The organism is Aquirufa sp. (genome assembly GCF_044377215.1).
In the GTDB taxonomy this organism is placed as follows: domain Bacteria; phylum Bacteroidota; class Bacteroidia; order Cytophagales; family Spirosomataceae; genus Aquirufa.
In genome coordinates, this window is record NZ_JBILJM010000013.1 from 1 (window position 1) to 57,671 (window position 57,671).

The window sequence follows — 57,671 nt, forward strand, 5'->3', positions numbered from 1 at the left end:
GAATGATCTGGTACACCGATAGCTACCGCCTCGATTTGATTTCCCATTTGATCAAACATCTTGCGAAAGTCTTGAAAGCGCGGAACATTTGGAAATTTCTCTAACACTTTTAGTGTTTGGGGAGCGCCCATGTCAACGTCACAAAGTGCAACAATTTCCGCCAGTCCTGTGTTGAATAAGGACATGACATCAGATCCACCTTGATTACCGATACCTATACAGGCAAGTTTAACTTTCTCGCCGGCGTTTCTACCGTGTAAAATAGTGGGAAATGCAGCAGCTGCTGTGAATAGGGCGGAATTTTTTAGAAAATCCCGGCGGGAATTGTTTTGATTTGTCATAGGTTTGGGGGTGTTTGAGTATTAAAGACGTAGATGTTACTAATTTACTTAATTTGACACCTTTCTTTCCTACAATCTGCTCCCATTTCCTTTTGTGTAATATTTGTCAAATTGGGTAAACGCTGCCGGGGTCGTAGACCCCGGCAGCGTTAGTAAACGAGCCAACTTGTGACATAGTATATCTACTTATTGATAATTTAATGTAATCAGCATGTAGGGGGATTATTCACCAACTTTTTCACCTATTTCTTGATAAACTGCGCCAAGGAATTCAATGATCAAGACCCAAAAGTAGTAGGTGTTTCATCTATCGTAGGGCATACGACATGTTACCCTTTACTTTGATGACTTCAGCAATTTTCTTAAATACGATTTTAGGAATATCTATTTTGTATTCATCCAAATGTATATCAAACTGACACGTTAAGACTAAATTTTTACCAGTTGAAACCAACGTACCCTTCAATTCAACCGGACGCGACACACCATGAATCGTTGCCGTCCCCATCGCCGTAACCGTATAGGTACCCGGGACTTTTAAATCAATGGACTCCTTAATTTTACCCTTGAACGTAGCTGAAGGGAATTTATCCGTCTCCAAATAATTTTCGTTGAAATGCTCTTGCATCAACTTATTCGGAAAGATAAAACTGGTCACGCGCATCTGTACAGCAACTTCATTGGTCGCCGAATTTATAATGCTTCCCACTTGCTTATTAACCGCATCAATATCCTCCATCGGAGTCTTTGAGAAAAACGAAATTTCACCCGTCTGCGTGGTAAATAATTGGGCATTTGCCGCCCAGGTAAGGCAAACACACAGTAGCGTGATTAGGTATTTCATTATTTCTTAATTTTTGGTTCGAAACTAAACGTTCGGGCAATATTGAAGCCATAAAATATGTCCCCATTTTCCCATGAGCCTATCGTTTGACCTATAAAATGTTTCTCAATCATCCCGCGCGAATTACTCACATGCAATTGAAATACGTGACCGCCTGTTTCAATATCAAAGCCGATGGCCAACGAATTATGATACGGGTATTTTTGACCAGCCGATTCTTCATATTCTTCCTTTTCAACTAGATTGTAATAATACTCAGCCGATACACTCAAGCGATTGTTCAGTTTATATCGACCCCCAAATCCCATCGATGCTTGCGTATTTTCGATGTACACACTTTCCGCTAAATTATTGTGTATGATGGTTGGCATTAACTGCAAGGATAATTTATCCGAAAACTTACGTGCAATCAACACCTGCCCAATGTAGCTTTGGCGTTGCAGATTATTGTAAAATCGCATCACCGTTCCTGATTCCATCGTATATCCCGTTTTCATCGTATTACTCGCCACACTACCAAAAGCCGTCACCGTCACAGGAATCTTATTTGATTGTCTAAGCACCTTGTATTTCGCATAGGTATCATACGTTTTTTCAATGGTAGACCGACCAGCACCCACCAGTAAATTATCCGTAATAGCATACTCCAATCCCAAACGAATACGTGCCTCATCCAGACCAAAAAAATTATTTATAAATCCAGAATTAACCGCCCCAAACCGGTGGGAGATCCAAAAATTTACATGCTGCTTAGCGATCGTTTCGACCGATTGTCCATTGATTAAACGAGATGCCTTAAATGTGGCCAGCGTATAGGTTGGCTTTTTAGCATCTTCTTTCTCCAGTATCGCCAACAAGTCATCTTGCGCAGCTAGCTGAAATGAACTTAGCAGTCCACATAATAGTAGTAACCTATGCATATACTCGTAAGGTTGTGCCCGAAAGAGCTGTTTTATAAGAAGAAATTGCTTTGTTTGTCACAGCAGACGTTGCTACCCCCGTCGTGCTAAAAGTCGCCCCATGTGCCGTGCAATAAAAGTTAGAGCCATTGTATATGACTTTTGCTTGACCCTCATGCGAGCAAATTTGCGTTACCGCTGCAAAGCTTGTTGATGATACACGCGCAACAACAACCTGATTGTAGATCACATATTTGCCTACTGTATTAAGTGCCGAATAGGCTGCATTTGATAAATCAAGGGTAAAGTCAATGGCTGATGCAGGACCTACAGATTCGTTTTGACATGAGCTTAAGCTGGCAGCACCGCAATAAACAGCTAGTAAAGAAGCTCCTTTAAAGCCCAAAGATTTCAAGAATTCATGGCGTTGTATTTTTGTTGACATATATGATCGGGTTTGATGTTGGCAATTTAACGGATTTTTAACGCATTTGTTTTTTCTATATTCTTGATTCTCATCAGCATAACCCATTTGAATTTTGTTTACCGTATCATATTCAAAAAAAACGCTGCCGAAATCCTAAGACTTGCGGCAGCGCTTACATTTAATTCAATAGAGACTTATGGTCGAACCCTAAATACCATCCCTGGGTTTTCCGTAGCTACATACAAATAGCCATCAACCCCCATTTTGACATTACGCATTCTACCTAGATTCACAAGAACCTTCTCCTGCTTAACAACTTTATTGTTCTTAATCACACATCGGTTCAAGTAGTTGAATCGCAAAGAGCCAACCATCAAATTGCCCTTCCAAGCTGGATATTTATCACTGTCAATAAAGGTTAATCCCGAAGGTGCAATCGAAGGAATCCAATAAGAGATGGGTTGCTCCATGCCTTCTTTTTTAGAAATAGCTGATATTGGTTTGCCATCGTAGTTGATGCCATAGGTGATGGTAGGCCAACCGTAGTTTTTGCCCGATTGGATAATATTTATCTCATCTCCACCACGCGGACCGTGTTCTGTTTCCCAAATCGCACCGGTTGTTGGATTCAACGTCAATCCCTGCGGATTACGCTGTCCGTACGAATAAACACTTGGATGCGCCGATTTAGCAAAAGGGTTGTCGGCCGGAATTCGACCATCATCATACATCCGGTGAATTTTACCATTGTCATTATCTAATGCCTGTGGAAATACTTTTTCCATGCCACGCTCACCTACACTGAAAAATAACATGCCTTTTTTGTCGAATGCCAAACGTGATCCATAATGATATAACGTCTGCGTATACGGCAAGGCTTCAAAAATCTCTTGCGATTCTACCCACGAATTATTTTTGATTTTTCCACGGACTATTGCTGTTGAAGTTAAGGTTTTGCCACCTTCTATTTTAAATTTGGAATACGACATATAGACCCAACCGTTCTTAGCATATTGTGGGTGCAAAACAACGTCTAATAACCCACCTTGACTTTTAGACATGACTTGTGGGGTTCCTTCGATAAGCGTTTTATTTTTCTTTTGATCTACCAAATATAGTTTTCCTGAACGATCCGAAATTAAATACTCAAGATTTGGTAGTTGAGCAAAACCCCAAGGACTATCAAATCCGGTGGCAATCGTATCCAATTCCACGCGCATCCCCTCTGATTGAAATACATTCGAGGTAGGCTTGTTGGCAAATTTATATTGCTCAACTCCAGCCAAATTCTCAACGATTAAATCTGCTAATTTTTCAATTTCTTTCGCCGAAATCGTCTCTTTCCAAGTAGGCATGCCTAACTCGGGGTACCCATTCGTAATACTAGCGAGAATTTGTGCTTTTGAATTACCATGTTTCCATTGACGGTCAACGAATGCCTCTACTTTTTCACCGTGACAAGATGCACAGTATTGTGTGTATGTTTTTTCGGCGGGAGCCTCTTCGACAGGTTGCGTACGTAAGGACATGAAGCTCAAAGAGCCAACTAGTAATACACTTAATCCAATTAATTTCTTTTGCATAATACCTATTGTTAAAGCTACGAATCTAAGGAAAATTTAGCAGTTTTAAAATCCTGATTTAAACGGGCAATCGTTACTTTTAGAAAAAACCTATACCTATGAAATTAGCTTTGATTTTCATTTTCGTTAGCTCGTTTAGTCTCTTTGGTCAAATTCCCGCCGGGACATGGAGCGCCGTAGAAGTTCAAACCAGTGGCGCTAAGCGTCATGAAAGTGCATTTGTCAACTGCGATGGTGTGTTATATGCACTAGGCGGGCGAGGAAAGCGGCCAGTGGATGCCTATTATCCCAAACAAAATCGCTGGGAATTTGTGGCTGATGCGCCCTTCGAATTTCATCATTTTCAAGCTATTTCTTTTCACCATGAAATTTATGTGATGGGCGCGATGACCGGAAATTATCCGCATGAAAAGCCTTTGGCCAACATGTGGATTTTTAATCCTCGGACCAAAGTTTGGCGTGAGGGTGCTGCGATACCTACGGAAAGATTACGTGGTTCTGCTGGAGTATTCGTTCGGAAAGATAAAATTTATTTGGTATCAGGAATTCAAGATGGACATTGGGACGGACATGTCAAATGGTTCGATGTTTTTGATCCGAAAACCAATCAATGGGAAAAATTGTCCGATGCACCACGTGCACGCGATCACTTCCAAGCTACACTAGTTGGCGATCAATTATATGTAGCCGGTGGGCGAACTTCGCATGCCTCCATTGGGAAGGTATTGAACGAGACGATTGGGGAAGTAGATGTATATGATTTTAAAAAAGGCAGCTGGACGACATTGGCTAATCCGTTACCTACGCAGCGTGCCGGAACGGCGTCAATTGGCCAATTTCCTTATTTAATCGTCATGCTAGGCGAAAGTATTTCTCAAACAAGTGCCCATGCGGAAGTAGAAGCGCTGGATGTACGGACTGGGAATTGGGTGAAATTCCCGTCGTTGAATCAAGGCCGACATGGCACCGGGGTGGTGAATTATAAGGGTAAATTGTATGTGGCCAACGGTAGCGCGAATCGGGGAGGAGGGCCTGAATTGAATTCCATCGAATGTTTACAGCTTAATTAAGCAAGTCCCTATAGCGCCTCGTTGCTAGTTGGCATTATTTTTATATTATTGTATCATATTATTACAATAGAAAAACCTATCAAACGAATGAAAAAAATCTGGCATCTCACTTGCCTATTGAGCATTTTTGCGTTTGCTGCTCATGCGCAAAGTGACAACAAAATGGCTGTTCAAACCCAAATCGAATCTGGAAAAATCGAGGGTAATTATCATACGCAATCGGGCATTCAAACTTATTTTGGTATACCCTTTGCGAAACCACCTGTAGGTGATTTACGTTGGAAAGCGCCACAAGCCATTTCAGCCTGGACAGGTGTCAAAGAAACGAAGCAATTTTCAGCAAGACCGATTCAAGCCATCGTTTTCGGTGATATGAATTCCCGCTCTCAGGGATTAAGTGAGGATTGTTTGTACGTAAATGTATGGACACCTGCGAAACGAAATACCCAAAATTTACCTGTTTTAGTCTATTTCTATGGTGGTGGATTTTTTGCAGGAGATGCTTCCGAGCCGCGTTATGATGGAGAGGCGATGTCCAAACAAGGAATTGTCGTGATTACGGTGAACTACCGCTTGGGTGTCTTTGGATTTTTTGCACACCCAGAGTTAAGTAAAGAAACGAGTTATAAAGGTTCTGGGAATTATGGTTTGATGGATCAAGCTTTTGCGCTGCAATGGGTAAAACGCAATGTCGCTGCTTTTGGTGGTGATCCGAAAAAGATTACGATTGCAGGCGAGTCGGCCGGATCCGTTTCGGTCAGTGCGCAGATGTCATCTCCACTTGCTCGCGATGTGATTGCGGGGGCGATTGGTGAAAGTGGGGCAGGGATTAACCCAACCTTGTATCCGGTGCCTTTGGCGCAAGCAGAAAAAGAAGGCGTTGAATTTGCGGTAAAGGCGAACGCAAAGTCTTTAGCTGATTTACGCAAATTGACTACCCGTGAGTTGTTTGAGATTCAATCAGAAACGCGTAAAAATTATAATACAGCGGTTATTGATGGCTATTTTTATCCGAAATCAATACCAGCCATTTTCAATGCCAAAGAACAGGCGCAAGTTCCGTTGCTACTTGGTTGGAATTCAGCCGAAATGTCAGGATTAGCTTTCATGCAAGGGAAACCCTATACGCCTGAAAATTATTTAGAGAAAGTAAAAGCGGCATTTCCAACGGAAGTAGATGCCATCATGGCTTTATATCCAGGCAAGACAGAGCAAGAAGTTGAGTATGCTGCGACGGCCTTAGCTTCGGATCGATTTATCTCGTATAGTACATGGAAGTGGTTTGACTTACATCGTAAGAATTCTTCGCAAGCGGTTTACCGGTATATGTTTTCAAAACTACGCCCGCCTTTGGTTGACAATACCCGTGCCTCAGCTTTAGCTGGTGGAACAGTCAAAGCAGATCCAAATGCACCGAAGCCGCGTCCGGCAATAGGCGCGCCGCATGCGTGTGAAATTGAATATTGCATGGGGAATTTAAGGTTGATTAAAGAATATGCGTGGACTCAGGAAGATTATCAAGTGTCCAATACGATGTTCACCTATTTTGCCAATTTCATCAAATCAGGTAATCCGAACGGAAAGGATTTGCCTAACTGGCCAACTGCACAATCCCAAGAGAAAAACCCTGCCGTGATGGTATTGGATGTCGAATCCAAATCTGTTCCAGCGGCTAATGATGCCCGGTATGAATTTTTAGATCGTTATTATAAAAACTAAATAGATGAAAAGAATTGCTTTAGTCTGCGGCATCCTGTTTTCGGGATGGATCGCGCAAGCCCAAATCACCACGGGTTCTACTGTAGGTGTTGTGCCTACAGAATCAGGTTCTGTGCGTGGATATGTTCACGGAGGTATTTACACCTATAAAGGAATTCCGTATGCGGAGGCCGCTCGTTTTGAAGCACCGCATAAACCTAAGCCTTGGACCAATGTGCGTAGTTCGTATACTTACGGACCGGTAGCGCCTTTATTGGACCCAACGACCAATGTGCAGGATGAATCTGAATTTGTGTTCAATCATTCGTGGGGATTTACGAATGAAGATTGCATGCGTGTCAATGTGTGGACGCCAGGCATTAAGGATGGTAAGAAGCGCCCCGTGATGTTTTGGATTCACGGTGGTGGATTTACATCAGGATCTTCTCAAGAATTACCTTCGTATGACGGTGAAAATTTGGCTAAAAAAGGTGATGTGGTTGTCGTTTCGATCAATCACCGACTGAATATCTTGGGGTATTTAGATTTGTCGGCCTATGGCGAAAAGTACAAATATTCGGCCAACAACTCCGTGCTGGATATGAAGGCAGCTTTGGAGTGGGTGAAAAACAACATCGAAGCATTTGGGGGTGATCCATCAAATGTGACCATTTTTGGTCAGTCGGGTGGTGGTGCCAAAGTAAATACCTTGATGGCGATGCCATCAGCGAAAGGTTTGTTTCATAAGGCGATCAATCAGAGCGGTGCGTTTCGTTCGGAGATGTTAAGTAAGTCAACGACCCAAGCGATTACGGCTGAGGTGATGAAGGCTTTAAATTTAGCACCCAATCAGGCAGACAGTTTACAAAAGATTCCATTTCCAGTTTTAGCCAGTGCGGGTAAAAAGGCCTTGCAGGTCGTTGCGGCACAATTAAAAGCAGCCGGTAAGCCAGCAGGTGGATTTGGGTTAAGTTGGGGCCCAAGTTTGGATGGAGATGTTTTACCTTATCAAATGTCGGATAAAGAGGCATTAGCTTTATCGAAAGACATACCCTTATTGATCGGTACGGTGAAAAATGAATTTGCTCCATTTGCAAACATGGCGATGGCCAATGCATCTGCTACGGAGGTGGAGGCATTTATTCAAAAAACTTATGGTGCCAAAGCGGAGGCATACAAAGCAGCCGTGAAGAAAGCATATCCAAACGATACACGACCATCTGATTTATTAGATGTGGACCGCATGTTCCGTCCAGGTGCTGTGGAGCAAGCGAATGTGAAGTCGGCCTTAGGCGGAGCACCCGTTTTCATGTACCTATTTACGTGGCAATCACCCGTGGCGGATGGCAAGTATAAGGCAATTCACTGTGTGGAGTTACCGTTCTGTTTTAATAACATTGCGCGCTGTGAAGAGATGACTGGTGGTGGAAAAGACGCGTATGTGTTAGCGGACAAAATGAGCCAGGCGTGGATTAATTTTGCCAAAGTAGGTAATCCGAATCACACGGGATTACCCGCATGGCCAACGTATAATGCAACGAATACAGCCACGATGCATTTAGACAATACCTGTGTGGTGAAGCCACAATTGGATAAAGATTTATTTGCGTTGTAGTTTCAAGGGCAATACGATTAAAATCCCAAACTTCAGTTTGGGATTTTTTATGCACTTTCGATAATATTTTGTTTATTTAAAGGTAATGCTTGTCAATTGCTTACTTTTGTCTATTGGATTTTCAGACGCAAGTAAGTGGGTAAATTTTGAAAAGTAGCCAAACTCCTATTTCTTTGTGATTCAATTTAAGGCTTAATCAGACAGTTGTGGTCTCACAGAGACCCTAACAGAAAGACAATAAATTAGAACTAGGATTAAATAAACCCTCCCTGATATTTGGGGAGGGTTTTTGTTTAGAAGTAGCGGGTGGCACGCACCCGAATAGGAGCATTTTTATTAAATTCTGTAATATTTCTACTTCCATCTCTGAACCATATAACTTCAGCTGCCACGACATTAAACATCAAATTTTTAGTGAAAAATTCTGTAGAAGTCCAATACGTATCCATTGCAAATCCACCAATTAAATTTCGATTTAAAAAAATCTTATATAATTCATCAAAGCTTGGTAAAAACCAATCAGAGTATCCTTCATTGACAAAATCTGCACAAATTCTAGCGGCAATATTGGATTCACTACAATTTGCTAAAATTAAATCAGTATTGGATTTTCCTGAACCATACGCACTAGAATTACATCCCATCGGTTTGGGGTAGCAACCCCATGGAATTCCAAGAAAATCCACTGGTGAAACAATTAGCCCATGCTGGTTATTTTCATCATATCCTGAATCACCAGGCAATAATAAATATGCAATTATACCTCCTTGATATTGATCGCCAACCTCCAATAGTTTTTTTTGTGTTGATGTGTTTGTTGTTCCACTTGATCCCCCTGAACTCGGCGGAGTGCTTGTTGACCCACCCGAACTCCCACTACTTCCCCCCGAACTCGGTGGATTACTAGAAGATCCCCCCGAACCACCCGATCCCGGATTAGAAACAACCGGTGGAGGTGTCACTCGAATTCGAACACTGCGTTCCTCCCCATAGGCTACCCCTTTTTGATTGATCGCATAAGCGCGCGCATAATAGATTTGTCCTTCAGGTAGGTTTCGAAATGTCGTGCCAAAAGAACCTGGGCCGCTACCGGCAGCAATTTTCGTATTTTCGATTGTTGGGTTGCGATTCGTGCCCCAACAAATTCCGCGTTCCGTTACTGATGTGTTTCCCTCCGAAATTACCTTTCCATTCACCTCAGCTGAATTGGTTGTAAACGTCGTGATTTCATGGGTGAATACCTCAGCAAATGTATAGCCAATGGTCTTAAATGAAATAGTCGCCCCATAACCAACTCCTTTTCTGTTTTTCGCAAAAGCCCTAATGTAGTAAGTAGTTCCATCCTCCAAATTTTTGAGAAAGAGATTTAAATTGCGCGATACTGCAACTGCGTCATTGATGTCCGGATTAGGTTGTTTACTGTAACAAAATCCTTGTTCTATGATTGGCACCCCGCCATCGTCCAACAGCTTTCCGGTTATGTTGGCAGTCGAAAAAGTCTCATTCGTCACGCTGCTTGTTTCTACTACAGGTATCCGAATATCTTGTGTTTGGAATGTTTTATCCTCTCCATATGCATACCCTTTTTCATTTTTAGCGAAGGCGCGTATGTGGTATTTCGTGTTTTCGACCAACGAGCTTACGACGATTTTATACATCCCTAATCCATTTGTGCTCGACGTAAATCGCGTGTCCTCAACCGTCGGGTTGGGTGTTCTGCTCAAGCAAATGCCCCGTTGGATTATTTCCCCTCCAACCGCATCTTGGGTCTCGCCCCCAAGCGTAGCTTCAAAAATTTGGACTGCTTCCGGATCCAAGGTGCGTAAGGTAACTGGCCGATAGTCCTGCGTTTTAAAGCTGAGTTCGTTTCCATAGGATATGCCAATTTCATTGATGGCATACGCGCGAATAAAATAGGTCGTAAACGGTTTTAACTTCGTAATGACAATGCCATAATCCCCTTCCCCTTGACCAATCTGAATGCGTATATCTTGGATGGTTGGGTTGGCGGATAAACTCAAACAAACGCCACGGTCAACGACCGGTTTGCCGCCATCATAGGAAATGTTTCCACCGGCCAAACACGTTGTTATCAGTATGTTTTTGACATCCGAGGTGGTTAAAGTAGGTGCCTGAAAAGCTAAGGTTTTAAATCGTTTTACAGGGCCGTGTACATCATTTGACGCCGTTTTTGCAAAAGCAAAATAGGAGTATTCGGTATTAGCTTGCAAGGACATGAGTGTCTTGGAAAATCCAGTATCAGCAACGATAGCCTTATTTTCTAAGATGCGTGATGCGCTATCATTTACGGTATAGTAAAATCCTTTTTCGGTGATTGATTCCTCACTAGGATTGATAAAAATGGCCTCAGCTTGCACAGAGGTAGCTTTTGTTTTTTTCGCATCCTGCGTAAGCACCTGAACAGGAAATTTGTAAATCTCCTCCTTGCAACCTGAGATTGATAACATGATCACCAAAATCCATAACCCTAGTTTTTTCATCGCTATTAGTTATTCAATTGGTTAAACGTATTCCCTCGCCTTATGTGGTAAATAAGTTGGATTTGCGTACTGATGAAAAGGTCATTTCCTTTTTGCGAAAAAGAACCATTTTCATTTGGTAAAATAGGAATTCGATTGCGCAAGGTATTTGCGCCAAAAGGCTCCAAACTCCGGTCAAAAAAATCACTTTGGGGATTTACTGACATGTTATTTCGTTTATCCGATACGTCATCTAAATAATCTGAAAATGTAACATGAACTGTAGAAGATAGTCCTAAGTCAAATTGGTCACTTAGCTTTACCTGCAAGCTAAAGCCAAGCGGTATGGCCACAATAAATCGGGAGTAATCTGTGCCTTCTGTATTTACAGCGGCTAAATTTTGCCAATTTTTATGTTGGGGAGAATTGGATGCTAAAGAAACCATGGGCCTTGCGAAAGGTGTATGGAACATCAAGCTCAAGCCACCATGTAGTTGGGTGCGGATTCGTTGGCGTTTTAAAATATTACTCCGCGTTTTCTGAAAATGATAGGCGCCTTGTGCGCTTAGCTCATGGACGTAATTTTGAAAATGTAAGTTTCGAATGAAATTACCCCCAAACTTTCCGTTTGCGATATATTCATTATCATCTGCGGTCAATTGGGAAAGTTGGTAACTAAATTTTCCAGAAAATTTTTGTGTGTAATAGCGATTCAAGCCTACTCGGACGTTAAAACCTGCCGTTTTAGGCCCCATGGTGGGAAATGCCTTCCAGGGAACGAGATCACCGATGTAATTGGCGGAACCGCCACCTAGTTCAAGTGAATTATAGCGCTTAAAAACACCTTGATATACTTCTTGGCCAAATGAAATTTGGTACAAAAGGAGCGCAATAATCAAATGCTTCAGTTGGCAAAATTTCATGGGAATGAATCAATTTAGTTTGCAAAATCTGCGATTTAAAATATAATTCCATTACTTTTTTATTAAGTGGATGATGAATTTTATTTTTCGGTCACCTTATCCAGATTATTCCCCACGTTTTTTCCCGCGATATAGCCGGTCGTCCAGGCTGCTTGAAAATTAAAGCCCCCGGTTATGCCATCGATATCCATCACTTCACCGGCAAAAAATAAGCCTGGGCACACAGTACTTTCCATGGTATTCACTTGGATTTCAGCCAAATCCACCCCGCCAGCTGTAACAAATTCCTCTTTAAAGGTTGTTTTGCCCTTGACCTCATAGCGGTCATTGATCAAGGTATTCACGAGTTTGTTCAGGCTTTTTCCGGCTAGATCATGCCATCTACTAGCTGGATCTATGTCATTTTTTGCAAGTAAGAACATCCAAAGCCGATTGGGCATCGGGAATGGGTTGTGGTTACTCATCATTTTGGAGCCGTGGGCCGTGACAATTTGTTTGATTTGCGCACGCAAACTTTCTTCTTTTTCTTCATCAAGCCAGTTGACAAGTATCGAACACAGGTATTGTTTTTCGGCTAAGATGCGTGCGCCCCATGCCGACAACTGTAAAATAGCCGGTCCGCTCATGCCCCAGTGGGTAACCAATAATGGTCCGCGGCCAATTAATTTTTGACCTTCGATCCGAACAGTTGCATGTTCTACGACAATACCCATCAACTCCCGAATGGGATCTTGTGGCATATTGAACGTAAAAAGCGATGGGACAGGTGGAACGATTTGATGGCCGATATCTTCAAGCCATTGGAGTCCGGATGATTTTGGCTGGCCACCTACGGTTACAATCACGCGGTCAACATCCAGTTCCGAATCCTTAAAATGTAGCTGAAAGCCGTTTTTGGCACGTTTTATAGCGTCCACCCCATGGCTCAGGAAAAGTTCTACGCCTAATTTCCGGGCTTCATACCAAAAGCAATCAATGATGGATTGTGAGTCATTGGAAAGTGGGAAAATACATTGGTCCGGATACGTTTTCAGCGCAACATCCCGCGATTCAAACCAGTCCACCGTGTCTTTTGTATCAAATTGCTCAAAAGCCTTGCGTAAGAATTTTTCACCGCGTGGGTAATTTTCGGAAAGGATACGCTTGTTGAACGTTGCGTTCGTCACATTGCACCTACCTCCTCCCGAGATTTTCACCTTGCCCAAAAACTTAGATGTTTTTTCGTATACGCAAACCCGTGCGTCGGGGAAATGTTGTTTAGCTGATAAAGCGGCGAAAAATCCGGCGGCGCCCCCACCGATGATGGCAATTGTGAGCATACCGTTAGGACTTTACGACCTTTAAATAAGTTTTGTATAGGGTGACAGGATAACGAACAAGTCCACCGGATAGACTATTTGAATCGCAGCCTACTGGATTTATTTCTGTTGTATTATACGAATTTCCGTGGTTTTGACATTTAAATCGATCATTTGTTAACACCCAAGCGCCGCGTGCACCTTGATGTGGACAGCAGTTGTCGAACGCTTTAATGGTCGTGGCATCAGTCTTTAACAGGAGTATACCTGCTTCAATAACGTTGCTAAAACCTGAAATATCTGCTAACTTGACGAAGTTTTTATGCGCCAAATTAACAAAAACGCTTTTGCCTTCTTGGAAAAAGCCGTCTGCGTTGAATAAAGCTGAAACACGTTGAAATTCTTTTTCTTCTTCTGATGTGGCTGGGATTACGGATTCCTCCTCATTTTGACAACTACTGAATAAAGCGATTTGTGTAATCGTAAGCGCAGGACACAGATGTTGGATGAAGTTTCTACGTTTCATGGCCGCAAGAAACAACATATTTAGGAAAATATAGATGGCAGACGAAAAAATACCTAAAGTCAAGACCCCGAATTTAGTCGAGTTGTTCCAGAAGGAAAACATTCGATTGGAAACTGTGGGTATTCGAAAGGATCGTGTATACACTTCTAAAAAAGGGCTTAGTCCATATACCGGGGAATTTGGTAAAGCACAAAAAATGCATTTACTCAATCGAGCGCTGGTTGGCTTTAGTTACAAGAGTTATCAAGAGATCAAAGACTTTTCGCTCAAACAAAGCATTGATTTATTATTAACACCAGAGAAGCCATTTGCGCTCCCTGTTAATGATTATTACATGCAGGTAGTCGACAATCCGGAAGTAGTCAAGGCAGATGTCCCGAAAGGTGCAGTCTGGGTGACAGCTCCCGAATATGTTAAGGATAATGGTACGTTGAATGGTATGCGCACACAGTCATTAAAAGCGTGGCTTTCGAAGCAGTTTGTGAATCAAAAGACATCGATTCATTGGCGCATGTTCTTGTTTTACCACAATTTATTAGTTGCTTCGCTTCAAAATGGAGGTCCTGTAAAGAATGCATTTCAGTATGTGGATACCCTCTTTAAATCTTCTTTAGGAAATTTTAAAGATCTGATTTACCACATTACGTTGGATCCTTCCATGCTCGTTTATTTGAATGGAAATCAAAACAATAAATTTTCACCCGATGAAAATTATGCCCGTGAATTACAAGAGTTATTTACGGTAGGAAAAGGCCCCAATTCCAAGTTTACCGAGAGTGATGTAAGGGAAATGGCGCGTTTATTAACAGGCTGGAATTTTGATTGGGATAAAACCATGAAAACGGAGGGTCGGACCGTAGTTTCTAATGGGTACTGGAATCACGACATTGGCGATAAGCAGTTTTCGGAATTTTATGGTAACCGAAAGATTTCAGGAGCTAATAATCCGGATCGCGCAGATGGCGAATTGCGCGAGGCGATCGATATGATTTTTACGACGGATGAAGTTACCAAATATATGTGTCGGCGCATCTACAGCTTCTTCGTCAACCCCATGATCGATCCGGCGACGGAGGATTTGATAATCACTCCACTTGCTAAGGTATTTCGAGATGCCAAATTTGAGATTTTACCGGTCATACGTACTTTACTTTCCAGCGAACATTTTTTTGATTCGGTACACTACAATTCGATTATAAAGTCCCCGGCAGATTTCGTGATTGGACTTGCGAAGGAATTTGATATGCCTTTGTTGGATAATAAATTCGTGCCCGTCGTGCCTGGGGAAGATTTGTTACATTACGAATTCCAGCGCTACAATGGCATTCATAATCAAATGAATAATTTAGGTATGAACATGGGTGATCCTCCCAATGTGGCTGGCTGGCCTGCATACTATCAAACTCCTGCCTTTGATTTGTTTTGGATTAATTCAGAAACTATCGTTAAGCGCGCCCAGCATACCGATTCAATGTTCAATTGGGGGAATTGGGTCTATTACAATAATGCCACGAAAACGGGCATGCTTGTTCGTGTAGATTTACCTGAATATATACGCAAGTTTAATACGCCTGAGAATTTAGATGCCTTGGTGGATCAGTTAATTGATCGCCTCATCAACATCCCAATTAATGCGGCTTCTCGTGCAAGAATTATTGATCGGGTGTTGCAAGGAAATACAAATGCAAATTATTGGTCGGGAGCTTGGTATGCTTTTTTGGGTAATCCTACGGCGGATAACCGACAAGTAATCCAGAATCGGTTAGCGCAGGCGATGGGGTTGATTTTCCAATATGGTGAAACACATTTACATTAACGAGCCATGAATAGACGTAATTTTATACATAATATGGCTCATTTGGCAGCAATGCCAGCCTTCATTCCGGGTATGGACTTGTTTGAACAAAATGAGTTGATGCAAAATACCGTGGCGGAAGGCAAAATTCTTATTCTCATCAGGTTAGATGGTGGTAATGATGGATTGAATACGGTCATTCCATTGGATCAATATGAAAGTTTGAAAAAGGTCCGACCGGGTGTAATTATACCCGAGTCAAAAATCATTCCGATTAAAGGGACTGCTGCCGGTTTACACCCAGCGATGGGTGGCTTGAATAATTTGATTGACGAAAAACGATTAGCGATCATTCAGTCTGTTGGCTACGCCAAACCCAATTATTCCCATTTCCGTTCTTCAGATATTTGGATGTCGGGCTCTGATTCTGATATTAATGTGTCTTCCGGCTGGATGGCTCGGTATATTGAATCCAAACATCCCAATTACCCTAAAGCATATCCCAATGCGAATTTTCCGCATCCTTTGTCCATCGAGATTGGTTGGCAATCTACCTTACTTTTTCAAGGTCAAAATTCATTTACCAGTCTGATTTATAATAATCCGGACCACTTCCATAAGTTGATGAATCCATTTCTCAATACGTATCCGGAGACATTGCAGGGGTCAAGATTGGCGTATTTACAGTTGATAGGCCGGCAGTCCCAAGAGTACGGTTCTGTTGTTCAGGCAGCTTACCGGGCGGGTACGACGCCGTTTCCGTTTGATGAAAATGATTTGGGAAATCAGTTTAAGGTTATTCATCGCTTGATTTCGGGTGGATTGAATACGCGGGTATATATGGTGCGTTTGGGTGGTTTTGATACGCACGGCCAACAGGTGGATACGCAAGATTTTACGAAGGGCCAACATGCTGTTTTGTTGAAGCAATTGAATGATACGATTGTCACCTTTATGAAAAATTTGGATGCTCAGAATTTGGGTGATCGGGTGGTGGGAGTAACCCTGTCTGAATTTGGCAGAACGATTCATTCAAATGGTAGTTCGGGAACGGATCATGGTACTGTCGCACCGATGTTTGTTTTTGGAAATGCGGTGAAAGGTGGTGTGATTGGTAAGAATCCCGTGATTCCGACGAATTATAAAATGAATGAGGATTTGCCTGTGTTATATGATTACCGACAAGCTTATTCGTCGTTATTGAATCAATGGATGGGGTCGCCTGCATCCATGAATAAACAGATTTTGTATCGTGAGTTCGAGAAGATTCAATTGATTAAGGATACGTTTGCGGATTCAGATTCGGATGGAGTTCCCGATTTGTTTGACCAATGTGCCAATACCCCGTTGGGGACGGTAGTTGACCTAAACGGTTGTCCAGTCTTTAAGCTGTCAGCGGATAATTATTCGATTCAAGTGACGGCAACAACTTGTCCAGGGACAACGAATGGGGCTATGCAGCTGATGTTTAAGGATTTGAAACACACCTATCTGATTGATATTAAAGGGCCTTCTTCGTACACCAAATCGCTGAAGGCAGTTGCTGGCGCGAAGCAGGTACTCGACAATTTAGCGATTGGGAAATATACTATTTCCATCACGATTGAAGGTCAGAAAGATTATGTGCAGTTGTTTGATGTACAGGTAAAGCAGCCTGATGTGTTAGCTGTGCAAGCGATTTTGAGTCCGGATAATCAAACACTTCGATTGGATTTACAGGGTTCGGATGCTTATTTTATAAAGGTGAATGCGCAAACTTTTGAAGTAAAAGCGGGGACTTGGTCGACGGATTTGGCTACAGGAAAAAATGAAGTTCGGGTATGGACTTCACAAGGATGTCAGGGGGAATTTAGCCGCGAGATATTCCGATCTGAACAGATTCAGTGTTTTCCGAATCCGACGATGGGGCCTGTAACGGTTTACGTGGCGGGACAAGATGCGGAAGTGGAGATTAACATATATGATTTACTTGGAAAAATGTACAATCAGGCAAAGCATATTGTGGATTCCATGCGTATGGTTTCCTTGGATTTGAGTTCGTATACTTCGGGAACTTATTTGATGGAGGTATCGGGGCGGACAGTGCAGCAACAAGTTAAATTAATAAAACTATGAGGCAGTATATCGCAATAATCGTGGTGGGATTTTACCTGATGGCGTGTAGCGCTAAAGAAGCTGAGGTTGTGGTGACTCCGGCTGTTCCAGAAAAGGCTCCAGAGGCAGCGGAATTAAGTAAACCTGCTAATAATTCAGTCTGTTTGGTCGGAGGAAATACTAGTGCGAATGAGGTTCAGTTTACCTGGGTTCCGGTGGCAGGCGCGTCAAGTTATGAGATAAAGATTACGAATTTGAAGACTAACACGACGGAGACCAAAAGTTTCCCAACTAGCCCAGGAACGGTAACGTTGGTGACGGGCCTACCGTATGAGTGGCAAGTGATTTCAAAATCGAGCAAGACTACTTTAACATCTAGTTCGGCTAAATGGAAATTTTATTTGACAGGTGCGGGAGAGGTAAGTTATGCTCCATTTCCGGCGAGTTTGACGTTTCCGGCTTCTGGCCAACAAGTCAGCGCATCGGCTGGTCAGGTGAAGTTGGCCTGGGCTGGATCAGACCCCGATTCAGGAAATTCGTTTTTGACCTATGAGGTTTTTGTGGATACGGATGTAGCGAAAGTGAGAATTCGGGAGGTAGCTCCTATAAAATCCAAAACAGAATCCGTAAGTATTCCGGTGAAGTCGGGTGGTACGTATTATTGGATGGTTAAAACAATGGATGAGTCGTCGGCGAGTTACTCACAGGTTTTTGGGTTTCGGGTAAATTAACTACGCGTTCGAACAATTCTGGTAATTACTTTGCGTGAAATGCTAGGTTTGTCATACAGGATTTAAGGGATTCTCAGAATATTTTACGTACTTGTTGGCCTAAACCCCAACACCATGGCTAAAGGCATGAATTCCAAGAAGGCGGATAAGAAGGAACCCGCGAAGACTCCGAAGGAGAAGAAAGAAGAAAAAAGAGAGAAAAAGAAAGCAGGCTATCAATAGATGGCCTGCTTTTTGATTTAAGCACTCACTTTTCCTATCGCACAACTCACATACGATTTAGCTTCTTTAAATAAGGTATTGTTGCCTTTTTCAGGATAGCCCATGCCATCTAATTTTTTGGCGATGGTAGTGCGGTTTAGGTGATCTCCTTCGATGGTGATTTTTTCCTCTGCTAACGCGATGTCTACGTGCGTGACTCCCGCTAATTCGAGAATTCCTTTTTTGATGCTCGTCATGCACCCAGCACATTTAATGTTTTCAACGAATAATTCGAGCTTTTTCATATTGCTTGTTTTTTCTGCAAGGTAAAAAAGGTAAGCTCGTGGAATCGTGATATGAATCACAATTTAACTTTTATAAACTGATTTTTGCGCTAAAGAAACTAGCCTAAAAAAGGCAGCCCTCTCGAGCTGCCTTGTATTATTATTTCCCTTTTTTCTGTGCTGCCAGCCATTCCATAATCGTCACAGGTTTCCCGTTGACGCGAACTGCCGACCCATCCAAATCGGTTCTTGGTAAGTTCTCATGCAAATATACCCACGACCAGTGGCCATTATATTGGAAGCCTTTACCGCCATAGAAATTCGTGATGTCATTCACGTGATCATAATAGGTAAAGTGGACATTCTTCGCTCCCGCCGCACGAAGGCGATTGAAAACGGGCTCAACGGTCAACTTGGGAATGGTCGTCATGTCGTCTTTCGAGTGTACAAACCACATAGGTACCTGTTTGATTTTTTGAAGATCGGCATCCGCAATGTATTCTGAGCGATATGCCAATGCACTAATGTATCCCGCCGCAAAATAATCAGGGTGTAAAAGGATTAATTTCAGCGCCATGTAACCACCGTTTGAACAACCGCCTACATAAATACGGTTGGCGTCAATCTTCGGATTAGCTTTGACATAATCCTTAATCAAGGCCATTAGTCCTTCGTTATAGATATCGTTGTCTTTACCCTGCGTGCCGACGCCCTTTTCATTGTGCATCCAAGCACCCGGACATTGTGGTGATAAAACATAGGCACCATCAAATATGGCTTGAATTCCTTCCGACGCATAGTTAGCTGCCTTATTTCCTAGCAATGGGATCGTTGGGTCCGTTCCGCCTTCACCTCCACCATGCAACCAAATCACCAGTGGCGACTTCTCTTTTGTTGTTTTTGGCGCATAGGACGCGTACGACATGGTTAATTTGTCACTAAATGTATATTTTCCTGTCAAGTCAAATTGATCCACCAAAGGCATGATTTTGCGCTCAGGCGTATCCCAAACCTGTTGGCTCTTCGTATGCATGACCGTCATCGCATAATCCACCCAAACATTACCTTTTCCGCGAATGTATTGTATCGGAGAGGTGATCGGAGAGGTGGGACTAACCGCTAAAACGAGGGTAATATTCTTGCCCGTTTTTATCCGATTGCCTTGTTCGTCGGACACATAGGCTGTAACGATGTCGCGTTTATTTTGCTCGTCGGCAATGGGACCAGTCGCAGATTTCCGACTGGCAAAAATCTGGTATTCGGAAGCGTTTACTTTTGAAGTTGTATCGGATAGTTGGAGAATGACTTTGTTTACGCCTGCCCCCCAGTCGAATCCTTCAACGACAATTTTGTAGGTGCCTGTTGGTTTGCCCAAGGCACTAAGGGTAAGTAAGAGTATCAAGCTCAAAAGGAGTGATTTTTTCATGTTGGATTGGTTTAGGTTTTTAATTAAATAATTTGTTGCTAGAATAAACTAAGGTAATGATCGACGCACTCGGGACTTGGATCTTTCCATCGCGAACAGATTGAAAAGCTAAATTTTGATGTTCTGTGGTGGTGTAGGTTTTGATTTCGTGTTGACTAGGCCAATTCATTTCAAATGCATTTCCAGAATTAACAAGTACAAATACATTTGATTTTTGATCTGTAAATCCGGTGATCAAGCAATCGGGCTGTTGGATACTTACCTCGATGCGTTTCATCCCCGGACGCACAAATCGCGCATAGTTGCCTAATGCCCAAAGTGTTTTGGAATCATATAACTCCGCATCCAATTTATTGGCATCATTTTCTCCTTTTGTTTGCCCATTGAACGTATATATCAATCCATCTTTAAAGTCATTCGCGCTGACTGCCAACCACCAGCTCCAGGAAGTTGCGTTCGCATCATGAATATCTGAATGGATGACTTTGGCGACGTAAAGGGCTGTTTTCATGCCCAAATCCACTCCGTTGCCTTTTATTTCACCTGCATTATCTCCTAGAATGCAAAATTCAGATTGCCAATAATTGATTTGCGCTTCTTGTGCTTTTTTGCCAACGGCCTGTCGGAGTGCGACACGTCTACTCGTGGGCGACGTGGTAAAGTAACTATGTCCAGCGATGACCTTTTCAACCGTGGGTTCGTTGCCGAGATAGTTAGGCGAATTTACATTGAAAAATTCATCGATTTGGCCATCTTGACAAGGTCGATTGCTTTTGAGATCAACCAAATAATTCAGTTGGCCTGCCTCTGGAATTACGATTCGAGTTTTCGTATGTGTTTCTTGAAATTTAGTGGCCAACTTGCGTGTCGCCCATGCCAAATCCACATTGTTGATGGGTGTGCCTTCTTGCGAAGCTTCGCCCGACTTTCCAGGTCCCCAATCCCATTGAGGTTCATTGAATGGGCTTAGGAAGGTGAATTGAAAATGATTGGAAACGGTCGCTATGAAATCAGTCCACGCATCTATTTTATCTTTATTGAAGTTCCATTCAGCTAATTTTCCGCTCCCGATGGCTAATCCATTTTGGGTCATTTGAACGGGAGATGAATTCAAAAAGCCCAACGTATAGGGAACACCGTTTTTCTTTGCAGCGTCCAAGAAATATTGTTGGCCTTTTTGTTTCTCCCAATCATAGGTGGTACCGGTTAGAAAACTTTCCGCACGTCGCCATTCGTTAGTGATTTTACTGGTTTGTCCTTGCTCAAAACTTCCGGCTCCGATATTGAATCGCCATAGCGAAAGTCCGATTCCTTTGGGGGTACCTGATGCGTCTGTTTCCAGACTAAACAGCCATTCGGCAATTTGTTTTTTTTTGCTTTCGGGATAGTTTTTACCGATGATAGCCATAGACCAACAGTCCGACGCACCGAAGCTGTGCATGGTCTGAAAGGTTTTACGGGTATCGAAAGTTATTTGTTGGCCCTGCGCATATAAACACATCAAAATCAAACCGATCCAAGCGTATTTTTTCATTTAAATCGGGTCGAATCGATGACTAAACATAGGCCTGCTTGGAAGACAATTAATGCGCCGGTTCCGTACCAGAACCATTCTCCGCCTTGCATTTTATTCATTCCGGCATCAATGGCGAGCGAAAGTCCACTTCCAGTGAGGAGTAGTCCGCTGGTGGCTTGTAGGACCCAACGGGTCGTCGATTTATTGTTCATCAGTTTAATAATTTGGAATAGATTGGCTTTCTAGTGTAGGTATCGTCAAACAAAAGTGGATATTCTTTCGGTCTTTTAAAGTATCCTCGTAACCAGGAGTCACGATCGCTTACATTCCAGAACGTAATGCCGTATTGTTGGTGCTTAGGCAGCTCTTGATAGGCCTTGAAAACAAGCTCAAATTTTTCTTGTTGGGCTTTTTTTGCCGTTTCATGATAAACAAACATGGAATCGTTTTTGGGATTTACCGCAATGTCTAATTCAGAAAAATGAATGGTCAGCCCCGTCTTCGCGGATTGATTAATCACGTTAACAAGTTCGTCATTTTTGGAGTTGATGTTGATGTGCATTTGTAGCCCAAGTCCATGAATAGGTATATTTCGGGCTTGCAGATCTTTAACCAGATTTAATATGGCTTGCATTTTTTTTGGCTTGCCGTCTTGACCATAATCGTTGTAAAATAAGATGGCGTTGGGGTCGGCTTCATGGGCCCATTGGAAACTTTTGGCGATGTAATCGGGGATGTTTTTTGACCAGACCGTTGGCCGTAAACTACCATCATCTAAGAACGATTCATTGACAACGTCCCAACCCGCCACTTGGCCTTTGTAATGTCTCGCGACTTCTTGGATATGATTCTTCAACATATTTTCCCAGGCTTGGGTGTCGCCTGAAAATTCATTCATCCATTTGGGGACTTGATTATGCCAAACTAGGGTATGTCCATGGATGCGTTTTTTGTGGTCTTTGGCAAAAGTTACAATTTCATCCCCTTTACTGAAGTCGAAGCGATTAGCTTCGGGGTGGACGAGCATCATTTTCATGTGATTTTCTGCCGTGATGCTAGTAAATTCAGTGATTGCCACGTTTCGATAGGCGTTATTTTCTGATACTAATCTAGGGTTTATAGATGCGCCGATGGGGAAATTATATCGGTCTTTGAGGTAAGGTGCTTGCCCGTAGGAAATATGGGTCAAGCCGACGAGAATGCCAAAAATTAATGTTTTCATACATAAGAGGTTTCTGCAAGATAGGAATTATTGTTAATTCGTTTGACTGTCCTAACTACTTGCGAATTTCTTTTTTTTATACTAACTCGCTTATACATAGACACAAACGAAATGAAAAAATCTTTTCCAATCCTTACCCTGTTAGCCTGTTTGATATCTACATCATTACTGGCTCAATCTCCCAAAGTTCTTGTAGTTACGGCACATCCCGATGATGAGACTGGTTTTTCAGTTACGATGTTCAAGATTACCCATGAGTTGAAGGGTATTGTGGACATGGCCGTTATGACTGATGGAGGTGGCGGATTTGCGGATTCGCAATTGGGAGCCATGTACTATAACTTGGATTTGACGGACTCTGTTGTTGCTCGGACACATTTACCGATGTTACGGAAACAAGAAATTATAAATGCCGGGAAAATCATGGGCGTTCGCAACATCTACTTTATGGAGCAACCGGACGACTGGTATACCTTGGATGTGAAGCCTTATATCTCGGGTAAAAACTGGGATATTGGTTATGTAGAACGGCGAATGGATCGGCTGTTGGCAGACCGCGAGTATGATTTCATCATCACCATGTTGCCGCATGCGGGCCAGCATGGACACCATAAAACGTCGGTATTAATGGCATTGCGCGCGGTGCAGCGTTACAAAGGTCCAAACAAACCTATCATTATCGCCGGAAGTCCTATGTCGGCAACGAGTAAGCCCACCGAATTCACCCAATTGGAAGGCTATCCAGAAACGAGAATCAATCCCAATACGCCTACCGTTACATTGAATCGTGCTTTTCGGTTTAAAGAGAATGATAAAGTGAGTTATAAGATTGTTGCCGACTGGGTTATTGGCGAGTACAAATCTCAGGGAGCGATTCAAGAAAATGGAATTCACAGAACTGATTTGGAGGTATATCGCTATTATGACATTAATGATCCGAAGGGTTTAGTAAAAGTTCAGAAACTATTTGAGGCCTTGGCGAAAAGTGGTTTTGCTGCGCCTGGAAAGTAAACTAGGTAGATAAGGATGGAATAGGCGCATTTCTATTTAGGACACTCATGACCAGTTTTTTGACTGTCAACATTTCCTCGGGATTACTCGATGCGACAAACAGCGTTAATCCCGCTAAAGCGTCGTTGCTAATCAAAGGTTTAGTAGCCGCATTGAAAAGCAACTTGTTTTTAGCTAGAAAAAGCAGAAAACATGCCGCCGCAATGCGTTTGTTCCCATCGACAAACGCATGATTTTTCACAATGAGGTAGAGAAGCATCGCTGCTTTTTCTTCAATGGAAGGATAAAAGTCGGCTTGCCCCCAACCTTGTTTTATTTGATTAATCGCACTATCAAATCCGCCATCTTTTACCTTTCCAAAAACCTTTGAATTGAATTCGTTGCACATCATTTTGATAAGCTCTTGATATTCAGTCGGGCTAGGATAGGAGGGAGTTGCCATATGATTTCCATATGTGTCAAGTGCCTCATGGTCATAGTCATCAAGCAACTGTAAGCCTTGATTAAACTGTTGGAGCCAATCAAAACCCTCAGAAGTATGTAGCTTTTCTTCTATCGCCCGACTTAATATGCGAATGCCATCATGCAGCACTTGGATTTCTTTGTTTTTCTGATTGAGTCGTTTTTCATTTAGGGCAATGCCTTCAATCAAGTACTCTTTTAGTCGTTGCGTGGCCCATTGGCGGAATTGTGTACCCTGTTTGGAATTTACGCGGTACCCGACGGATAGGATTGCATCAAGATTGAAATATTCTACATGATAAATTTTTCCATCTAATGCAGTTGTTGCATTTTTTGCAACAACTGAATCTCGTTCTAATTCTCCTTTTTTGAAAATGTTTGTTAAATGCCTTGAAATGACCGATTTGTCTCTTTCGAAAAGTGTTGAAATTTGATTGAGACTCAACCAAAAAGTTTCTCCTTCAAACGAAACATCTATTTGTGTTTTTCCATCGCGTGTCGTGTAGATTTCTATTTGATTTTCCATTTTGCTTTTTTTCTTCCAAACGGATGCGTCTAATTTTTGGTATGAAAAAACCTTTTTGAAAACCAGATTATCAACTACTTGATAATTTGAATTCTAGATTTCCGGTCAGGTTTTTAGCGCATTTTATTTATCTTTAATGCTTACCTGCAGCAACGCTATGAAAAAAATTACTTTACTACTACTATTCGTATCCCACATCATTTTTGGCCAAGTGCCTAGTCCCAAATCTCATTTTGGATTTTCAATCGGCGATAATTACCACCTAGCCACTTTTACCCAAACAGAAGCCTATTTGCAAAAAGTAGCGAAAGCTTCGCCCCGGGTAAAATTGCAATCCATTGGGAAAACAGAAGAAGGAAGAAACCAATACATGGTCATCGTTTCCGATCCCAAAAACATCAAGAATTTAGCCAAATACAAAGCCATCTCTCAGCGTCTTGCACGTGCGGAAGGCCTCTCTGAATCCGAAGCGAAGGCGCTAGCCAAAGAAGGTAAAGCCGTTGTTTGGATTGATGGCGGTTTACATGCCACAGAGACTGTTGGCATACACCAATGGATCGAATCCATTTACCAATTTACCACGCGCACCGACGAGGAAACGAAGCGCATTTTAGAAAATACCATCATCCTTTTTGTACATGCGAATCCAGATGGACAAGAGCTTGTTTCTGATTGGTACATGCGCAAGGCGGATACGCTTAAGCGGTCAACGGAGCATTTGCCCCGATTGTATGAAAAGTATATAGGACATGATAATAATCGAGATTTCTACATGATGAATATGAGCGAGTCGGCGAATATGGCGCGCCAACAATACATCGAATGGATGCCTCAGATTCTTTATAATCACCACCAAACAGGTCCAGAAGGAACTGTAGTTGCCGGGCCTCCATATCGGGATCCGTTTAATTATGTATATGATCCACTATTAGTTACCGGAATCGATGCCTTAGGAGCGGCGATGAGTTCGCGTTTAAATGCGGAAGATAAACCAGGCTATACGATGAAGTCGGGTTCCGTTTATTCGACCTGGTGGAATGGGGGTTTACGAACCACTGCTTATTACCATAACATCATTGGCCTATTGACCGAGATCATTGGCGACCCAACGCCCAAAACTATTCCTTTAGTTCCGAATCGTTTAATACCTAATTCGGCAACTCCTTTTCCGATTACACCCCGGAAATGGTTTTTCAAAAACTCCATCGACTATTCACTTTCGTTAAACTATGCGGTGCTGAATTATGCAACACGCTACCGCGAAGAAGTATTGATGAATATCTACAAAATGGGTCGCAAATCCATTGAACTTGGTTCCAAAGATTATTGGACACTTTCGCCGAACAAAGTGGAGAAATTAACCAGCATAGCAGGAACCAATCTTAGATCGAAAAGCGACAGTTTATTTAGTGTCGTGTATAAAAACCCGGAAACACGTGATGCCCGTGCATACATCATCACGGCGGATCAATCCACTACGCGTTTTGCTTTTGTTAATATTCTATTAAAAAGTGGAATTCGGGTTGAGAAAGCAACAAAAGCATTTGAATTCAACGGAAAACAATATCCGGCAGGTTCTTATGTGGTCCAAACGAATCAAGCCTTCCGTCCCCATGTAGTCGATATGTTTGAACCGCAAGACCACCCGAATGATTTCCAATATCCAGGTGGTCCTCCGGTGCGTCCGTACGATTCGGCTGGTTGGACACCTGCCTTTACCATGGGCATACAGTTTGATCGGATATTAACCGACATGCAAGCGCCGTTGGAAACGATTCCGTATGGCCAACTGCAAATGAGCACACCTTCGTTTGAAGCGGCTAATTTCTATGCATTCCCTACCTCAGATAATGCCTCATTTACTTTGTTGAATGACTTATTGAAAGCGGGCGTTGAAGTGACAAAAACAAAAGACGCATTTTATGTCGCGCACAGTTCAGCTGCCTCGTCTACCCTTTCGAAGGCCACGGTGAAGATTACGCCTTTGGCAAATCTTCCTAAACAAGATTCGAAAAAACTAGGAGCTAAGCGCATTGGTCTTTGGGACGTGTATGGTGGTTCGATGCCTTCAGGTTGGTTGCGCTGGATTTTAGAGCAACATCATTTTGATTTCAAATTGGTCTTTGCCAAAGAAATCGACAAAGGTAATTTACGCGCTAAATTTGACGCGCTCATTTTTGTTAGCAGGGCCATTCCTAGTGTGAGAGCGGAGGCACCCAACGAGTATGCGAGTAGAGAGCCAGTGGAAGCGGACATTCCTGCTGAATATCAAGAAACATTGGGTAAAATAACGGCAGCCAAATCGATTCCTGCTTTGCGTGCTTTCTTGGAAGCGGGTGGAGATATCATCACCATTGGTTCAAGCGCTAATCTAGCTTACCACTTGAATCTTCCAGTTAAAAATGCCTTGGTTGAGGTGGTTGCTGGTAAAGAACGTGATTTGCCAGGTGAGAAATTTTATATCCCGGGCAGTGTGATGCAAGTTGCGGTGGATCATGGGGTGGAGGCCAACTGGGGTATGACGCCAAAAGCAGATGTTTATTTCAGTGCGAGTCCCGTATTTAATTTATCGGCGGAGGCGATTGCGCATGGCAATCTAATTCCATTGGCTTGGTATGCATCAGACAAAACCTTGCGAAGCGGATGGGCTTTTGGTCAGACGTATTTAAAAGATGGCATTGCCGCTTTTCAAGCTAAAGTGGGCAAAGGTAACTTATTCGTCTACGGTCCTGAGGTTACGTTCAGAGCACAAACGCATCATACATTTAAGATGGTGTTTAATCAGCTGTTTGAAACTAAATAGTCAATGCTATTGAGAAATCACCTTGTTTATTTTGCTTTGACCGTGGCCTTATCCTCTTGTACGTTGCCTGCATATATTGTTCAGGAATATGGTAAGCTACCTGAGGGACTTAACAAAAAGGAATATAAGCGGGTCGTCGAAGAACGAAATAGTCGTATTTCGAGTGAATTGGGCTATGTGAAAATGTATGATTTGGTTAAGGTTTCCCCTGCAGAAAAGAGGAATAAGCTCTTTTTAGAACGCGAGTTGTTTGAGCATTCCTATGTATTACCCAAAGACTCATCAGTCATTGCGGAAAATTTAAAACGTTTGATTTCAATAAATAACAGATTGAAAGTTTGGCCATCAGTTTATGAGAAGGTGTATGGTGACAAGCTAAATCCTCATTATTGGACCTTTTGGATGAGTCATGAAAAACAACAATTGGTTCGAGATTCCATTGATCGAGCCACATTACCCATTCTTGCTGTTAGTCAATACCGGTTTGATCCGACTTATTACATCGTTTACAAGCAATCCATGAAGATTAAGAAGTATCAGCAGGCACGCAAGTAAAATTCAATTTAGACTACACAGCTTACATATTTTTGTTTTCATACGTAGTTATTTTTTAATCAAAAATATCCATCGCAAGCCGAAACGTATTGCAATGCGCATCAACAATCACTTTTATATCTGGGGAATAACCACCACCTAAAGCCACAACAACGGGTATGTCAAGCGATTTTGCTTGTTGGAACACCATCCGATCCCGTTGTTTACAATCCTCCAAACTCACGGCTAATTTCCCCAATTTATCCGTGCTAAGTATATCTACCCCTGACAAATAAAATACAAAATCTGGCTTAACATCCTTGAAAAGTTTGGGTAAAACGTCGCTTAAAATGGCTAAATAGGTTTTCCCATCCGTTCCATCCGCCAAGGGAATATCCAAATCAGATGTTTCCTTGTGAAATGGGTAATTGGCGGCACCATGCATACTGAATGTAAATACGCGGGGTTCGTTTTGCATCAAATGCGCCGTGCCGTTTCCTTGATGCACATCGAGGTCGATGATCAATATTTTTTTGCTTTGTTTTTCACGTAAAAGGTAATTAGCTGCGATGGCCATGTCATTGAGTAGGCAAAATCCTTCTCCTCGGTCGGCAAATGCATGATGTGTTCCACCTGCCACATTTAATGAGACACCATTTTCCAAGGCATATTGCGTTGCGTCAATGGTTCCTTGCGTAATGATTAGTTCGCGATTGACTAATTCAGGAGATTGTGGAAAGCCAATTCGTCTGATTTCAGCAGGACTTAGGGTTTGGTTTAGTAATTTATTGACGTATTCCTCCGTGTGTGTCTCTAAAACTAGCTCTTTTGGACACAGCGTAGGTGAAAAAAACTGATTGGGTTTGCACGTTCCCTCATGAACTAATTGGGCCGGAATTAGCTCGTACTTCAACATGGGGAAGCGATGATTTTCAGGTAATGCATGTGCATAAATCGAATCGAACGCAATCTTAATCATTTGAGCAATAGATGGATATTATTAATAGTAACTAAATATTCCTTGGAAGGTTCTATTACTTATGGCGGAACCAACAATCAGTTCGCTCCGTTTCGTATAATTTAAAAACGGTATTTACCGGTGGTCCTGAAATAAGTCGATCCGTATATTGCGTTCTGGCTAAGTAATTGAACGCACCCATATCGCCCGTATACGCTGTTTTATTGTTGCTGTTGTAGCGTTCATGCAATTCACATAGCTTTTCTAGGAAGCCAAAGAAACTTGAAAAATGCCCACCAATAATACCGCAATTGAGCAATGTATCCTGCCCAAAACGATTTTCATAGGCTGCATAATCAGCAATTTGTTCACGTAAATGCGTGGCGTGATCGCGCATCCATTCATTGTCGAGTACTTTAGCTTCATCTCCACAAAAAATAGCATCGGGTTGATTAATGAATCGTACATCTTCAAACGGATTTGAAATCAGAACAACATCGGAAACATCTGTTACAAAGACGGCGCTTAACGGCGTGTGTTGGTTTTTCAAGTAGTCCAGGTAAACGAAATACCGAAAGACATTGGGGTTGAATGCGGTGTTATGATGTATGCCAACAAACGAAATAAATTCATTGGTATAGGTTTCGCAGGTTTCTTGGCTCAGATTATTATGGAAAAGAACGCCTTTGATTTTAGCTGCTGCTACGGATACGGCCCAAGATTGAATCAAGGAATAATCGTCATGTGCTAGTGTCGCGTTTCGATTAACATCAAAAACGCCTGTGATGTGACAGGCCATGATGAGCGAATCGCTTGGTTTGTAATCAGGAAGACTCATTAATCAGAAATGATTAAATTTTCTTTTTTTATGGTCGAGCATGTACTATTAGGGTTATTCCGATAGTAGATGTAAGTCCTTAACGCCACTTTTTTTGTGGGAAATTGTGACAATGCCTTTTCATAAAAATGTGAATCCGCCGCAAATCCTCCTTCAAAATCAATCGCATCAAAGACATGTTTCCGACCAAAAAGCGTCCCAAATAATATTACCTCATCTAAATGAATATGCTTGGATAAATCGTTTTTATCGGGGACATAATAATCATCTTGGGAATCAACAATCGTTTCAGTGGTGGAACAAATTAAATCAACATCATGCATTTCACGCAAACAGGCACTTAAGTGATTTGATTTGTATTCATCATCGCTATCTAAGATAGTGATGAATTCCCCTTGACTATTCAAAACGCCCCGATTAATGGAATCGGCTTGTCCTTGATTTCGATGGCGTATATAAACAATTTTGTCCTCGTGTGCTTCCACCAAACGTAACAAAGATTCCCGGTCATTCGTATAACTTCCATCATCAATAATGATCAATTCGAATTGCTGAAAATCTTGATTAAGGACCGAATTTATAGCTCGTTTGGTAACATCAAAGTCAGTGTTATACAAAGACATTAACACCGAAATTTTTACCGGAATGGACATAAAATAATTTTTAGGCTAATTTAACGCCGTAAAATTAGTTTTATAAAGCTTACAAAACTAATGATTTGGAGCGCTTTGAATTTAAGCGAAGGATTTACCCTTTTGAATTTTTTCGATTATTAATGAGGTAGAATGCCAAAATGGAGAAAGCAAACCCAATGAAAATCAGAAAGTAATTGATTGGTTTTTCAGCAGTCAGCGACATTCTCAGCAAGATAGTCGTAATGATAAAACTTGCGTTTCGGAATATCATGTAAAACGAAAAGTGGTACATAAACGAAACAATCAGTAAAAAAACATCCATGAAAATCATTACCGTGAAGAAATCACCGTAAAAGACTGTGTTCGGGTTAGGGTAATTTTGGTTGGCCTGCATTGCGGAATACAATTCCATTACCCAACTACCCAAACTTGAAAAACTTAACAAAAACAATATAATCATCATCATAAATGACATGACTTTTTTGATCGCAACAAAATGTTGAATATCAGTAATCGCCTCTGATCGCTGCGAATTCTTGTAAATCTTGTAGTAAAACATGGTGGCTGCGAGCATCAACAAAGAGGCAATCAAATCATAGACAAGGCTTAATAAATGGACATCTTCGATGGATAGCGCTTTTCCAAAATCTAGATCTGCAATGTCATGGAAAAAACTTCTCAGCGTGATGAGTGTAATTACCTCAAATTGCTTGCCGATGAATTCGGAAATTGATTTGGGTATAATGATGACCAACAACAAGACTTCATAAAACAAAATGAAACTAAAAGGTGTGTAAATAGCCTTTAAGTAGCTGTGTTGGAAATCGCTAAAATAGGTAACATTATTCGATAAATATATAAAAGCCAAATGGAGAACAAATGCAAGCAAAGCAAGCCTTAGGATGATTAATTCTACTATTCTTACGCGTTTGGGATTTACGTGACGATCGAAGAATTGACTAAAATTTTCTAGATAACTCAACATATAAACTTACGTTTGGTCAAATATAGCGCAATCGAAAACCGATTGGATATTTATTTAGTCGCAATCTTCTTTGCTTTTGGTAATGGCTTTTCCTCAACTTTTTCCAAAACCTCGATTTGATCTTGAACAATTGCCTTAAGTGAATTATCAAAATATACACCATCAGATTCCATATCTGCGATATTGCGATGCATTGCCTGATAAATAACTTTCTTTTCACTCGCTGTCAAAGACTTATTTGACGCCAGATTTCCCACGAAATTCACTAAACCAGCCCGAGGCCCCGTTTCTTTTTGGAAAACATAGGTCTCATTCTCCATAACGGCAAACTCCCTGTAAACCGCAATGATAAATACGATAAACAATGTCGATATAACTGCTGTGAGTAAAATAATATCCATATCCATTATTTTTTCAATTTAGAGTTGATAAAATTTAATAAACCTAGGATTGTTGGCGGCCACAAACCTATAAAGATGGCCTTGTCTTTGTCGCCAACTACCAAATACAGGTATTCGCTGACAAAAATGACAATGATGACAACAACGATAATTAGGATTTCTGAAGCTTTAAAATTTTTAAACATGACGTATTTTTTTTGGTTGAATAAAGTTGTAACACAAATTTAAGGCCGCAGATTTCTGCGGCCTTAAACAGTTTTAGCATTTTATTTTGGAAGTACAACCGTATCAATTACGTGTACAATTCCATTACCAGCTTTCAAGTCCGTAGCAACAACCGTTGCTATGCCACCTTTTTCGTCAGTCAACACAACCTTGCCATTTTTAACAGAAGCCGTAATTGTTCCACCGCTAACTGTTTTTAACGCCAAAGAACCTTTTGCATCTGCTATAGCTTTCACTACAGTTGCTGCATCAAATGTTCCCGCGATTACATGGTATGTAAGTACTTTAGTTAATGTAGCCTTATTCTCAGGCTTTAATAAATAGTCTACCGTTCCTGCTGGTAACTTAGCAAATGCAGCATTCACCGGAGCGAAAACCGTAAATGGTCCCGCACTTTGTAATGTTCCAACTAGTCCAGCGGCCTTTACTGCCGCTACTAATGTTGTGTGATCTGGAGATCCTACCGCTACATCTACAACTGTTGTCTGTGCATTAGATGCGAATGACAAGCCGATTAAAGCGATTAATGATAAAGCAATTGATTTTAATTTCATTTCTATTTGTTTATGTTCTTGCATGTAACTCTTTAATTATCAATTAGTTTTAAAATTAGGTAGACATGGATCTAGGGGATTATGGATTCGTGCCAATAAGCCAGATAGAGGTACTTTAAGCGCCTTAGATGCGTATAAATTTATTTTCATACGATAGATATGGTGTACAAAAGCTGTATTAGTTTCATTTAATAGAAAAGTACTTTCAATCTTAACGAGATTTGGTACTTAATGATTGCTATTTGGCCTAGGTAGATTTTTCAAAAAGGCCATTACGTGTACATCTATTTTCTTGAAAATCTTGTATTTTTAGTTACTCGAAATTAGCTACCATATCTGAATATGAAATTTCTACTCTTTTTGCTTTTCATACTTGCATCGTCCATCCAGGGTAAGGCCCAGCAGATTAATCTGATGCCCATGCCCTCCTCCATCAAATTGAGTAATAAAAATTTCCGACTTACCCCAAATTTCGCTCTTAGTATCTCAGGAATTTCGGATAAAAGACTAAATAAAGAGTCAAGCCGATTCATGCAACGCTTATCCGAGCGAACCGGTCTTTTTTTTAAAACATGGAACATCACAGATAAAAATTTTAATAATCCCTTTGCGCCACTTAAAATTCATTCCCTTAGTAAAGGGGTCGTGCAAATGGACATGGAAGAGTCCTATGAACTCAATATTGATGAATCAAAAGTAACGATTCATGCCAAAAGCGATATTGGTGCCATACGAGCTTTGGAAACTTTATTGCAACTCATTGCATCCGACGCAAAAGGGTTTTATTTTCAGGGCGCAAGCATACAAGACAATCCCCGATTTGCTTGGCGCGGATTATTACTTTCACAACCCTATCATTTTATGCCCATGGACGTTGTCAAAAGAACGCTCGACGCCATGGCAGTGGTGAAAATGAACGTTTTTCATTTGTACATCAGCGACGATCAAGGGTACACGATTGAGTCCAAAGTTTTTCCTGAACTTCACCAACAGGCATCGGGGGGTAACTATTTTACGCATGCACAAGTGGCTGAAATCATTGAATATGCTGACCAACGGGGCATCCGAGTTATCCCTGAAATTGACCTACCTGGCCACTCCACGGCTATTTTAACCGTATTCCCTGAGTTAGCATCCACCAAAAAAGCCTATGTTTTACAAGATCATTGGGGGGTGTTTGATCCAACGATCGACCCAACACAAGAGCGCACGTATGTTTTTTTAGATACCCTTCTGACGGAAGTGGCCTCCTTATTTCCAGATCATTATTTTCACATTGGAGGCGACGAAAATACAGGAAATGATTGGGCGAAAAACCAGGATATTCAAGCTTTTATGAAGGAAAATAAGCTAAAAGATGCCGTCTCCCTTCAAAATTATTTCAATAAACGTATCCAAAAAATTCTCAAGCGCTCAGGTAAAATCACCGTTGGCTGGGATGAAATTTTAATGAAGAAAATGGATGATTCGACAGCGAAACAATATTTTGAAGCTGGGAACTTCAATCAATTAATTGAGTCAGATGTCCCCAAAGATATTGTGGTTCAATCATGGCGGGGCATGGAGGCTTTATTATCCTCCGCAAAAAATGGATATAAAAGTATCCTCTCAAAAGGCTATTACATTGATTTGGTTCAACCCACTTATTATCATTATTTAAACGACCCCATCCCATTTTTAAATAAAGTAATTATACCCGATAGCGAAGCCAATTTCAATCGGTTCGAGTCGGAAATCATTAAAAAAATCCAACAGGGGGAAAGGATTCTGAGCCCCGCTGAGGAGAAATTGATTATTGGGGGAGAGGCCACAATGTGGACCGAGCATGTGAGCCTGGAAACTATTGATTCAAGGCTTTGGCCTAGAACCGCTGCCATTGCGGAGCGTTTGTGGTCGCCTGCTGATGTTCGCGATGTGGATGATATGTACAGAAGATTGGAAATCATTTCGCTGCATTTGGAATGGGTAGGTTCGACGCATTTGAAAAATAAATTAATGATGCTGAGGCGCTTAGCTGGCTCTGACAATACGCAAGCATTGGAACAGGTCGTCGATTTTATTGAGCCCCTTAAAGGATACAAAAGAAATGAAGCCAATAACTTTACCAAATATTCGCCCTATACGTTATTGGTTGATGTCGCAATTCCTGACCCAACGGCATTGAGAAATTTCAATAAGCTTTTGGAGTCTTTTCTGCGGATTCCTTCGGATGCTTCGATGGAAAAGTTAGTTAAGCAGTTCCAAAAATGGGAAAATAACCACAGCAGTATTCAAAAAATGGCTCTCTCAAATCCGTTGTTGGCCGACCTATCAACCCATTCCGCTTCACTGCAAGCTATTTCTAAACAAAGTATCGCGCTTTTAAATCTTAAAAAGGCCAAGAAAAAACCGAGCTATTTACAAATCAATGCCTACGCACAATTATTGAAAAAATCCATGAAGCCTGCCGGGTATTGTGAATTATCAATCGCAGAATCACTACAAAAAATTATTCCTTTTTTAAGGCAAAACTAAATTCAATTTTTCGAAGGTTTGGCATGATATGCCGCTAATCCCTCCATCGGGGATTTGTTTACTGAACCAAATTGCATGTTGAATTTTTTACATGTTAGCTCAAGTATCTGTTTAAAATGGTGCCCCACCGACCCCACGCAATTGAAACTCATTTGTTGATAATCGGGATATTGGCTAACCAAGTTTGTGAAAAAGTCATCAAAGCTTTCCTCCACAAGATTCCGTACATACGGATGTTCCACATGGGCGTGGAGAAAGACACTGAAACTAGCACAAAATCGATTCGCATTTGGCTTAGCGTAAAGTGCATCCATGATGTCGGGGACAGATAATCGATAAGTCTCTACAAATAACGTTGATAGTTCCAAAGGAAGAAATCCACGCAAGTAACTGGTCAATAATTTTTTCCCAAGGTAACATCCACTTCCTTCATCGCCTAAAATATATCCCAGTGAATCTATATTTTGAACGATCTGCCCATGACGAAATAAGCCACTATTAGCCCCTGTTCCAAGAATAGCAATAAACCCATCCGAATTACCTAGTGCGCTTCTTGCCGCACCCAATAGATCTAGTTCAACTTGAACACGCGCATGGACAAAAAAAGCATGCATAGCTTGTTCAATGATCTGTATTTTATCAGGAAAACAGCCCGCCCCATAAAAATAGATTTGTTGGACCTCCGCCGGATTCACATCTGGCAACATAGCACTTTGCAAGGCATGTACAATTTGGTCTTGGTCTGAAAAATACGGATTGAAGCCAATCGTTTCAAATCGATGCTCTTTGCCCTGATGATCCAGTAAACACCAAAGCGTTTTGGTTGACCCACTATCTGCAATCAATATCATACGGCGTCTATTTTAAATTTATTTCCCAAGAGATGGCCATATTTGGCATAATATAGAATAAAGCCATAACACGGAATTACTAACCAATAGCCTTGGTGCGGGGAGAATTGATCGGCTAAATAACCATAAATTAAGGGCAATATAGCTCCGCCTCCTATCGCCATGATGAGAAGAGATGAACCAATTTTGGTAAATGACCCCAAGCCATTTAATGCGAGTGGCCAAATTGACGGATAAATAAGCGCGTTAGCCAGGCCCAGTAAGGCAATAAAACTAAGCGATGTCTTGCCCTCCGTAACTAGTGCCAAAAGGCAAAACACAATCCCTGAAAACGCCGAGATTTGTAAAGCCCTCGCCTGAGATATGTATCTAGGGATGAGAATTATTCCGATTAAATAACCTATGAGCATGCCTGATAGGGTAAAACTCGTAAAGAATTTGGCTGTTGACAATGCTATCCCCTGCGAAGCCCCGAAGAGAATAATGCTATCCCCCGCAATGACTTCCACGCCTACATATAAAAATAGGGAAACCGCTCCCAGTAATAGATGTGGAAACTGTAAAATACTCGTTTTTGACGTTTCAGTAGGCCCAACTACCTCATTCTCTTCCGATGCAATTTCAGGAAGGTCGACACGGTAAATATAGGCTGCAATGAATAGTAATACGACCGTCATCATTGCGTAAGGCGCCATGACTTTATTGGCAATTTCTTGCAGGAGTAGTGCTTTTTTTTCTAAATCATTTGCCGCGCTTTGTAACGCTTGCAAATCAGAATCGTTTAAGATAATCGTGCCTAGGGCAATCGGTGCGATGATTCCAGCTATCCCATTACTGATACCCATTAGGCTAATTCGTTTTGCTGCGCTTTCGATTGGCCCCAATTTAACTACGTACGGGTTAGCGGCTGTTTGAAGAATTGCCAAACCGCTTCCTTGAATAAATTGACCAATCAAGAACAATGTAAAGGTTCTATAATATGCGGCAGGAATAAATAAAAGCGTCCCAATCGAAATCAGAATCAAGCCTAAAACCATCCCATTTTTATAGCCTGTTTTTTTCAATAAAACCGCTGATGGCACCGCCAAGATTAAATACGAAATGTAAAAGGAAAACGCGACCAAATAGGATGAGGCATTTGTCAACTGACACGTGATTTTTAAATAGGGAATTAAGACTGAGCCTAACCAAGTCACAAATCCAAAAACAAAAAACAAAATACCGATCACCCACAGGTTTTTTGCGTAAGGATTATTTTCTTCGGGGACTACGTCCGCTGACCTGACTTGCGCGTGATTCATTTAGTTCGTATAAAATCCAAGGCCATTTTTACGCTTCCATGTTCCATCAAGAGGTCTTTGGCTTTTTCGTAAGACGTAATTCCTGATTTTTCCAGTAGCATCTTTACAGCCCTGTCGGTTATTTTATCATTAATTAATTTAACATGAACCATTCTATTATCCTCCACGCGTCCCAGCTGAATCATGGTGGTCGTACTGATCATATCAAAAATCATTTTTTGAGCCGTAGCACATTTCATGCGCGTACTGCCACAGATAAACTCAGGTCCCGTAATCACCTCAACGGGGAAGTCCGCATGTGCGGCGATGGCGGATTGTGGATTACTCACAATACAACCTGTCGTTATCCCCTTTTCTTGGCATTTTTTTAAAGCAGCTAGTACAAATGGCGTAGTTCCACTGGCAGAAATTCCCAAAACAAAATCCTTTGTTGATATATTTTTGTGTGCCAACATCGCCCAAGCAGCCGTGACATCATCTTCTTTTTCTTCGAGCGCCAGCACAAGATTTTCAGTACCACCAGCTAAAATTGCGTCGATCAAACCGGGTTCAATGCCGTAGGTAGTGGGTAGTTCGATCACGTCAAGAACGGATAGTCGGCCCCCACTTCCTGCTCCAACGTAAAACATTCTTCCACCAGATTTAAGCTTGGCCACGATTTGCTCAATAAGCGCATTTATCGCGGGTAATTCTTTTTCGATTGCTTGTGCGACAGACTTGTCTTCTGCATTAATAGCAGCAGTCAATTCTTGAATTGATTTTTTCTCTAAATCTCGATACGTGCCGACCTGCTCAGTTATTGGTGTCATGTGAACAAATTAAAATGGATGAATTTAAATTTTGATGAATATATTCTTTTGGTATAAAATGTACGCCGGAATGAAATTGACACCCACATACATTAATGAAAACGTCATACTCGCCACGTTAGGAGCGAATCCTATTTGGGTAGCGCCCTGAAAAAATAATTGATTCAGTGGCAATTCCCCCCAAGGTATTCCATAAAAAATTGGCGCTAGTAAATCCCCTAATGTGTACACAATGATGGCATTCATTCCATAAATAATGCCAAAATTAGCCCATTTTCGGTATCCCAGTACATCAATGCAATACATCGCGCTGGCTAAAGTCATGGCAGCTAATCCCGATGTGAACAAAACGAAGGAGCTACTCCAAAGATTTTCATTTAGGCCAAATTGCCAGTTCCAAATTATACCCATAATAAAAGACACGAAGCCGCCTGCATAGAGCATAATTATTTTCTGTTCCTGTGTACGTTTTGAAAGTAAACAAGTACCCACGAGCATTCCAGTAATGGTTGTAACAAGCGAAGGAAACGTGCTTAAAATCCCTTCGGGATCCCAATTTCCTTGCCACATTTTGCCCGGTAAAAATTGTTGGTCTACCCACGCTGCCAAATTAATACCCGGTTCTAACATTACTTTGCCATACCCCGGGGTCGCAATTGTTGTCATGGCAACACCGTAGGCGATGAGAATTATGGCTCCAATGATTCCTTGTTGTTTCCAATTTGTATGTAAAAACAAGACACTGCAAAGCAGAAAAACAATGGCTATTCGGTGCAGCGTACCTGTCCATCGCACTTCCTCCCAACTAAAATTTTCAATAAGTCCAATGGTATTTAAAAACATGCCCAGTGCAAAAATCTTTCCTGCCCGGATCAAAATTTTCGAATACATACTACTTGGTTTTGCCCCGGCTTCAAGCCGACGGCTATAAGCAAAAGAGATGGAGACGCCCACAATAAATAGAAAAAAGGGGGCAATTAAATCGGTGAACGAAATACCCCACCAATGCGTATGCGATAAAGGTTTAAAAACATGCGCGTCGTTGCCAGGAAAGTTCACTAAAATCATCGCTGCAATTGTTAATCCGCGGAATGCATCTAGTGAAAGTAGCCGTTTATCATCCATAATTTTCATCGTTTTACTAGATGCATATTTTATATGAATTTCAGCTTCCAATAATTGAAAACTATTTTTTCTGTTTTGGCGCGCTGATTACGTTTAAATACCTGCCCATCCAGTAAGGCAATAACCAAATATCACCGGCACTATGCTCTGAATCTCCATTGCTTCGTGTATAATCCATTGTAAACATATTTCCATTGTGGCGTTGAATAGGTCGCTCATCTGGAGGCAAAACATGTTTGGTTGTTTGATTTCGAAAATTTGGTTCTAATTTTTCTATGTCACCCCTGTGGCTATTTTCTATGGCCCAATCCACTAAGTCAAGCGGATGTTCACGTAAATACCAAGCCGCTTCGTCTAAATCAAATTTTTGCGTCCCTGTCAGGGCCGTAAAAATATTCCAAGCACCTTCTTTTTCAGGCCGTTCAATTTCCCAATGATCCAGAATTGATTGCTTAAAACTAGCTTTCAATGTATCATTTAATGCATAGCGATATAAACCCCAGTAGCCAACAAAATACATTTCATCGTCGGAATGATTCCAACCATCCGAAAGGTTTTGGGCATGTGGATCTGCGTTTGTGGGTGCATGACCAATTTCTTTCATTGGTCGCATTAAATTTTCATAATACCCATATTTTTGCATGAGTTCGAAGGCCTTTTGTTTGTAAATCGGTTTTTTCGTAAATCGATAGGCTGTTTGCAACATTGCTACGATATTGGATGAATTGAGCTTGCGGTCCCCCACATGAATGGAAAATCCATTCACATAGTCCGGATTCCATTTTCCCCAAAGGGTGGGTTTTCCATCGAAATCAATGAGGTACATATTGTTTTTGATGATGTGCGACATCAACGTATCTATCAAGACAATTGAACGTTTTTTAAGATCCGGAACATCTACGAGTTCGGCGAGCGCACCAAAAGCAAAAATATGGCCAATTACCTCATCTGAGGAGGTTGTCGATTTCCAATCCCATTCAGGTTCAGGTGAATGTTGCCAGCGTTCAGGATCTGATAGTTGCGAAATAAAACCGCGTCTTTCATAAGATCGAGCAGGAAATCCAGGGACAGGATTTACGGTGTACAATCGTTCCATAGACTCAAATGCCTCACGTATATTTGCCAATGCCTCCGCTTCTTTAGTAACTGCATACCTGAATATTTCTCCACCCAAATACATCGATGTCCATAAGCCATCGTTATCCGAATCTGATAAATAACCTGTGTTGACATTTCCATGATCCATTCCGTTTAGATGGGCATTAAATCCATGGCGAATGTGCCTTTCTCGCACTTGAGCCTCATAATACATGGCTTTTTCATGTAAGGTCATCGACTTAAAACAAATCTGACTCAATCCTGTATTACTCAAAATTAAAATTGAATTTTTAGGTCCCTCCGAAATAGCAGTAACGTGGTTACCTGTAAGCCAGCGCTCCCCTTGGTAGTAATCGAATTTGCCATCTTTTCGCAAAGCAAATGCCCCATTCTTGGAGCCAAACCAAACTTTATCACCACTAATCTTAACTGCGGTTATAGATTTTACCGGAATTTTTTGTTGGAGCTCACCTTGTTTTTGAGTCAACAAATCAATTTTAAAATAGCCTTCGGTCGTACCTATAATTCCTACGTTTGCTTGTATGTCAAAAGCAGTGAAATTTTTACCCGACGTCCATAAGGTTAGTTGGCTTGATGAAGGATCAAGACGGTGTAATCCGCGCGTTGTTAATACCCAAAAATGTCCAGCCGTTGGATCATGCCGAATGGCTAATACGGTATCGTCGCTTATCTGGGTTTTAAAAAGCGTTTTTGAATTTTTAACCAAATGTAATTCCGTTCCATCACTGATCAAAAATGTAAAATCTTTTCCTCCAGCGATGATGTGGGCTTTTGGTAATTGGTGTGTCGAATATAATGTGCCTGCCCACGCATGACTAAAAATGGCTTTATCATCCATGAAAACAAATTGATTTTCATAAACGGATAGACTCTGAATTTTCTTGGTGCTACTGGTACGATTCCGTTGATCCACGCCTAAACTTCCCGGATATAAAAACTGGCCATCATGGGGAAGCATTAATCCAGCGGAGCCCCAAACTTTTATCCCAGCATTGCGGTCTGAAAAGGCTGATTTTAACGCTATTTGGCTGTCTTTAGCAAAATATTTGATGCTGTAATCTTGTTTGAATGGCTGATCTACATAAATAGGTTGGGCTGATTTTTTTTGACCGAAACCATAGGTACTTAAAAACAATAAAATAATTCCAAACGTGTTTTTCATCGCACTAATTTTAAAGGGTATGTATTTGGGCGTCTAGTCGGTATGATGGCTAGGTAATTAGCTAATTTTAGCATGCATATTACGTGTAAATTAAAAAAATCCAAGCGATTTCAAACTCATGGATCTTGTGGTTTAGGACTCTCTTTAACTAATTTCAGGGCTTGTTCCATATAAATTTCTGCTGTCATTTCACCCAAGGAAGTTTGTGATACATATTCATAGCGTTTGAATGAATTAAAATCGACTTTGGCCAACATATACCCAAAGGCGTCATTCGTTAATCCAAAAAGAAATGGCATTTTGGTATTCATATTTCGTTTGACGTAATAGCCCACATTGGGTAAGGCCTCGCCGGGAACTGTTAAAATTTGAGCGGGTCCAATATTCAACAGATTTAACTGCGTTGTTACGAAATTTTCTTTTCCCCCTACGAATTTCAATGGCGATTTTTTCAAAATATAACGCATGATTTCGGAGTCAATGGGGAATTCCAATTTCCGAGAGGTACAATAAATTGTCGGGTTTTTCAGAACGGGTGCTTCCGAAACAATTCGCATAGCTTCCGTGGCTAAAAGTTCCCCAATTCGAATGCATTCCGCCCAATCATTCGCCTCTTTCTGTTGTTGGCCCTCTTTCACATACGTTAATCGCGTATCCGCCGTGACCATTCCTCCTTGAGCTCCATTCATAAACAGCGCAATTCCTCCAATCGTCTCCTCGATTTTTTGATACATGGGACCTATCATATCTGGACTCAAAATGCCTCTTGAGTTGCCCAAAACCTCCGGATGTACGGCATAATTGACAAGCGTCGCGATGGGCTTTCCCATCCGTGGACCCGAACTTGCAATTGCTTGAATAACACCACATCGTGGGTCATAAAGGGCAGGCGCGTAATAATTATAGGCTATTTTACCTTTTGCTTCGCCCATGCCAACTTTTAATGTGGCAGGCTGCAAGGTGGTTGTGGCCTCATTAACCGCATCAGCAATTTGCTGGACACACCAATCCAAATAGGCTAAATCTGCATAGCTTTTTCCTGATGCATCGGGAAATCCATAGGCATCGGGAGCGCTGTGAGTATGTGTGGCACCAATCAAGATATTTTCGGGGAGGATGCCCTTAATCAGGGCTCGCGAACGATTTCCTAAGATGGAAGTCCAACCTAAATTGTCAATATTAACAATGGCAAAACGCTGTGTTCCTTGCTCAAATACCATGGCGCGGACAAATAAATCTCCGCGTTTTTCGGTAACTGGATGAGGAACGCCAATGCCCCCCGAGACGGGCAATAATGGGTTTGGTGTGATAATTCTGAGCGCAGCACCTACACGGAGGTTTTGTGCTTGAAGTACTCCGGTCAACATGAAAAAGAAAAAACCTAGGAATGCTAGGGCAGAATAATGAAATGAAAACTCGGTTTTTAAAGTAGCAGGCCTTTGTTTGCGCCTGATTAAATGACTTAGCAGGTATTTCATAGTTGGGATCAAAATAGATAAGAGGCGTTAAATTTGTGATTTAGCTAATTTATTAAATAAATTTAGTAGAAAATTTCTAAACCTATCAACATGCTCAGTGATTTACAAACGGAAGCCTATCATCGGGATGGTTTTGTTCAGGTCCCACAATTCTTTTCGCAAGAAGAAATTCAAATTTTATTTCAAGTTGCTACCGATGAGTCGGTGGGCAAAAATGCCTTTGATCTAAATGACCAAGATGGTAAAAAAACGAAGTTGACGCTCTGGTTTCATGCGGGGGATGATTCTTTCGGCTTGATGTCACGCTGTGCACGGATGGTCCATGCAGTTCAGGATTTATTGGGAGCTGGTGAGGTGTGTCATTTTCATTCCAAGGTGATGCAAAAAGCACCTAAAATTGGCGGTGCGTGGGAATGGCATCAGGATTATGGCTATTGGTACAAAAATGGTTTTTTATTTCCTGATGCGATGATTTCGGTGATGGTGGCGCTGACAGATGCGACCATTGAAAACGGGTGTTTACAAGTTTTAAAAGGAACGCATAAAATGCAGCGATTTGAGCATGCTTTTGCGGGGGAGCAGCAGGGAGCAGATATGGATTTTGTCCGGGAGGCAGAAAAGATTTCGGAACGCGTTTATTGTGAATTAAAAGCGGGGGATGCCTTATTTTTTCACCCTAACCTATTACATCGCTCAGAAGCAAATCTGTCGGAAACGGCGCGCTGGTCCGTAATTTCTGCGTATAATTTGGCCTATAATAAGCCGTTTCGTGAGAAAAATGATTCCTGCATTACGCCCGTATCGGTGGTGCAAGATGATGCGATTATCGCCTCGGGTAAGCGTGCGGTTACGCAGGCAGATTTTTTAATTAAAGAAAAAGAAATTACATTAAATATTACCTAACATGGCAAAAGTTTGTATTCTAGGAGGTGGGTTCATTGGGCGTTTTTATGCGGATTCATTGAGCGGTCGGCGCGGCCGGGACCACGTTTCAGTCGTCTATGCGCGTAAGGAAGAAACGGCCATTCGTTTTGCTAAGGATTATGCTGTTCCTGTTTTTTTGACCGATATGGAAGCAGCGATTGCGCACGCGGACTCAGAATTTGTGGTGATTGCTTTGCCTAATTTTTTGCATGAGGAAGCGGTCATGCTTTGTGTCAAACACAAAAAGGCTGTACTGTGCACCAAACCGCTCGGTCGGACGGCTGAGGAGGCTCTTCGGATGACGCAAGCCTGTGAGGAAGCCGGGATTTTTGCCGGTTATTTGGAAGATTTATGTTATACACCCAAATTTTTAAAGTCATTAAAAAGTGTCCAAGAGGGGGCTATTGGCCGAATTTTATGGGCAAAATCGCGAGAGACACATCCAGGGCCGCATGCCGACTGGTTTTGGGATTTGGAAAAAGCGGGTGGGGGAGCGATGTTGGATTTAGGTTGTCATTGTGTTGAGATTGCGCGCAATTTCATTGGGAAGGATGTTTTACCTGTGGAGGTGATGTGCTGGGCAGACACGCAAGTAAAGCCGATCGATGCGGAGGATCATGCCATTGGTTTGGTAAAATATGAAAATGGGGCCATTGGTCAGTTTGAGGTTTCGTGGACTTTTCGTGGCGGTATGGATTTGCGGGATGAGGTCATGGGTACGGAAGGAACCATCTGGGTCAATTCATTTTTACGCACCGGTTTTGAGATGTTTACCAGTGGGGTGGGGGACCATTATGTGGCCGAAAAGGCTGAAAGTTCTTCGGGCTGGCAATTTCCAGTTGGCGATGAAGCACATGAATTAGGTTACCCAAACATGTTTAATGACATGTTTGATGCGTATGAGCAAGGAACGACTCCTCGCGAAACGTTTTATGATGGCTACGTAGTCAATGCAATTTTGGATGCAGCCTACGCCTCCGCGAAAACAAAAATGTGGGAGCCAGTGAAATTGCCGCTATGGCGGGGCCAACGGGGTCTTCAAAAGCCGTCAGTTTACCAATCTTACGATGCTGAGCATTGGCTTATTAAAGAAGAAATTCTTCCTAATGGTGATAAAAAGACGATTTTAAAACATAAAACTACCGGGGAAATTTCAGAGCTAGAACAATGGAAAAAATGATTTTTTAACTGATTCCTAGGTATAAAAAATAATCGCCTAATTCGGTAATCTGCTTTTCTCCAAATCCGTTATCTTTTTCTGCATTTTTTGGCGCATACTTAATGCCACCGACTTGTATTTTGGGTTGTTGATGAGGTTGTTTTTTTCCAAAGGGTCTTTCGAAAGGTCATATAACTCTTCATGCGCTACGTCATCGCGGTAACGGAAATATTTCCATTTTTTAGTCCTAAATCCCTCACTGGCGGCAATTATATCCACTTTCCACAAATGTTCACATAAAAATTCAACTCTCGATTTTGCAGGCGAAGCGGCTTTGGTGTACCCCGATAAATTTATTCCTTGCCACGAGGACGGTTGGCCTACTCCCGCAAATCCAAAAATGGTAGGTGCAATATCAATATTCAAAACCTCGTCTTCGATCACACGATGTTTCGGATTTCTTGGATCATAAATCATCATGGGAACACGCAAAGAACGATCATACATAAGCCACTTATCGGCCAGTTGGCGCTCCCCTAAAAAGTATCCATTATCCCCCAAAAAGATAATGATTGTGTTTTTATCCAAGCCTTTTTCGGCGAGCAGTCGGCGAATTTTGCCTATCTCTAAATCTATACCCGAAATCATTCGATAATATCCTTTGACGCTTTTCTGGTATTTTTCGGGGGTATCGAAGCGCCATAGCCAACGGGTATGATTTTCGCCGTTTCGTACATAGGCTGGTTGGGCCATGAAATCGGCATCGGAGCCCATAATGGGCGGTGGAATAACAACGTCTTTGTATAAAGAATCCACTTCCGGTTGCCAAAAATACTGATCTACTGCAGGATCATGTGCATGCGGTGCACTGAAGCTTAACGACAGGCAAAAAGGTTTATCGTCGGGCGCATTTGAAATAAAATCCATTGCTTTTTGCGCCGTATATCGGGTTAAATGAACGCTGTCTTTTCCAAGGGTCTTGTAGAAATACCCCCGATAATCCTTGTATTTTGTATTTCGATCATAATTTTCGCCCTCATCAAACATGGACTTAAATAGGGGATATTCCACCCCAAATTTTCCAAAAAATCCCGTGTAATATCCTGCCTTTTTTAATAAAACGGGGTACGAATTATCCGCATAACCTTGTTTTAGGTTGCCTTGTTGGAACGTATATAAATGTGTTCTTTCATACAAACCGGTTAAAATACTTGCCCGACTAGCCGCACAAATGGGCGTGGTAACAAATGCATTTTTAAAATAGATTCCTTGGCTGGCCAATTTATCCATTTCGGGCGTTTTGATAATTTTATTTCCCGCATAGCCCATCGCATCAGCGCGTTGATCATCCGTTAGAATAAATATTATATTGGGCTTTTTGGATTGCGCTTCTGCTACATGTGCAGCGAAAAAATAAACACAAAATGCAAATGAAAAGCCTAAAGGCTTGATGAATTTTTTTGTAAACATAGCGTGTGATAGGTACTTCATTTGTTTTATTTGGGGCTAGGATATCCAGATGATGTGTCTAAAATAGGTAATCCCTGGTAATTGATTTTTACATAAGGTACGGTTTCAGTCGCATCGATTACATAATTCCATTTTTTCACATAGCTTAACCCGGGTAAAAATTCATCTTTGCGCTTTTTTAATTCGTTTAATAAATCGATGTCTAATTTGGTTTGAATGGCGGCGACTGCGGGTTGGCCAACTAAGTTATTTAGTTGAAAAGGGTCTTTTGTTCGATCAAACAATAGCCATGGCCCATTTAAATCTCGCACGTAGGTATAATTTTCAGTCATTAGGCCTCGGTATTCTTTGCCTCCTCTTGCGCGTGTCCATTGACCAAATGGTTGCACGCAGGAAATTAAAGTATGGGTTACATCATTTTTCTTTTTACCGAGTAATATGGGTGCAAAATCTTTACCCTCAACTGATTTGGGAACATTGATTCCGGTAAGTCCGAGGAGCGTGGGCATAATGTCTGGCGAATTAATCAGTATGCTGGATTTTTTCCCTTTGGGTCCAAAGGCTTTCGGATAATGGATAAGAAAAGGAACTCGAATACTTTCGTCATAGGGTTGTTGCTTATTCCATGCGCCATGGGACCCCATTAAATCACCGTGATCTGCCGTAAAAACAATAATCGTATTGTCGGCTAAGTTTTGTTCTTTCAGCGTTTGACGAAGTTGGCCTATGCAATCATCAATCGCCGTCATGTGTGCATAATAGCCTCGAAGATCATTTTGGACTTTCTCCACTTTATCAGCGGGGACATTATCCCGAATAGTGAAGATTTTATTTTCATACATTTTCCGATATTTTTCTGGTGCTGTTTGGTAAGGGTCATGGGGCGATCCGATGGAAAGCACTAAAAAGAATGGATCATCTTTTTTCGTCTGACTTTTTAGGTATTGGCAAACATCTTGCGTTTGCGCGATGGCGTCATAGGTTTCCCAGACTTTCTTAACCGGAGAGTTCCCTTCATAATAGGCCGAATTGTTGTAGTCATGCGTACATTCTAAGGCTTTCCAATAATCAAAGCCTTGTTGGCGACTCGCAGGAATATACGAGCTGCGCCCATGCCCATCCACATGCCACTTGCCTAGATAGCCTGTTTGGTATCCATTTTCTTTGAATACTTTTCCGATGCTTGTGCGGTTTGTGTCTAGCAAAACATCATTCATAAAAACGCCGTGCGTTAACGGGTATTGACCCGTTAAAAATGAGGCACGATGAGGTGAACAAACCGGCATCCCGGAAACGGCATGTGTCAGATTAACACTCTGATTTGCTAATTGATCTAAATGGGGTGTCATTACATTTTTATCACCCGCATACCCCACCGACTGGGCTCTCCACTGATCTACTAAAACATATAGAATATTGGGCTTTTTGTCTTTTTGGGCTAAAGTCGTGTAGCTAAAGCCAACAATAAAGAATAAAAAAAGAGCTCGTGTGATGTGATTTCTTTGTTTCATTGGTATCTAATTAGTAACCTGGATTTTGAGTTAATTTATTAATAGAAACTTCACTTACAGGTAATGGAGCGATTAGCTTGTTTGAATTTAAGGTGTAAGATTCAGGAAACAAAAATACTTTGGATGATTTTTCTCTTTTGCCGTGGGCTGTCATCACCTCTATTGCTTTGCCGGTTCTTTTTAAATCATACCACCTTTGGTTCTCAAAACAAAATTCAGTTTGTCTTTCTTTGGCAATTAAAGCACGTAGACTAGCCGCATCATTTAACGTAATAGGACTTGAAAGACCTGCCCTGTTTCGAACTAGTTGAATGCTTGGAATTGCTTGGCTAACTTTTCCTTGTTCAACTAAAGATTCCGCATACATTAATAATACATCTGAATAACGAATAATTGGCAAATTATCGCCACAGCGGTTATCAGGTGCGGAAATGGGTGCTTTATATTTGGCACAATAAGGAATGGGTTTAACTTTGTTATCCCAGTCTAAACCATTCCAAATTCCGATTGAAACGGCTTTGCGTTTATCTCCTGCTTCAAAAGCATTAATCAGATCATCAGTAGGTTGATTCCAACCCGCCGAAATAATATTAATATTAGGTCGGCCTGTTATTGCGCCTCCAGATGTATGTGGAGCAAATGTAAATATGAAGTTATTAGCCAATTCGGGGCTATTTTCAGAATATTGAATAGCAAAAATAGTTTCTTTATAATCTTTTTTTGCTGGATTAAATAGGTCTGCATACTCCGGTAATAACGCATATTTTCCAGACGACATGACGGTGCTCAATACTTTTTCAGCCTCTACAAAGTTTCCTATAGTCATGTAAACTTTACCTAATAAGGCTAGAGCTGACATCTCATTTGCTCGACCATTTTCCTCTACATCTTTGGCTTTGGCAAAAGATGCAGCAGCATCTCTTAAATCTAAAATAATTCGATCATAAACCTGAGTGTCTTTAGATCTCTTTATTTCGACAGCAGCTTGCGATGTAGTAGGTTCTAAAACTAAAGGAACTCCGCCAAATTGTCTTACTAAATTAAAATAATACAAAGCTCTCAAAAATGAGGCTTCAGCTTTGCAGCGATCTTTCAATGATAATTTAGACCAAACTGTAGCTGGACGATCTATTTCGCTCAGTAATTTATTACAACGTGTAATCCCGTTATACGATAAGTTCCAAAAACCTGAATAGACTGTATTATCTGATGCCAAAACAAATTGATCAATGACGCCTCTTGAAGCTTCTCCAGTTCTAATGTTATTTTGAAAACTTGCATTATCTGAAATTAATTCAGCTAAAATCCAATGCTGATTTTTTTCGTAATCTCTCATCGGGACATAACATCCGTTTGCTAGTAAAATAAACTCGACATCCGTTTTATAAAAACTGCCTTCACTTAGCGTAGCTTTAGGATAAATCTCTAAGAAACTATCTTTGCATCCACTAAATATGATGAGAGCAAAAATTAAAATGATTAAATTTTTCATATTGTTATTCAGTTTATTTCTTAAAATTAAAAGGATAGGTTAAGGCCTAATGATGTAGTTGTCGACAATGGATAAGATGACATATCAAATCCTTGTGATAAGGTATTATCGACGTTCCTAGATTGTGCTTCTGGATTAGCTCCTGAATAGTTGGTAAACATGGCTAAATTTCTGCAGGTCAAATAAATCCGACATGACTCAAAAAGTTTTGTTTTTTGGACCACCTTCGATGGTATCGAATATCCTAAAGTCACATTTGAAACACGTAAAAATGAGGCATCTTCCACCCAACGTGAATTCACACGGTGGCCCCAACTAGGTGTTAATTTGGGCACACCATAGAGCATTGGATCACCTGGGTTTTGTGCACTTCGCCAACGATTTACAAAAACTTTACTTACATTAAAAAATCCTTGTAAATTATCCGTTGTTTGTCTCAAACCATTCATCACTTGTCCTCCATACTGACCGTTTAGAATGACACCTAAACTAAAGTTTTTGTAAGAAAAGTTATTTGAAAATCCAAAAATAAAATCAGGATGAGGGCTTCCCAACATTGTATAATCAAGAAAGTCACTAACTATACCATCCCCATTAACATCTTTATATTTTGTATTACCCTCATACACTTGCGCTGTCTTTATGATGGCAGGGTTCGCTATGTCGGCAGCTGAATATAAGCCTTCCAATACGAAACCGAAAAATTGCCCAATCGGTTTACCTACAACTGTAACGTGCGTAGGATTCCCATCGTTATTTCCCGATAAGACACGATCACCATTCTCATTTAGGGAGAGAACCATGTTCCTATTGACGGCAACATTTAAGTTTAAATCCCAATTAAATTTACCTTGAATAGGGCTTGCGCTCAAGGAAATCTCAACACCCCTATTGCGAACAGTTCCTTTATTTACAATTTGGGAATTAAACCCTGTAATCGCGGGAATAACATCATTCAAAAGCATGTTTGCACTTTCCCGATTGTAATAGTCTAAAATCAAGCTTACTCGATTGTTAAACAATTCAATATCTAAACCTGTATCAAACTGATTGGATTCCTCCCATGTTAAGAAAGGATTGGAAATGCCAACGAATGAAGCCGAAACCTGATTTCCCCCAAATACATAAGCTCCTGGATTAATGGAAGCTAAAGAAGAATAGTTACCAATATTATTATTTCCACTTTTACCTAAACTAGCTCGCCATTTTAAGCTAGATATAATTTTACTATCCTTTAAAAAGTCTTCTTCAGATATCCGCCATGCAACACCAAATGACGGGAAGGCAGCATACCTATTTTTAAGACCAAATCTGGAGGATCCATCCGTTCTTAATGTTGCTGTAACCAAATATTTGTCTGCAAATGAATAATTAGCGCGACCCAAATAGGAAATTAAACTCCATTCCTGTGCATTTTCACCCCATGAACTGATGGCTTGAGCCGCGTTGATTGTTTGTATTAAGTCATTTGAATATGGAGAAGCATTTAGGTTCAAACCACTAGTACTACTGCGTTGCGTTGTATAACCCACAACCGCATTAATACGGTGACGACCGATACTTTTATTATAATTTAAGGTATTCTCAATCAACCAGTCAAAAGTTTCAGACCTTGAATTAGAAGATCTACCAGTGCCAGCAATCGGTGGGACATTGGCTGTTGATGTGCCAACTGTACTCGGCACAAATTGATTGAATCTAGACGAAGAATAAATCGTATTTAAAGATGTCTTAAACTTTAAATCAGGTAAGATATTCCAATCGATAAATACCGATCCCAAACTTTGAAATTGCTTTTGTATTTGGGCCGTGTTTTGCAATAAGAATAAAGGATTAACAAAACTCCAAGCTGAATGATATCTACTCTGAGGAGATCGTACATATGGATTTAATTGGCCATCCGCATTGTAAGGAGACATTACCGGATTAGCCCAAAGCGAGACACCAATCACATCATCTCTACTAGAATTGGTATTAGTCCGATTCTGATCAACTAAAGAGTTAAGAAGCGAACCGCCAATAGTAACTGTTTTACTAAGGTTAGATTCAAAGCCAACTTTACTTGTAAATCGCTCGACGCCTGTGAACTTCAATGCTCCATCTTGTTTAAAATAGCCAAAACTTGCATTTATTTTAGAATCCTGCGTTCCTCGTTGAATACTTAAATTGTGTTCTTGAATGGGGGCGGTTTGCAATAATAAATCATACCAGTCCGTTCCATTGCCAACTAATTGGTCTATATTTTGATATTCAACTGGATAATCTGCTACTGTTGTTTTTCGATTTTCTGCTCTTAATACAGCTATGTCAATTTTATTTCTCTGCAATTCAACAAATTCTCGCTGGTTCATTAATTCAGGCCGCCCTTTCTGAGGTACATCCTGCATACCAGTCATTGAAGAAAAGTTGATTTGTAATTTGCCGTATTGACCCTTTTTAGTCGTAATCATAATGACACCATTGGCGCCTCTTGAACCATATATAGCCGTAGATGAAGCATCTTTCAATACAGAAATGGACTCAATATCATTTGGATTTATCAATAAAAGGGGATTAAAATCTTGATTTAATCCAGCGGAATAAGGCATTCCATCGATTACATACAAAGGCTCATTCCCCGCTCCTAATGAACCACTACCTCGGATACGAACAGATGTTCCAGCACCTGGCTGACCTGATAATTGTTGAATTTGCATACCTGCAACTTGTCCAATCATCTTTTGATCAATCGTTGCAACAGGTAAATCTTTAATTGTATTTTGATTAATCGTGGCCACGGCACCAGTTAAATCCTTGGCTCTAGCTGTTCCATACCCCACGACCACAACTTCAGTTAAAGCTTTATTTTCGGAAACTAGGATAATATTTAATGAAGAGCGGCTGCCAACAGCTACTTCTTGGGTTACGAAACCCACAAAACTAAACACAAGCACGGCCTTTTCTTCAGCAATATTTAAACTAAAACTACCATCAGCATTACTGCTTACGCCTTTATTCGTGCCTTTAATAAGTATATTGACTCCGGGTATCGAACTTCCACTCTCATCCGTAATATTTCCTTTAATCGTTTTGGTGTCTACATAAATTGCACCATATTCCTGTTTATCGGGTTGGAGATTTGACTTTATGGATTCGCCTTTAGATTTTGTCAATAAAATTCTATTTTCAATCACTTCATATGAAATTGAATTTGGATTTAAAATTTCACTTAAAGCTGTCGAAAGTTTAGCTTTTTGTAAATTCAAGCTCAATTTCTGGTCAATCTGAACCTTGGTACTATAAACAAATTTGACATCAACTTGCTTTTCAATCTGATTCAAGACTGATTTCAAATTGATATTTTGCCCTGTTATAGTGACAGAGCGGTTTAAAACTTCTTGGGCCTTCGAATCATGCGCAACAGCTAATGTCGTGCAAAATAAAATTAGGCAAATTTGACTAAGGGTAATTTTCATAAGTAGCCGCAAGTTTTTAGTGTTTAATCGACATTTTTTCATAGATTTAAGAGTTTTATAATTTACATTTTGAAACATTTAACCCGCCTCAGATTGGCATTTGTTACGGGTTGACTTATTGAGCAGAAAGGAGATTTTCTCCTTTCTGTTTATTTAATTACATCCATCACCTTTTATAAAAATAACAGTCCCTCTTTTTTCATAAGTGGCCCCAATTGATTTACATATTAAATCCAATTGTGTAAATAGTGCCAGCCCGTTTAAGTCTGCCGTAATTAGGCAATCATTTGATTTGGGATTAGTAGATATTATTTCAACTCCATAATGTTTTGACATTGTCAATAATACAGTTTGAAGCGGAGTAGCCTGAAAAATTAGCTGGTTCTTAGAAAAATCGGACGCCAAATTCGGTATTGGGTTATTTACAATAGTCGGATTAATTGTCCTCGTAGCTACATCAAATACAACTTTTTGGTTTCGCGTTAGAATAACCCCATTTAAATTATTGTTGTTGCTAACTTTATTTGAATAAACGGATACTTTTCCACTTGTTACAGACACCTCAATTTGGTTATTTTTCGCATTCGATTTTACCCAAAAACTAGTACCTAAAACTTCCGAATTTAAATCACCGGAATGGACGATAAATGGCTTTGAAACATTTCTTTTCACTTGAAAGAACGCCTGCCCTTTTAAAAATATATCTCTTTTTTTAAGATTAAAATCTCTCCCATAGACAATGCAACTTTGAGGTTTTAAAATCACCATTGATCCATCTTTCAATTGAATTTTTTGATCAATCAACGTCATGTTTTTCATCTCCATACCCTCCTCCAATCGTAAAGATTTAAAATTTAAACCTTCTGAAGGGTTATTTTTGACTAGAAATACAACCAAGAAAATTGCGGCTATGCCGATTAGTAAACTTATAGATACTTTTGATGCTAGGGAATGTTTTTTTGTTGAAATATTTGAACTGACATGTTTCCAAATCCGACTCTTAATCTGGATCTTTTCTGATTCAGAAATAGTTAAATAATTATCTCTATTTACTTTTTCACCCCACTCCATTAATAGCTTAACTTCCTCCTCAGTACAATGGCCTTGAAGGTATTTATTAGCGAGTAAATTAAACTCTTGCTGTGTCATATAAATAGTTCTAATTTAACAATGAATAATCTTTTAAATTTTCTTTTAAAAACTTTAAGGATTTTGTAATATGATACTCTACCGCCTTCTCACTTAAGTTCATTTGAATAGCAATCTCTTTTGTATTCATATTTTCAAACCGACTTTTTTTGAATATATGATTACTTTTTTCGGGTAATTGTGCGAGTACTTTTTCAACTGCGTCTTTCAAGTCATTGTAGTTAACAATTTCTTCCGTATGAAAATGAAAGTCTATTTCTTTTAGAATTACATACTCTTGATATTTTCGGAAACTAATTTTAGAACGTATGAAATCATAAATCTTATTTTTTATAGAAATAACTAAATAGAGATCTAAATTTTGAATGGAACATATCTCACGTCTATTCCAAATACTCAAAAAAACTTCCTGTACCAATTCTTCTGCTTCCTCTCTATTTCCTGTTTGATTGAAGGCTATGCGGTAAATCTTAAACCAATATTTAGAATAGATTTCCTCAAAGGCAGCCGTACTCCCTAGCTTTAAACCTGAAACCAATTGGTAATCTTCTAGCCCTTTATAATTCATGTGAAAAAAATTGAAACTTACTATAAGTCTGAATAATCATATAGTCTGACAATCTGCAAAAAACCCTAAATAAAATTTAAATAATTTAATTTTATTTACATTCCTTGCCTACTTCACTCCGAGTGAAGTGTACAAATACAGCATCATTTTGAGGTTGGTTAGTTTGAATTTATAGCGTAAAAGCTATTATTTAGACAATTACAACTTTTAAAAGACAGAATTGACTAAAGAAAAAGAATCAAAGAAAAATCTACTAAAATTGAGCTTAGTTCATCGTAAAATTCGTAAACAATTAACTCATTTGTTTACAAAAAAGAATTTGCAAAAATTATTGCCATTTTAATATTTCAACCGCATTTCCGTGGGTGAGTACCCTATTCGGTGGCTCATCACGTAAAGCGAATCCCCTTTATTAATCGTGATTGGTTTGGTATATACCATCCAAGTTTCCTTCGAATTCTTTCTATAACCAATCGATGCGCCGGGTGTAGGGCATGATAGCTGAGCTTTCCCAGCCACGATAGCCACCTTTGTTTGGTCAGTTTTTGGGGGATTAGCTTCTCCCTTCCACCAAAGTTTCAGCATATCTAATTCAGGCATTTCACCGAGATCGCCATATTTTGAAACCCAGTCCAAATGCTTTTTGCGCAGTTCTGCCAACTTATTTTTATACGCTGGGTCTGAAGCCAAATTAGTAAATTCATGCGGGTCATTTTGCGTATCAAATAATTCCTCTACTGATTTTGTTGGCCTAAACCATTTTAATTGCGTTTCATTTAGTTTTCCGGCAGCTTTGAGTGCCAACATATGCGTCATTAATGGATTTTGTAGTCGGTATTTAATTGGTTGATAATACGATTTTTCAGGCATGTAGTTGCGAATGTACTTGTATCGCCCGTCGCTCACGGCACGCACGCGGTCATACTCAGCATCCATCCGATCACGTGCTGCATAAATGTATTTTCGTTTTGCCTTTGCTTGTTGGCCCCCTAAAAAAGCCTGACCGTGTATTTTTTGTGGAATTTTTACGCCCGCTAAAGAAAGGACGGTGGGGCCCATGTCAACAAAACTAATGAGTTGATCATCTACTTTTCCTTTGGGCAAGTGAGGGGATTTAATTAACAAAGGGACTTTTAGGCCACGCTGGGATAATTCCCTTTTTACAAAAGGCATTCCATCACCATGATCGCTGTAAAAAAATATAATACTTTCTTCATACAAGCCATCGTCTTTTAATTGCTTGATGATTTCGCCAACTTGTTGGTCCATCACCATCACATTTGACAAAAAACGCGCAATGGTTTTCCGGCTGACGGAATCATCAGGATAGTAAGGTGGAACGAGTACGTCTTTGGGATCTACCAAAAGTGGCTGTTTTTCTCGCGCCCAAACTTGGGATTCATGGGTGGTTTCTATATTAAAAACAGAAAAAAATGGCTGTGATTTAGACGGGCGTTTCCGCCAATGTGCCTTTTTGCTACTTTCATCCCATGCCGTTACGGGCGCTTCAAATTGATAATCCTGTTTCGCATTGTTTGTACAATAATATCCCGCCATGCGCAGGTATTCTGAAAAACATTTCACACCCGCTGGAATTACAGCGGAATAGGGTTTTAGACCTGCAGGGTAATCATCTTTGGCATTAGCTGAAAATCCTAAGGTGCGCATGTGCTGTCCACCAATTGCCGTTTGATAATTACCTGTAATTAGAGCGCAGCGGCTTGGAGCGCAAACACCAGCCGTGGAATATACTTGGGTATAGCGTACGGCCTCTTTTGCCAACTGATCTAAAACGGGGGTTTTGGCCACTTTTTCTCCATAAGAACCTAAATGAGGGGACATATCTTCGCAGACAATCCAAACAATATTCGGCTTTTTTACTTGATTTTCAGGTTGATTTGGTCGCGCAAAAAGACCAACTAGTGGAAAAAGAGAACAAAAAATAATACCTATATTTCGCATGATAAAAACCAAATTAATGTCGGCCAAAATACTAAAATATTTTTCAGTTTTACTTATTTTCTTTTCAGCAGAAAGTAAATGTCAATTCCAATCAATTGAAAATGACTGGTTAATTAAGCCCATAAAGCAGAAAGCGAATATCACCCATCAGGGTAATCGCATTATTCTAGACAATGGACTTTTGCGTAGAGAATTTTATGTGGGCAAGAATTTGGCATGTTATGGGTATTTGAATTTAAGTAGCGGCCAACAATTATTACGGGCTATTCAGCCGGAAGCAAAGCTTGTGTTGAATGGAAAAATGTATGCTGTAGGTGGCATGGAGGGACAGAAAGAGCGGGCCTATCTACGACCTGATTGGTTAAAAGACCTGACGGCTGGTCCACAGGATTTTACATTTATAGGTTTTCAAATTTCGGACATCAAACCCTTCATTTCTTGGAAAAGAAAAACCTGGGCATCGAACCATGAACAAGCGACAGGAAAACAAATTTCGTTTGAGTTTACATCACCAATCGCCGAGCTGAAAGGAATTCATGTCTTTGTCAATTATGAGCTAGTTGATGGCCTACCATTACTCATCAAATGGGTCAAAATAGAAAATAAAAGTACCCAAAAAATCGAATTGGACCGTGTTATTCATGAAGTGCTTGGACTAGTAGAGGAAGAGAGTGCCGTGGTAGGGAAGCCCGAGGAAATGAAAAAACAACACGGCAT

General features: G+C 40.8%; 47 protein-coding genes (1 of these 47 running past the window's edge). 13 read left to right on the forward strand and 34 right to left on the reverse strand.

Going from position 1 to position 57,671, the window contains the following annotated elements:
• The 5 genes from ACIQ6T_RS05780 to ACIQ6T_RS05800 form a co-directional block, all read right to left on the reverse strand.
• Window positions 1-341 (reverse strand): twin-arginine translocation signal domain-containing protein (locus ACIQ6T_RS05780; protein ID WP_395784962.1); only part of this gene is annotated, 341 nt, incomplete at its 3' end.
• 307 nt (window positions 342-648) lie between these two features.
• Window positions 649-1,185: a YceI family protein gene (locus ACIQ6T_RS05785; protein ID WP_395784963.1), complete on the reverse strand. Its 537-nt coding sequence runs from the start codon at window positions 1,183-1,185 to the stop codon at window positions 649-651.
• A complete protein-coding gene (locus ACIQ6T_RS05790; RefSeq protein ID WP_395784964.1) occupies window positions 1,185-2,105 on the reverse strand; it encodes a DUF5777 family beta-barrel protein in 921 nt (306 codons plus the stop codon). Before ACIQ6T_RS05790 ends, ACIQ6T_RS05785 begins: the two co-directional genes overlap by 1 nt.
• Window positions 2,098-2,529, reverse strand: a complete 432-nt coding sequence (locus ACIQ6T_RS05795; protein ID WP_395784965.1) for a Rieske 2Fe-2S domain-containing protein — start codon at window positions 2,527-2,529, stop codon at window positions 2,098-2,100. Before ACIQ6T_RS05795 ends, ACIQ6T_RS05790 begins: the two co-directional genes overlap by 8 nt.
• A gap of 176 nt (window positions 2,530-2,705) precedes the next feature.
• Window positions 2,706-4,094 carry a PQQ-dependent sugar dehydrogenase gene (locus tag ACIQ6T_RS05800; protein ID WP_395784966.1) on the reverse strand — a complete coding sequence of 463 codons (1,389 nt, stop codon included), beginning with the start codon at window positions 4,092-4,094 and terminating at the stop codon, window positions 2,706-2,708.
• 98 nt (window positions 4,095-4,192) lie between these two features.
• Between ACIQ6T_RS05800 and ACIQ6T_RS05805 the strand changes: the two genes are divergently transcribed.
• The 3 genes from ACIQ6T_RS05805 (at window position 4,193) to ACIQ6T_RS05815 (ending at window position 8,477) form a co-directional block, all read left to right on the forward strand.
• Complete coding sequence (locus ACIQ6T_RS05805; protein ID WP_395784967.1) at window positions 4,193-5,164, forward strand: Kelch repeat-containing protein; 972 nt, start codon at window positions 4,193-4,195, stop codon at window positions 5,162-5,164.
• 87 nt (window positions 5,165-5,251) lie between these two features.
• Window positions 5,252-6,883, forward strand: coding sequence for a carboxylesterase/lipase family protein (locus ACIQ6T_RS05810; protein WP_395784968.1), 1,632 nt, complete (start codon window positions 5,252-5,254; stop codon window positions 6,881-6,883).
• Between the two features lie 4 nt (window positions 6,884-6,887).
• Entirely contained in the window at window positions 6,888-8,477 is a 1,590-nt protein-coding gene (locus tag ACIQ6T_RS05815) for a carboxylesterase/lipase family protein (RefSeq protein ID WP_395784969.1), read from the forward strand.
• Window positions 8,478-8,770: 293 nt separating this feature from the next.
• On the opposite strand, the gene ACIQ6T_RS05820 is transcribed toward ACIQ6T_RS05815, so the two are convergent.
• The 4 genes from ACIQ6T_RS05820 to ACIQ6T_RS05835 all read right to left on the reverse strand — a co-directional run bounded on the left by ACIQ6T_RS05820 (window position 8,771) and on the right by ACIQ6T_RS05835 (window position 13,722).
• On the reverse strand, window positions 8,771-10,978 hold the full coding sequence (locus tag ACIQ6T_RS05820; protein WP_395784970.1) for a hypothetical protein: 2,208 nt from the start codon (window positions 10,976-10,978) through the stop codon (window positions 8,771-8,773).
• Window positions 10,979-10,983: 5 nt separating this feature from the next.
• The gene (locus ACIQ6T_RS05825) at window positions 10,984-11,880 is read right to left on the reverse strand and encodes a DUF6089 family protein (RefSeq protein WP_395784971.1); all 897 of its coding nucleotides are present in this window, start codon (window positions 11,878-11,880) and stop codon (window positions 10,984-10,986) included.
• Window positions 11,881-11,960: 80 nt separating this feature from the next.
• Window positions 11,961-13,199, reverse strand: coding sequence for an NAD(P)/FAD-dependent oxidoreductase (locus ACIQ6T_RS05830; RefSeq protein WP_395784972.1), 1,239 nt, complete (start codon window positions 13,197-13,199; stop codon window positions 11,961-11,963).
• Window positions 13,200-13,203: 4 nt separating this feature from the next.
• On the reverse strand, window positions 13,204-13,722 hold the full coding sequence (locus ACIQ6T_RS05835) for a Rieske 2Fe-2S domain-containing protein (protein WP_395784973.1): 519 nt from the start codon (window positions 13,720-13,722) through the stop codon (window positions 13,204-13,206).
• 16 nt (window positions 13,723-13,738) lie between these two features.
• On the opposite strand from ACIQ6T_RS05835, the gene ACIQ6T_RS05840 reads away from it, so the two are divergent.
• From ACIQ6T_RS05840 to ACIQ6T_RS05850, 3 genes are read left to right on the forward strand one after another with little or no spacing between them, the layout of a single operon-like run.
• Window positions 13,739-15,520: a DUF1800 family protein gene (locus ACIQ6T_RS05840; protein ID WP_395784974.1), complete on the forward strand. Its 1,782-nt coding sequence runs from the start codon at window positions 13,739-13,741 to the stop codon at window positions 15,518-15,520.
• Between the two features lie 6 nt (window positions 15,521-15,526).
• Window positions 15,527-17,614: a DUF1501 domain-containing protein gene (locus tag ACIQ6T_RS05845; RefSeq protein ID WP_395784975.1), complete on the forward strand. Its 2,088-nt coding sequence runs from the start codon at window positions 15,527-15,529 to the stop codon at window positions 17,612-17,614.
• Complete coding sequence (locus ACIQ6T_RS05850) at window positions 17,611-18,324, forward strand: hypothetical protein (RefSeq protein ID WP_395784976.1); 714 nt, start codon at window positions 17,611-17,613, stop codon at window positions 18,322-18,324. The genes ACIQ6T_RS05845 and ACIQ6T_RS05850 overlap by 4 nt, the downstream gene beginning before the upstream one ends.
• 239 nt (window positions 18,325-18,563) lie before the next feature.
• Here ACIQ6T_RS05850 and ACIQ6T_RS05855 read toward each other — a convergent pair whose 3' ends face one another.
• The 5 genes from ACIQ6T_RS05855 to ACIQ6T_RS05875 form a co-directional block, all read right to left on the reverse strand.
• Window positions 18,564-18,830 carry a heavy-metal-associated domain-containing protein gene (locus ACIQ6T_RS05855; protein WP_395784977.1) on the reverse strand — a complete coding sequence of 89 codons (267 nt, stop codon included), beginning with the start codon at window positions 18,828-18,830 and terminating at the stop codon, window positions 18,564-18,566.
• Window positions 18,831-18,969: 139 nt separating this feature from the next.
• Window positions 18,970-20,235, reverse strand: coding sequence for a prolyl oligopeptidase family serine peptidase (locus ACIQ6T_RS05860; RefSeq protein WP_395784978.1), 1,266 nt, complete (start codon window positions 20,233-20,235; stop codon window positions 18,970-18,972).
• Between the two features lie 19 nt (window positions 20,236-20,254).
• Entirely contained in the window at window positions 20,255-21,769 is a 1,515-nt protein-coding gene (locus ACIQ6T_RS05865; RefSeq protein WP_395784979.1) for a glycoside hydrolase, read from the reverse strand.
• On the reverse strand, window positions 21,766-21,963 hold the full coding sequence (locus ACIQ6T_RS05870; RefSeq protein ID WP_395784980.1) for a hypothetical protein: 198 nt from the start codon (window positions 21,961-21,963) through the stop codon (window positions 21,766-21,768). Before ACIQ6T_RS05870 ends, ACIQ6T_RS05865 begins: the two co-directional genes overlap by 4 nt.
• On the reverse strand, window positions 21,963-22,973 hold the full coding sequence (locus ACIQ6T_RS05875) for an endo-1,4-beta-xylanase (RefSeq protein ID WP_395784981.1): 1,011 nt from the start codon (window positions 22,971-22,973) through the stop codon (window positions 21,963-21,965). The genes ACIQ6T_RS05870 and ACIQ6T_RS05875 overlap by 1 nt, the downstream gene beginning before the upstream one ends.
• A 111-nt stretch (window positions 22,974-23,084) precedes the next feature.
• Here ACIQ6T_RS05875 and ACIQ6T_RS05880 point away from each other — a divergent pair, with 111 nt between their 5' ends.
• Window positions 23,085-23,984, forward strand: a complete 900-nt coding sequence (locus ACIQ6T_RS05880) for a PIG-L family deacetylase (protein ID WP_395784982.1) — start codon at window positions 23,085-23,087, stop codon at window positions 23,982-23,984.
• Between the two features lies 1 nt (window position 23,985).
• On the opposite strand, the gene rhuM is transcribed toward ACIQ6T_RS05880, so the two are convergent.
• Window positions 23,986-24,972 (reverse strand): RhuM family protein, encoded by a 987-nt coding sequence (gene rhuM / locus ACIQ6T_RS05885; protein ID WP_395784983.1) that lies wholly within the window; start codon window positions 24,970-24,972, stop codon window positions 23,986-23,988.
• Between the two features lie 157 nt (window positions 24,973-25,129).
• On the opposite strand from rhuM, the gene ACIQ6T_RS05890 reads away from it, so the two are divergent.
• Complete coding sequence (locus ACIQ6T_RS05890; RefSeq protein ID WP_395784984.1) at window positions 25,130-27,775, forward strand: M14 metallopeptidase family protein; 2,646 nt, start codon at window positions 25,130-25,132, stop codon at window positions 27,773-27,775.
• 9 nt (window positions 27,776-27,784) lie between these two features.
• Entirely contained in the window at window positions 27,785-28,330 is a 546-nt protein-coding gene (locus tag ACIQ6T_RS05895; RefSeq protein WP_395784985.1) for a hypothetical protein, read from the forward strand.
• 55 nt (window positions 28,331-28,385) lie between these two features.
• Here ACIQ6T_RS05895 and ACIQ6T_RS05900 read toward each other — a convergent pair whose 3' ends face one another.
• The 6 genes from ACIQ6T_RS05900 to ACIQ6T_RS05925 form a co-directional block, all read right to left on the reverse strand.
• Complete coding sequence (locus ACIQ6T_RS05900; RefSeq protein ID WP_395784986.1) at window positions 28,386-29,288, reverse strand: histone deacetylase; 903 nt, start codon at window positions 29,286-29,288, stop codon at window positions 28,386-28,388.
• A gap of 55 nt (window positions 29,289-29,343) precedes the next feature.
• Window positions 29,344-30,105 (reverse strand): hypothetical protein, encoded by a 762-nt coding sequence (locus ACIQ6T_RS05905; RefSeq protein WP_395784987.1) that lies wholly within the window; start codon window positions 30,103-30,105, stop codon window positions 29,344-29,346.
• Window positions 30,105-30,758: a glycosyltransferase family 2 protein gene (locus tag ACIQ6T_RS05910; RefSeq protein ID WP_395784988.1), complete on the reverse strand. Its 654-nt coding sequence runs from the start codon at window positions 30,756-30,758 to the stop codon at window positions 30,105-30,107. Before ACIQ6T_RS05910 ends, ACIQ6T_RS05905 begins: the two co-directional genes overlap by 1 nt.
• Before the next feature lie 94 nt (window positions 30,759-30,852).
• Complete coding sequence (locus ACIQ6T_RS05915; protein WP_395784989.1) at window positions 30,853-31,725, reverse strand: hypothetical protein; 873 nt, start codon at window positions 31,723-31,725, stop codon at window positions 30,853-30,855.
• A 50-nt stretch (window positions 31,726-31,775) separates the two neighbouring features.
• Window positions 31,776-32,126 (reverse strand): hypothetical protein, encoded by a 351-nt coding sequence (locus ACIQ6T_RS05920; protein WP_395784990.1) that lies wholly within the window; start codon window positions 32,124-32,126, stop codon window positions 31,776-31,778.
• Between the two features lie 266 nt (window positions 32,127-32,392).
• Entirely contained in the window at window positions 32,393-32,905 is a 513-nt protein-coding gene (locus ACIQ6T_RS05925; protein WP_395784991.1) for a fasciclin domain-containing protein, read from the reverse strand.
• A 342-nt stretch (window positions 32,906-33,247) separates the two neighbouring features.
• On the opposite strand from ACIQ6T_RS05925, the gene ACIQ6T_RS05930 reads away from it, so the two are divergent.
• On the forward strand, window positions 33,248-35,419 hold the full coding sequence (locus tag ACIQ6T_RS05930; RefSeq protein WP_395784992.1) for a beta-N-acetylhexosaminidase: 2,172 nt from the start codon (window positions 33,248-33,250) through the stop codon (window positions 35,417-35,419).
• A 2-nt stretch (window positions 35,420-35,421) separates the two neighbouring features.
• Here ACIQ6T_RS05930 and ACIQ6T_RS05935 read toward each other — a convergent pair whose 3' ends face one another.
• The 6 genes from ACIQ6T_RS05935 to ACIQ6T_RS05960 all read right to left on the reverse strand — a co-directional run bounded on the left by ACIQ6T_RS05935 (window position 35,422) and on the right by ACIQ6T_RS05960 (window position 43,153).
• Window positions 35,422-36,270, reverse strand: a complete 849-nt coding sequence (locus ACIQ6T_RS05935) for an N-acetylglucosamine kinase (protein ID WP_395784993.1) — start codon at window positions 36,268-36,270, stop codon at window positions 35,422-35,424.
• A complete protein-coding gene (locus ACIQ6T_RS05940) occupies window positions 36,267-37,571 on the reverse strand; it encodes a sugar MFS transporter (RefSeq protein ID WP_395784994.1) in 1,305 nt (434 codons plus the stop codon). The genes ACIQ6T_RS05935 and ACIQ6T_RS05940 overlap by 4 nt, the downstream gene beginning before the upstream one ends.
• Window positions 37,568-38,380 carry an N-acetylmuramic acid 6-phosphate etherase gene (locus ACIQ6T_RS05945; RefSeq protein WP_395784995.1) on the reverse strand — a complete coding sequence of 271 codons (813 nt, stop codon included), beginning with the start codon at window positions 38,378-38,380 and terminating at the stop codon, window positions 37,568-37,570. Before ACIQ6T_RS05945 ends, ACIQ6T_RS05940 begins: the two co-directional genes overlap by 4 nt.
• A gap of 24 nt (window positions 38,381-38,404) precedes the next feature.
• A complete protein-coding gene (locus ACIQ6T_RS05950) occupies window positions 38,405-39,505 on the reverse strand; it encodes an acyltransferase family protein (RefSeq protein WP_395784996.1) in 1,101 nt (366 codons plus the stop codon).
• 61 nt (window positions 39,506-39,566) lie between these two features.
• Window positions 39,567-41,786 carry a hypothetical protein gene (locus tag ACIQ6T_RS05955; RefSeq protein WP_395784997.1) on the reverse strand — a complete coding sequence of 740 codons (2,220 nt, stop codon included), beginning with the start codon at window positions 41,784-41,786 and terminating at the stop codon, window positions 39,567-39,569.
• Window positions 41,787-41,902: 116 nt separating this feature from the next.
• Complete coding sequence (locus ACIQ6T_RS05960) at window positions 41,903-43,153, reverse strand: hypothetical protein (RefSeq protein WP_395784998.1); 1,251 nt, start codon at window positions 43,151-43,153, stop codon at window positions 41,903-41,905.
• Window positions 43,154-43,354: 201 nt separating this feature from the next.
• Between ACIQ6T_RS05960 and ACIQ6T_RS05965 the strand changes: the two genes are divergently transcribed.
• Window positions 43,355-44,167 (forward strand): phytanoyl-CoA dioxygenase family protein, encoded by an 813-nt coding sequence (locus tag ACIQ6T_RS05965; RefSeq protein ID WP_395784999.1) that lies wholly within the window; start codon window positions 43,355-43,357, stop codon window positions 44,165-44,167.
• A gap of 1 nt (window position 44,168) precedes the next feature.
• Window positions 44,169-45,368, forward strand: a complete 1,200-nt coding sequence (locus ACIQ6T_RS05970; protein ID WP_395785000.1) for a Gfo/Idh/MocA family protein — start codon at window positions 44,169-44,171, stop codon at window positions 45,366-45,368.
• 36 nt (window positions 45,369-45,404) lie between these two features.
• On the opposite strand, the gene ACIQ6T_RS05975 is transcribed toward ACIQ6T_RS05970, so the two are convergent.
• The 7 genes from ACIQ6T_RS05975 to ACIQ6T_RS06005 form a co-directional block, all read right to left on the reverse strand.
• On the reverse strand, window positions 45,405-46,838 hold the full coding sequence (locus ACIQ6T_RS05975) for a sulfatase (protein ID WP_395785001.1): 1,434 nt from the start codon (window positions 46,836-46,838) through the stop codon (window positions 45,405-45,407).
• Window positions 46,839-46,843: 5 nt separating this feature from the next.
• Window positions 46,844-48,328: a sulfatase gene (locus ACIQ6T_RS05980; protein WP_395785002.1), complete on the reverse strand. Its 1,485-nt coding sequence runs from the start codon at window positions 48,326-48,328 to the stop codon at window positions 46,844-46,846.
• Between the two features lie 10 nt (window positions 48,329-48,338).
• The gene (locus ACIQ6T_RS05985) at window positions 48,339-49,820 is read right to left on the reverse strand and encodes a RagB/SusD family nutrient uptake outer membrane protein (protein WP_395785003.1); all 1,482 of its coding nucleotides are present in this window, start codon (window positions 49,818-49,820) and stop codon (window positions 48,339-48,341) included.
• A gap of 26 nt (window positions 49,821-49,846) precedes the next feature.
• Window positions 49,847-53,275 (reverse strand): TonB-dependent receptor, encoded by a 3,429-nt coding sequence (locus ACIQ6T_RS05990; protein ID WP_395785004.1) that lies wholly within the window; start codon window positions 53,273-53,275, stop codon window positions 49,847-49,849.
• Between the two features lie 153 nt (window positions 53,276-53,428).
• Window positions 53,429-54,424: a FecR family protein gene (locus tag ACIQ6T_RS05995; protein ID WP_395785005.1), complete on the reverse strand. Its 996-nt coding sequence runs from the start codon at window positions 54,422-54,424 to the stop codon at window positions 53,429-53,431.
• A gap of 10 nt (window positions 54,425-54,434) precedes the next feature.
• Window positions 54,435-54,992 (reverse strand): RNA polymerase sigma-70 factor, encoded by a 558-nt coding sequence (locus ACIQ6T_RS06000; RefSeq protein WP_395785006.1) that lies wholly within the window; start codon window positions 54,990-54,992, stop codon window positions 54,435-54,437.
• Window positions 54,993-55,331: 339 nt separating this feature from the next.
• A complete protein-coding gene (locus ACIQ6T_RS06005) occupies window positions 55,332-56,954 on the reverse strand; it encodes a sulfatase (protein ID WP_395785007.1) in 1,623 nt (540 codons plus the stop codon).
• Between the two features lie 16 nt (window positions 56,955-56,970).
• Here ACIQ6T_RS06005 and ACIQ6T_RS06010 point away from each other — a divergent pair, with 16 nt between their 5' ends.
• A protein-coding gene (locus tag ACIQ6T_RS06010) for an alpha-galactosidase (RefSeq protein ID WP_395785008.1) crosses the window boundary here: on the forward strand, window positions 56,971-57,671 show its 5' portion. The gene runs 1,462 nt beyond the window's last position; only the first 701 of its 2,163 coding nucleotides appear in the window; it begins with the start codon at window positions 56,971-56,973; the stop codon falls past the right edge of the window.

Coding starts and splice junctions, on each gene's coding strand:
- ACIQ6T_RS05785 (WP_395784963.1), bottom strand. CDS start 1,185: ATGAAATACCTAATCACGCTACTGTGTGTTTGCCTTACCTGGGCGGCA.
- ACIQ6T_RS05790 (WP_395784964.1), bottom strand. CDS start 2,105: ATGCATAGGTTACTACTATTATGTGGACTGCTAAGTTCATTTCAGCTA.
- ACIQ6T_RS05795 (WP_395784965.1), bottom strand. CDS start 2,529: ATGTCAACAAAAATACAACGCCATGAATTCTTGAAATCTTTGGGCTTT.
- ACIQ6T_RS05800 (WP_395784966.1), bottom strand. CDS start 4,094: ATGCAAAAGAAATTAATTGGATTAAGTGTATTACTAGTTGGCTCTTTG.
- ACIQ6T_RS05805 (WP_395784967.1), top strand. CDS start 4,193: ATGAAATTAGCTTTGATTTTCATTTTCGTTAGCTCGTTTAGTCTCTTT.
- ACIQ6T_RS05810 (WP_395784968.1), top strand. CDS start 5,252: ATGAAAAAAATCTGGCATCTCACTTGCCTATTGAGCATTTTTGCGTTT.
- ACIQ6T_RS05815 (WP_395784969.1), top strand. CDS start 6,888: ATGAAAAGAATTGCTTTAGTCTGCGGCATCCTGTTTTCGGGATGGATC.
- ACIQ6T_RS05820 (WP_395784970.1), bottom strand. CDS start 10,978: ATGAAAAAACTAGGGTTATGGATTTTGGTGATCATGTTATCAATCTCA.
- ACIQ6T_RS05825 (WP_395784971.1), bottom strand. CDS start 11,880: ATGAAATTTTGCCAACTGAAGCATTTGATTATTGCGCTCCTTTTGTAC.
- ACIQ6T_RS05830 (WP_395784972.1), bottom strand. CDS start 13,199: ATGCTCACAATTGCCATCATCGGTGGGGGCGCCGCCGGATTTTTCGCC.
- ACIQ6T_RS05835 (WP_395784973.1), bottom strand. CDS start 13,722: ATGTTGTTTCTTGCGGCCATGAAACGTAGAAACTTCATCCAACATCTG.
- ACIQ6T_RS05840 (WP_395784974.1), top strand. CDS start 13,739: ATGGCAGACGAAAAAATACCTAAAGTCAAGACCCCGAATTTAGTCGAG.
- ACIQ6T_RS05845 (WP_395784975.1), top strand. CDS start 15,527: ATGAATAGACGTAATTTTATACATAATATGGCTCATTTGGCAGCAATG.
- ACIQ6T_RS05850 (WP_395784976.1), top strand. CDS start 17,611: ATGAGGCAGTATATCGCAATAATCGTGGTGGGATTTTACCTGATGGCG.
- ACIQ6T_RS05855 (WP_395784977.1), bottom strand. CDS start 18,830: ATGAAAAAGCTCGAATTATTCGTTGAAAACATTAAATGTGCTGGGTGC.
- ACIQ6T_RS05860 (WP_395784978.1), bottom strand. CDS start 20,235: ATGAAAAAATCACTCCTTTTGAGCTTGATACTCTTACTTACCCTTAGT.
- ACIQ6T_RS05865 (WP_395784979.1), bottom strand. CDS start 21,769: ATGAAAAAATACGCTTGGATCGGTTTGATTTTGATGTGTTTATATGCG.
- ACIQ6T_RS05870 (WP_395784980.1), bottom strand. CDS start 21,963: ATGAACAATAAATCGACGACCCGTTGGGTCCTACAAGCCACCAGCGGA.
- ACIQ6T_RS05875 (WP_395784981.1), bottom strand. CDS start 22,973: ATGAAAACATTAATTTTTGGCATTCTCGTCGGCTTGACCCATATTTCC.
- ACIQ6T_RS05880 (WP_395784982.1), top strand. CDS start 23,085: ATGAAAAAATCTTTTCCAATCCTTACCCTGTTAGCCTGTTTGATATCT.
- rhuM (WP_395784983.1), bottom strand. CDS start 24,972: ATGGAAAATCAAATAGAAATCTACACGACACGCGATGGAAAAACACAA.
- ACIQ6T_RS05890 (WP_395784984.1), top strand. CDS start 25,130: ATGAAAAAAATTACTTTACTACTACTATTCGTATCCCACATCATTTTT.
- ACIQ6T_RS05900 (WP_395784986.1), bottom strand. CDS start 29,288: ATGATTAAGATTGCGTTCGATTCGATTTATGCACATGCATTACCTGAA.
- ACIQ6T_RS05905 (WP_395784987.1), bottom strand. CDS start 30,105: ATGAGTCTTCCTGATTACAAACCAAGCGATTCGCTCATCATGGCCTGT.
- ACIQ6T_RS05910 (WP_395784988.1), bottom strand. CDS start 30,758: ATGTCCATTCCGGTAAAAATTTCGGTGTTAATGTCTTTGTATAACACT.
- ACIQ6T_RS05915 (WP_395784989.1), bottom strand. CDS start 31,725: ATGTTGAGTTATCTAGAAAATTTTAGTCAATTCTTCGATCGTCACGTA.
- ACIQ6T_RS05920 (WP_395784990.1), bottom strand. CDS start 32,126: ATGGATATTATTTTACTCACAGCAGTTATATCGACATTGTTTATCGTA.
- ACIQ6T_RS05925 (WP_395784991.1), bottom strand. CDS start 32,905: ATGAAATTAAAATCAATTGCTTTATCATTAATCGCTTTAATCGGCTTG.
- ACIQ6T_RS05930 (WP_395784992.1), top strand. CDS start 33,248: ATGAAATTTCTACTCTTTTTGCTTTTCATACTTGCATCGTCCATCCAG.
- ACIQ6T_RS05935 (WP_395784993.1), bottom strand. CDS start 36,270: ATGATATTGATTGCAGATAGTGGGTCAACCAAAACGCTTTGGTGTTTA.
- ACIQ6T_RS05940 (WP_395784994.1), bottom strand. CDS start 37,571: ATGAATCACGCGCAAGTCAGGTCAGCGGACGTAGTCCCCGAAGAAAAT.
- ACIQ6T_RS05945 (WP_395784995.1), bottom strand. CDS start 38,380: ATGACACCAATAACTGAGCAGGTCGGCACGTATCGAGATTTAGAGAAA.
- ACIQ6T_RS05950 (WP_395784996.1), bottom strand. CDS start 39,505: ATGGATGATAAACGGCTACTTTCACTAGATGCATTCCGCGGATTAACA.
- ACIQ6T_RS05955 (WP_395784997.1), bottom strand. CDS start 41,786: ATGAAAAACACGTTTGGAATTATTTTATTGTTTTTAAGTACCTATGGT.
- ACIQ6T_RS05960 (WP_395784998.1), bottom strand. CDS start 43,153: ATGTTGACCGGAGTACTTCAAGCACAAAACCTCCGTGTAGGTGCTGCG.
- ACIQ6T_RS05965 (WP_395784999.1), top strand. CDS start 43,355: ATGCTCAGTGATTTACAAACGGAAGCCTATCATCGGGATGGTTTTGTT.
- ACIQ6T_RS05970 (WP_395785000.1), top strand. CDS start 44,169: ATGGCAAAAGTTTGTATTCTAGGAGGTGGGTTCATTGGGCGTTTTTAT.
- ACIQ6T_RS05975 (WP_395785001.1), bottom strand. CDS start 46,838: ATGAAGTACCTATCACACGCTATGTTTACAAAAAAATTCATCAAGCCT.
- ACIQ6T_RS05980 (WP_395785002.1), bottom strand. CDS start 48,328: ATGAAACAAAGAAATCACATCACACGAGCTCTTTTTTTATTCTTTATT.
- ACIQ6T_RS05985 (WP_395785003.1), bottom strand. CDS start 49,820: ATGAAAAATTTAATCATTTTAATTTTTGCTCTCATCATATTTAGTGGA.
- ACIQ6T_RS05990 (WP_395785004.1), bottom strand. CDS start 53,275: ATGAAAATTACCCTTAGTCAAATTTGCCTAATTTTATTTTGCACGACA.
- ACIQ6T_RS05995 (WP_395785005.1), bottom strand. CDS start 54,424: ATGACACAGCAAGAGTTTAATTTACTCGCTAATAAATACCTTCAAGGC.
- ACIQ6T_RS06000 (WP_395785006.1), bottom strand. CDS start 54,992: ATGAATTATAAAGGGCTAGAAGATTACCAATTGGTTTCAGGTTTAAAG.
- ACIQ6T_RS06005 (WP_395785007.1), bottom strand. CDS start 56,954: ATGCGAAATATAGGTATTATTTTTTGTTCTCTTTTTCCACTAGTTGGT.